Annotated in this window: 59 protein-coding genes and 4 pseudogenes (1 of these 63 running past the window's edge); 44 read left to right on the top strand and 19 right to left on the bottom strand. The window is 35.2% G+C overall.

All coding sequences use genetic code 11. From position 1 onward, the window contains the following. The 5 genes from N178_RS06520 to N178_RS06500 all read left to right on the top strand — a co-directional run. Window positions 1-462: the 3' portion of an aldo/keto reductase gene (locus tag N178_RS06520; protein WP_045291377.1), read on the top strand. It extends 363 nt beyond the left edge of the window; 462 of the gene's 825 nt are visible here — the last part of the coding sequence; the start codon falls outside the window, past its left edge; it ends in the stop codon at window positions 460-462. Window positions 463-817: 355 nt separating this feature from the next. Then, the gene (gene hutH, locus N178_RS06515) at window positions 818-2,329 is read left to right on the top strand and encodes a histidine ammonia-lyase (RefSeq protein ID WP_045291376.1); all 1,512 of its coding nucleotides are present in this window, start codon (window positions 818-820) and stop codon (window positions 2,327-2,329) included. Between the two features lie 49 nt (window positions 2,330-2,378). Further along, on the top strand, window positions 2,379-4,040 hold the full coding sequence (hutU, locus tag N178_RS06510) for a urocanate hydratase (protein ID WP_045291375.1): 1,662 nt from the start codon (window positions 2,379-2,381) through the stop codon (window positions 4,038-4,040). Window positions 4,041-4,056: 16 nt separating this feature from the next. Beyond that, complete coding sequence (gene hutI / locus N178_RS06505; protein WP_045291374.1) at window positions 4,057-5,346, top strand: imidazolonepropionase; 1,290 nt, start codon at window positions 4,057-4,059, stop codon at window positions 5,344-5,346. Then, complete coding sequence (locus tag N178_RS06500) at window positions 5,321-6,304, top strand: agmatinase family protein (protein ID WP_045291373.1); 984 nt, start codon at window positions 5,321-5,323, stop codon at window positions 6,302-6,304. The genes hutI and N178_RS06500 overlap by 26 nt, the downstream gene beginning before the upstream one ends. Window positions 6,305-6,464: 160 nt before the next feature. Here N178_RS06500 and N178_RS06495 read toward each other — a convergent pair whose 3' ends face one another. Further along, a complete protein-coding gene (locus tag N178_RS06495) occupies window positions 6,465-7,403 on the bottom strand; it encodes a nucleoside hydrolase (RefSeq protein ID WP_045291371.1) in 939 nt (312 codons plus the stop codon). Window positions 7,404-7,442: 39 nt separating this feature from the next. Further along, window positions 7,443-8,513, bottom strand: coding sequence for an isocitrate/isopropylmalate dehydrogenase family protein (locus tag N178_RS06490; protein WP_045291369.1), 1,071 nt, complete (start codon window positions 8,511-8,513; stop codon window positions 7,443-7,445). Between the two features lie 432 nt (window positions 8,514-8,945). Between N178_RS06490 and N178_RS06485 the strand changes: the two genes are divergently transcribed. The 4 genes from N178_RS06485 (at window position 8,946) to N178_RS06470 (ending at window position 16,513) form a co-directional block, all read left to right on the top strand. Further along, complete coding sequence (locus N178_RS06485; protein ID WP_045291367.1) at window positions 8,946-10,367, top strand: YfcC family protein; 1,422 nt, start codon at window positions 8,946-8,948, stop codon at window positions 10,365-10,367. Between the two features lie 63 nt (window positions 10,368-10,430). Beyond that, window positions 10,431-11,603, top strand: coding sequence for a beta-aspartyl-peptidase (gene iadA, locus N178_RS06480; protein ID WP_045291365.1), 1,173 nt, complete (start codon window positions 10,431-10,433; stop codon window positions 11,601-11,603). A gap of 93 nt (window positions 11,604-11,696) precedes the next feature. Then, on the top strand, window positions 11,697-14,255 hold the full coding sequence (locus N178_RS06475) for a cyanophycinase (protein ID WP_045291363.1): 2,559 nt from the start codon (window positions 11,697-11,699) through the stop codon (window positions 14,253-14,255). Between the two features lie 212 nt (window positions 14,256-14,467). Next, complete coding sequence (locus tag N178_RS06470) at window positions 14,468-16,513, top strand: sigma 54-interacting transcriptional regulator (protein ID WP_045291361.1); 2,046 nt, start codon at window positions 14,468-14,470, stop codon at window positions 16,511-16,513. A 70-nt stretch (window positions 16,514-16,583) separates the two neighbouring features. On the opposite strand, the gene N178_RS06465 is transcribed toward N178_RS06470, so the two are convergent. After that, complete coding sequence (locus N178_RS06465) at window positions 16,584-17,660, bottom strand: cyanophycinase (RefSeq protein ID WP_045291360.1); 1,077 nt, start codon at window positions 17,658-17,660, stop codon at window positions 16,584-16,586. Between the two features lie 410 nt (window positions 17,661-18,070). On the opposite strand from N178_RS06465, the gene N178_RS06460 reads away from it, so the two are divergent. After that, window positions 18,071-19,339: an MFS transporter gene (locus N178_RS06460; RefSeq protein ID WP_045291359.1), complete on the top strand. Its 1,269-nt coding sequence runs from the start codon at window positions 18,071-18,073 to the stop codon at window positions 19,337-19,339. Beyond that, entirely contained in the window at window positions 19,329-19,730 is a 402-nt protein-coding gene (locus N178_RS06455) for a MerR family transcriptional regulator (RefSeq protein WP_045291357.1), read from the top strand. Before N178_RS06460 ends, N178_RS06455 begins: the two co-directional genes overlap by 11 nt. A gap of 112 nt (window positions 19,731-19,842) precedes the next feature. On the opposite strand, the gene N178_RS06450 is transcribed toward N178_RS06455, so the two are convergent. Continuing rightward, window positions 19,843-20,589 (bottom strand): phosphorylase family protein, encoded by a 747-nt coding sequence (locus N178_RS06450; protein WP_045291355.1) that lies wholly within the window; start codon window positions 20,587-20,589, stop codon window positions 19,843-19,845. 305 nt (window positions 20,590-20,894) lie between these two features. Here N178_RS06450 and N178_RS06445 point away from each other — a divergent pair, with 305 nt between their 5' ends. The 3 genes from N178_RS06445 to N178_RS06435 all read left to right on the top strand — a co-directional run bounded on the left by N178_RS06445 (window position 20,895) and on the right by N178_RS06435 (window position 22,867). Further along, the gene (locus N178_RS06445) at window positions 20,895-21,452 is read left to right on the top strand and encodes a GNAT family N-acetyltransferase (protein ID WP_045291354.1); all 558 of its coding nucleotides are present in this window, start codon (window positions 20,895-20,897) and stop codon (window positions 21,450-21,452) included. Window positions 21,453-21,504: 52 nt separating this feature from the next. After that, a complete protein-coding gene (locus N178_RS06440; RefSeq protein ID WP_045291352.1) occupies window positions 21,505-21,954 on the top strand; it encodes a GNAT family N-acetyltransferase in 450 nt (149 codons plus the stop codon). Between the two features lie 148 nt (window positions 21,955-22,102). Then, window positions 22,103-22,867, top strand: coding sequence for a methyltransferase domain-containing protein (locus N178_RS06435; RefSeq protein ID WP_045291351.1), 765 nt, complete (start codon window positions 22,103-22,105; stop codon window positions 22,865-22,867). Window positions 22,868-22,969: 102 nt separating this feature from the next. Here the strand turns inward: N178_RS06435 and N178_RS06430 are convergent. After that, window positions 22,970-23,604: pseudogene (locus N178_RS06430) on the bottom strand (YczE/YyaS/YitT family protein). A 112-nt stretch (window positions 23,605-23,716) separates the two neighbouring features. Here N178_RS06430 and N178_RS06425 point away from each other — a divergent pair. Beyond that, the gene (locus N178_RS06425) at window positions 23,717-24,169 is read left to right on the top strand and encodes a MarR family winged helix-turn-helix transcriptional regulator (protein ID WP_045291349.1); all 453 of its coding nucleotides are present in this window, start codon (window positions 23,717-23,719) and stop codon (window positions 24,167-24,169) included. A gap of 19 nt (window positions 24,170-24,188) precedes the next feature. After that, window positions 24,189-24,712: pseudogene (gene paiA / locus N178_RS06420) on the top strand (spermidine/spermine N(1)-acetyltransferase). A 296-nt stretch (window positions 24,713-25,008) separates the two neighbouring features. Here the strand turns inward: paiA and N178_RS06415 are convergent. Further along, a pseudogene (locus N178_RS06415) lies at window positions 25,009-25,589 on the bottom strand (DUF2087 domain-containing protein). Between the two features lie 319 nt (window positions 25,590-25,908). On the opposite strand from N178_RS06415, the gene N178_RS06410 reads away from it, so the two are divergent. Beyond that, on the top strand, window positions 25,909-26,577 hold the full coding sequence (locus tag N178_RS06410; RefSeq protein ID WP_045291348.1) for a type 1 glutamine amidotransferase domain-containing protein: 669 nt from the start codon (window positions 25,909-25,911) through the stop codon (window positions 26,575-26,577). A 123-nt stretch (window positions 26,578-26,700) separates the two neighbouring features. On the opposite strand, the gene N178_RS06405 is transcribed toward N178_RS06410, so the two are convergent. Then, window positions 26,701-26,895 (bottom strand): hypothetical protein, encoded by a 195-nt coding sequence (locus tag N178_RS06405; protein ID WP_045291347.1) that lies wholly within the window; start codon window positions 26,893-26,895, stop codon window positions 26,701-26,703. 236 nt (window positions 26,896-27,131) lie between these two features. Here N178_RS06405 and N178_RS06400 point away from each other — a divergent pair, with 236 nt between their 5' ends. The 3 genes from N178_RS06400 to N178_RS28015 are packed head-to-tail and all read left to right on the top strand — an operon-like array spanning window position 27,132 to window position 28,228. Continuing rightward, complete coding sequence (locus N178_RS06400; RefSeq protein ID WP_045291346.1) at window positions 27,132-27,596, top strand: hypothetical protein; 465 nt, start codon at window positions 27,132-27,134, stop codon at window positions 27,594-27,596. Window positions 27,597-27,645: 49 nt separating this feature from the next. After that, window positions 27,646-28,005: a hypothetical protein gene (locus tag N178_RS06395; RefSeq protein ID WP_045291345.1), complete on the top strand. Its 360-nt coding sequence runs from the start codon at window positions 27,646-27,648 to the stop codon at window positions 28,003-28,005. After that, a complete protein-coding gene (locus N178_RS28015) occupies window positions 27,974-28,228 on the top strand; it encodes a DUF6980 family protein (protein WP_415383366.1) in 255 nt (84 codons plus the stop codon). Before N178_RS06395 ends, N178_RS28015 begins: the two co-directional genes overlap by 32 nt. Window positions 28,229-28,320: 92 nt before the next feature. On the opposite strand, the gene N178_RS06385 is transcribed toward N178_RS28015, so the two are convergent. Beyond that, the gene (locus tag N178_RS06385; RefSeq protein WP_045291343.1) at window positions 28,321-28,713 is read right to left on the bottom strand and encodes a bleomycin resistance protein; all 393 of its coding nucleotides are present in this window, start codon (window positions 28,711-28,713) and stop codon (window positions 28,321-28,323) included. Between the two features lie 767 nt (window positions 28,714-29,480). Between N178_RS06385 and N178_RS06380 the strand changes: the two genes are divergently transcribed. The 7 genes from N178_RS06380 to N178_RS06345 all read left to right on the top strand — a co-directional run bounded on the left by N178_RS06380 (window position 29,481) and on the right by N178_RS06345 (window position 38,076). Continuing rightward, window positions 29,481-30,005: a hypothetical protein gene (locus N178_RS06380; RefSeq protein WP_045291341.1), complete on the top strand. Its 525-nt coding sequence runs from the start codon at window positions 29,481-29,483 to the stop codon at window positions 30,003-30,005. 543 nt (window positions 30,006-30,548) lie between these two features. Next, window positions 30,549-31,145: a class I SAM-dependent methyltransferase gene (locus tag N178_RS06375; RefSeq protein ID WP_045291339.1), complete on the top strand. Its 597-nt coding sequence runs from the start codon at window positions 30,549-30,551 to the stop codon at window positions 31,143-31,145. A gap of 303 nt (window positions 31,146-31,448) precedes the next feature. Then, window positions 31,449-31,664, top strand: coding sequence for a DUF6366 family protein (locus N178_RS06370; RefSeq protein ID WP_045291338.1), 216 nt, complete (start codon window positions 31,449-31,451; stop codon window positions 31,662-31,664). 390 nt (window positions 31,665-32,054) lie between these two features. Continuing rightward, window positions 32,055-32,726, top strand: coding sequence for an HAD family hydrolase (locus tag N178_RS06360; RefSeq protein WP_045291335.1), 672 nt, complete (start codon window positions 32,055-32,057; stop codon window positions 32,724-32,726). A gap of 796 nt (window positions 32,727-33,522) precedes the next feature. Beyond that, window positions 33,523-36,036, top strand: a complete 2,514-nt coding sequence (locus tag N178_RS06355) for a PEP/pyruvate-binding domain-containing protein (protein WP_045291333.1) — start codon at window positions 33,523-33,525, stop codon at window positions 36,034-36,036. 101 nt (window positions 36,037-36,137) lie between these two features. Beyond that, the gene (locus N178_RS06350; RefSeq protein ID WP_237758415.1) at window positions 36,138-36,713 is read left to right on the top strand and encodes a TetR/AcrR family transcriptional regulator; all 576 of its coding nucleotides are present in this window, start codon (window positions 36,138-36,140) and stop codon (window positions 36,711-36,713) included. A 16-nt stretch (window positions 36,714-36,729) separates the two neighbouring features. After that, window positions 36,730-38,076, top strand: a complete 1,347-nt coding sequence (locus N178_RS06345) for an MFS transporter (protein WP_045291329.1) — start codon at window positions 36,730-36,732, stop codon at window positions 38,074-38,076. A gap of 230 nt (window positions 38,077-38,306) precedes the next feature. Here N178_RS06345 and N178_RS27460 read toward each other — a convergent pair whose 3' ends face one another. Then, window positions 38,307-38,501 carry a hypothetical protein gene (locus N178_RS27460; RefSeq protein WP_237758414.1) on the bottom strand — a complete coding sequence of 65 codons (195 nt, stop codon included), beginning with the start codon at window positions 38,499-38,501 and terminating at the stop codon, window positions 38,307-38,309. Between the two features lie 378 nt (window positions 38,502-38,879). On the opposite strand from N178_RS27460, the gene N178_RS06335 reads away from it, so the two are divergent. Both N178_RS06335 and N178_RS06330 read left to right on the top strand, forming a co-directional pair. Next, window positions 38,880-39,317, top strand: a complete 438-nt coding sequence (locus N178_RS06335; RefSeq protein ID WP_045291327.1) for an NUDIX hydrolase — start codon at window positions 38,880-38,882, stop codon at window positions 39,315-39,317. Between the two features lie 105 nt (window positions 39,318-39,422). Next, window positions 39,423-39,806: a YkvA family protein gene (locus N178_RS06330; RefSeq protein WP_045291325.1), complete on the top strand. Its 384-nt coding sequence runs from the start codon at window positions 39,423-39,425 to the stop codon at window positions 39,804-39,806. 510 nt (window positions 39,807-40,316) lie between these two features. Here N178_RS06330 and N178_RS06320 read toward each other — a convergent pair. After that, on the bottom strand, window positions 40,317-40,814 hold the full coding sequence (locus N178_RS06320; protein WP_052942376.1) for a DUF2062 domain-containing protein: 498 nt from the start codon (window positions 40,812-40,814) through the stop codon (window positions 40,317-40,319). A 315-nt stretch (window positions 40,815-41,129) separates the two neighbouring features. Here N178_RS06320 and N178_RS06315 point away from each other — a divergent pair, with 315 nt between their 5' ends. Further along, complete coding sequence (locus N178_RS06315; RefSeq protein WP_045291322.1) at window positions 41,130-42,041, top strand: C40 family peptidase; 912 nt, start codon at window positions 41,130-41,132, stop codon at window positions 42,039-42,041. Window positions 42,042-42,273: 232 nt separating this feature from the next. On the opposite strand, the gene N178_RS06310 is transcribed toward N178_RS06315, so the two are convergent. Together N178_RS06310 and N178_RS06305 are read right to left on the bottom strand one after the other, a co-directional pair. After that, window positions 42,274-43,464 carry an FtsW/RodA/SpoVE family cell cycle protein gene (locus tag N178_RS06310; RefSeq protein ID WP_045291321.1) on the bottom strand — a complete coding sequence of 397 codons (1,191 nt, stop codon included), beginning with the start codon at window positions 43,462-43,464 and terminating at the stop codon, window positions 42,274-42,276. 141 nt (window positions 43,465-43,605) lie between these two features. Next, entirely contained in the window at window positions 43,606-44,775 is a 1,170-nt protein-coding gene (locus N178_RS06305) for an FtsW/RodA/SpoVE family cell cycle protein (protein WP_045291319.1), read from the bottom strand. 850 nt (window positions 44,776-45,625) lie between these two features. Here N178_RS06305 and N178_RS06300 point away from each other — a divergent pair. Next, the gene (locus tag N178_RS06300) at window positions 45,626-46,222 is read left to right on the top strand and encodes a YdcF family protein (protein ID WP_045291317.1); all 597 of its coding nucleotides are present in this window, start codon (window positions 45,626-45,628) and stop codon (window positions 46,220-46,222) included. A gap of 112 nt (window positions 46,223-46,334) precedes the next feature. Here N178_RS06300 and N178_RS06295 read toward each other — a convergent pair whose 3' ends face one another. Together N178_RS06295 and N178_RS06290 are read right to left on the bottom strand one after the other, a co-directional pair. Next, complete coding sequence (locus tag N178_RS06295) at window positions 46,335-46,949, bottom strand: DUF998 domain-containing protein (protein WP_045291315.1); 615 nt, start codon at window positions 46,947-46,949, stop codon at window positions 46,335-46,337. A 287-nt stretch (window positions 46,950-47,236) separates the two neighbouring features. After that, window positions 47,237-47,650: a hypothetical protein gene (locus N178_RS06290; protein WP_045291314.1), complete on the bottom strand. Its 414-nt coding sequence runs from the start codon at window positions 47,648-47,650 to the stop codon at window positions 47,237-47,239. Between the two features lie 98 nt (window positions 47,651-47,748). Between N178_RS06290 and N178_RS06285 the strand changes: the two genes are divergently transcribed. Beyond that, window positions 47,749-48,252, top strand: a complete 504-nt coding sequence (locus tag N178_RS06285; protein ID WP_045291313.1) for a DinB family protein — start codon at window positions 47,749-47,751, stop codon at window positions 48,250-48,252. 97 nt (window positions 48,253-48,349) lie between these two features. Here the strand turns inward: N178_RS06285 and N178_RS06280 are convergent, their stop codons facing one another. Next, a complete protein-coding gene (locus tag N178_RS06280) occupies window positions 48,350-48,850 on the bottom strand; it encodes a GNAT family N-acetyltransferase (RefSeq protein WP_045291312.1) in 501 nt (166 codons plus the stop codon). Window positions 48,851-48,980: 130 nt separating this feature from the next. On the opposite strand from N178_RS06280, the gene N178_RS06275 reads away from it, so the two are divergent. From N178_RS06275 to N178_RS06230, 11 genes are all read left to right on the top strand, one after another. Then, window positions 48,981-49,286 (top strand): hypothetical protein, encoded by a 306-nt coding sequence (locus N178_RS06275; protein ID WP_045291311.1) that lies wholly within the window; start codon window positions 48,981-48,983, stop codon window positions 49,284-49,286. 212 nt (window positions 49,287-49,498) lie between these two features. Further along, window positions 49,499-49,729, top strand: a complete 231-nt coding sequence (locus N178_RS06270; RefSeq protein ID WP_045291309.1) for a DUF3923 family protein — start codon at window positions 49,499-49,501, stop codon at window positions 49,727-49,729. A 40-nt stretch (window positions 49,730-49,769) separates the two neighbouring features. Then, a complete protein-coding gene (locus N178_RS26555; RefSeq protein WP_152640838.1) occupies window positions 49,770-49,970 on the top strand; it encodes a hypothetical protein in 201 nt (66 codons plus the stop codon). Between the two features lie 115 nt (window positions 49,971-50,085). Continuing rightward, window positions 50,086-50,439: a hypothetical protein gene (locus N178_RS06265; RefSeq protein WP_045291307.1), complete on the top strand. Its 354-nt coding sequence runs from the start codon at window positions 50,086-50,088 to the stop codon at window positions 50,437-50,439. A gap of 111 nt (window positions 50,440-50,550) precedes the next feature. Beyond that, window positions 50,551-50,883, top strand: coding sequence for a hypothetical protein (locus tag N178_RS06260; RefSeq protein ID WP_045291306.1), 333 nt, complete (start codon window positions 50,551-50,553; stop codon window positions 50,881-50,883). Window positions 50,884-50,977: 94 nt separating this feature from the next. After that, window positions 50,978-51,553 (top strand): hypothetical protein, encoded by a 576-nt coding sequence (locus tag N178_RS06255; protein WP_045291305.1) that lies wholly within the window; start codon window positions 50,978-50,980, stop codon window positions 51,551-51,553. Between the two features lie 384 nt (window positions 51,554-51,937). After that, window positions 51,938-52,861 (top strand): LysR family transcriptional regulator, encoded by a 924-nt coding sequence (locus N178_RS06250; RefSeq protein ID WP_193377148.1) that lies wholly within the window; start codon window positions 51,938-51,940, stop codon window positions 52,859-52,861. Between the two features lie 165 nt (window positions 52,862-53,026). Then, window positions 53,027-53,716, top strand: coding sequence for an alpha/beta fold hydrolase (locus N178_RS06245; RefSeq protein WP_080890148.1), 690 nt, complete (start codon window positions 53,027-53,029; stop codon window positions 53,714-53,716). Window positions 53,717-53,965: 249 nt separating this feature from the next. Next, window positions 53,966-54,196 carry a hypothetical protein gene (locus N178_RS06240; protein ID WP_045291303.1) on the top strand — a complete coding sequence of 77 codons (231 nt, stop codon included), beginning with the start codon at window positions 53,966-53,968 and terminating at the stop codon, window positions 54,194-54,196. Window positions 54,197-54,294: 98 nt separating this feature from the next. Further along, window positions 54,295-54,564, top strand: a complete 270-nt coding sequence (locus tag N178_RS06235) for a hypothetical protein (RefSeq protein ID WP_045291301.1) — start codon at window positions 54,295-54,297, stop codon at window positions 54,562-54,564. 164 nt (window positions 54,565-54,728) lie between these two features. Then, a complete protein-coding gene (locus N178_RS06230; RefSeq protein WP_045291298.1) occupies window positions 54,729-55,142 on the top strand; it encodes a YjdF family protein in 414 nt (137 codons plus the stop codon). Between the two features lie 41 nt (window positions 55,143-55,183). Here the strand turns inward: N178_RS06230 and N178_RS27455 are convergent, their stop codons facing one another. The 4 genes and pseudogenes from N178_RS27455 to mle all read right to left on the bottom strand — a co-directional run bounded on the left by N178_RS27455 (window position 55,184) and on the right by mle (window position 56,844). Continuing rightward, window positions 55,184-55,357: a hypothetical protein gene (locus tag N178_RS27455; RefSeq protein ID WP_237758413.1), complete on the bottom strand. Its 174-nt coding sequence runs from the start codon at window positions 55,355-55,357 to the stop codon at window positions 55,184-55,186. Window positions 55,358-55,364: 7 nt separating this feature from the next. After that, complete coding sequence (locus tag N178_RS06225) at window positions 55,365-55,772, bottom strand: DUF4825 domain-containing protein (protein ID WP_237758412.1); 408 nt, start codon at window positions 55,770-55,772, stop codon at window positions 55,365-55,367. Window positions 55,773-55,891: 119 nt separating this feature from the next. Next, window positions 55,892-56,003, bottom strand: a pseudogene (locus N178_RS28010) (IS6 family transposase); the annotation flags it as partial. A gap of 1 nt (window position 56,004) precedes the next feature. Continuing rightward, complete coding sequence (gene mle / locus N178_RS06220; RefSeq protein WP_045291296.1) at window positions 56,005-56,844, bottom strand: alpha/beta fold macrolide esterase; 840 nt, start codon at window positions 56,842-56,844, stop codon at window positions 56,005-56,007. Between the two features lie 435 nt (window positions 56,845-57,279). Here mle and N178_RS06215 point away from each other — a divergent pair. Then, window positions 57,280-57,671, top strand: a 392-nt coding sequence (locus N178_RS06215) for an SDR family NAD(P)-dependent oxidoreductase (protein ID WP_045291294.1), incomplete at its 3' end; no start/stop codon positions are given.

Genomic DNA, 57,671 nt, shown 5'->3' with positions numbered 1-57,671 from the left:
TTAGAAAAGCTTTATCACGATGGAAAAGTAAAAGCAATTGGCGTCTGCAACTTTGAAATTGAGCATTTAGAGCGCTTGTTAAACGAATGTGATGTAACACCTGTTTTAAACCAAATTGAGTGCCATCCGTATCTTGCTCAAAATGAATTAAAAGAGTTTTGCGCCAAACATAATATTTTTGTGGAAGCATGGAGCCCTCTTGATCAAGGAGGAGAAGTGTTACAAGACGAGGTTATTCAAAAAATTGCTGAAGTACATAGCAAAACTCCAGCTCAAGTTGTATTGCGCTGGCACTTACAAAACAACACAATTGTCATCCCTAAATCAGTTACACCGTCTAGAATAGAAGAAAACTTTAACGTGTTTGATTTTGAACTCACTGCCGATGATATGGCAGAGATTAATGGGTTAAACAGCAATCGCCGTAAAGGTCCGCACCCAAGTGACATGAACGTTCGATAACGTTTAAAAAAATAAAATTGTGCAGCCGTGAATCATCGCTGCTATAAGAAATAACGATTTTATTTCAGATTATTTAAAACTTTCTTAAATAATAATTGACAAATGATTAATTCAGCGTAATACTTAGTGTAGGTACCCTAGTTGCTTTAAGTTGTACAGCTTAAAGTGTATAGTGATTTAGTCATTTAGCGATTGTATGTATAAGTGAAATACTGATTATTAATAAAAGCCCATAGTGTAAGTAGGTTAGTTTATAGGGGGCTATATCAAAAGGAGCTTGTTTCCTCTTTGATATAGCCCCTTTTTGTGTTCAAAAAGAAAAGGCAGTCTACAGTTTAACAAGGGAGCGGGTATGATGTTTATTCAAATTGATGGAAATTCACTGACGTTCGACCAAATTTACAAAGTTATTTACCAAGGATACTCCGTGAAAATTAGCGATCACGCAGTTGAACATATACAAAAAAGCAGAACGTTAGTTGAAGAGAGCATTACGAACAACAATGTCATTTACGGAGTCAATACGGGATTTGGAAAGTTTAGCGATACAGTTATTTCAAAAACAGACTTAGCTGATCTGCAGATTAACCTAATTCGCAGTCATGCCTGCGGACTAGGAGAGCCATTCTCGTTAGAAGTAAGCAGAGTCATGCTGCTTTTACGAGCGAACGCATTAGCTAAAGGGTATTCCGGAATACGACTGGAAACCTTGCAACTTCTTATCGATTGCTTAAACCAAAACGTAGTGCCGGTTATCCCGAGTCAAGGTTCTCTTGGAGCTAGCGGTGACTTAGCCCCGTTATCACATCTAGCGCTGCTGTTAGTTGGAGAAGGGGAAGCTGTATATAATGGTCAGCGAATGCAAGGAGAAGAAGCTTTAAAGCTAGCGGGGCTTGAACCTATACAATTACAGGCGAAAGAAGGGCTAGCTCTAATTAACGGCACTCAGGCAATGACGGCTGTAGGCGTAGTTTCGTACCTTGAAGCTCAAAAGCTCGCTGATCTTGCGGACGGAATTGCAGCACTAACATTAGAAGGTCTGCAAGGTATTGTAGAAGCATTCATGCCAGAGTCTCATGCAGTAAGACCTTATCGCGAACAACAGCAGGTAGCTGCCCGAATTCTTTCGTACTTAGAAGGCAGTCAATTAACTACTTCTCAAGGTCAACTAAGAGTGCAAGATGCTTATTCACTGCGCTGTATTCCTCAAGTTCATGGTGCTATTTATCAAGTTTTAAATTATGTAAAAGAAAAGCTTTTAATTGAGATTAATTCAGCAACCGATAACCCGCTCATCTTTGCCGACAGCGGCAAAGTAATTTCTGGAGGGAATTTTCACGGGCAGCCCATTGCGTTTGCTATGGATTTTCTAGGAATTGCAATGGCGGAGCTTGGGAATATTTCTGAACGGCGCATTGAACGAATAGTAAACCCTCAGCTTAGCGGGCTGCCGGCATTTTTAAGTGCAGATCCAGGTCTAGAGTCCGGGCTCATGATTACTCAATACGCTGCAGCTTCATTAGTTTCCGAAAATAAAGTATTAGCGCATCCATCAAGTGTCGATTCTATCCCATCTTCAGCGAATCAAGAAGATCATGTCAGCATGGGAACGACTGCTGCACGTCATGCTTATCAAATTATCCAAAATACACGAAGAGTTCTATCGATTGAAGCAATTTGTGCGGCTCAAGCAGCCGATATTCAAGGAGTAGATAAACTTGCTTCGAAAACAAGAAAAATTTATTCAAGAATTAGAAAAACCGTACCAACCATTACTAAAGATCGAATTTTCTCACGTGATATTGAAGGGTTAGCAGCTGATTTCAAAACCTTTGTGCAAGATACTAATTATGAATTAGCGCTTTAATAAAAAGTTAGTTTAACAGTTTTTCATTTTTATAGAGGAGGAAAACGAAATGGAGACAAAACAAAGTGGAATAAAAGCACCTCGTGGAACAGAACTAACGACAAAAGGCTGGGTACAAGAAGCTGCTCTTCGCATGCTTCTAAACAATTTAGATTCCGAAGTAGCGGAGCATCCAGAAAAGTTAGTCGTATACGGAGGAATCGGAAAAGCAGCCCGTAACTGGGAGGCGTTCGATCGCATTGTCGCAGCGTTAAAAGAGTTAGAAGAAGATGAAACGCTTCTCATACAGTCCGGTAAGCCTGTTGCGGTTTTTAAAACACACAGTGATGCGCCGCGTGTTTTATTAGCAAATTCAAATCTTGTTCCTGCTTTTGCGAATTGGGAGACGTTCCATGAGCTCGATAAAAAAGGGCTCATGATGTACGGGCAAATGACTGCAGGGAGCTGGATTTATATCGGAAGCCAAGGCATTGTTCAAGGTACCTATGAAACATTTGCTGAGTGTGCCAACCAGCATTTTAACGGAAGTTTGAAAGGAACGATTACGGTAACAGCTGGATTAGGAGGAATGGGAGGCGCACAGCCACTAGCTGTTACGATGGCAGGCGGCGTTGTAATTGGAATTGATGTTGATCGCACGCGTATTGAAAAACGTATCGAAACAAAGTATTGCGATACGGTAGTTGAAAGCGTAGCCGAAGCCATCACGTTAGCTGAAGATGCAAAAAGATTGGGCAAAGCGCTTTCCATTGGATTAGTTGGAAATGCAGCCGAGATTCTTCCTGAAATGATAAAGCGAGGATTTATCCCAGATATTGTGACGGATCAAACATCGGCACATGATCCGCTTAACGGATATTTACCGATTGGAGTCAGCTTAGCTGAAGGAGAAAGATTGCGGAATACAAATCCAAATGAATATGTAAAACAATCAAAAGCAAGTATGGCTATTCACGTTCAAGCCATGTTAGAGATGCAAAGAAAAGGCGCGGTTGCTTTTGACTATGGCAATAATATTCGCCAAGTGGCGCTCGATGAAGGTGTCACGAATGCATTTGACTTCCCGGGATTTGTCCCAGCGTACATCCGTCCGCAGTTCTGTGAAGGAAAGGGACCGTTCAGGTGGGTCGCTTTGTCGGGAAACCCAGAAGATATTTATAAAACAGATGAAGTCATTTTACGTGAGTTTTCGGATAATACCCATCTTTGCAACTGGATTAAAATGGCGCGAGAAAAAATTGAGTTTCAAGGATTGCCGGCTCGTATTTGCTGGCTAGGCTACGGAGAAAGAGCGCGCTTTGGAAAAATTATTAATGACATGGTAGCAAACGGAGAGCTGTCAGCGCCTATCGTTATTGGCAGAGATCATCTAGATGCCGGTTCTGTGGCGTCGCCAAATCGTGAAACTGAAGCAATGAAAGATGGCAGTGATGCAGTAGCAGACTGGCCTATTTTAAATGCATTAGTAAATACGGCAGCAGGCGCAAGCTGGGTATCTGTTCACCACGGAGGAGGAGTAGGTATGGGGTATTCTCTGCACGCTGGAATGGTTGTAGTAGCAGATGGTACAGAAGATGCAGCAAAACGTCTAGAACGTGTTTTAACAACAGACCCTGGCATGGGTGTTGTTCGTCATGTAGACGCCGGCTATGATAAGGCCATTCAAACTGCAAAAGAAAAAGGAATACAAATTCCCGCGTTAAATGAATAAAAAAGGAGGGATACGTATGACTGTTACGTATATCAAATGTGCTGCACAAGTCATTACGGTTAAAGGAGGAAGTCAGCCTAGACGATCGGAGGAAATGTCAGATCTAGGAATCATTGAAAACGGCAGCGTACTCGTGAAAAATAGAAGAATTGTATTTGTTGGGCCTGACGTCAAAGCGCAGGAATACCTTGAGCATATTCATGAACCTATTAATATAATTGATGCCGAAGGAAAAATTGTAACGCCTGGGTTGATTGATCCCCACACTCACCTTGTGTTTGGCGGCAGTCGTGAAAAAGAATTAGAAATGCGCTTAAACGGAGCAAAGTATATTGATATTTTAAAAGCGGGAGGAGGAATTTTACAAACAACCGTTAGTACACGACAAGCAACAGAAGAGGAGCTAATCAAGCAATCTACAAAACGTTTAAATAAATTTCTGCAGTACGGAGTTACAACTGTCGAAGCAAAAAGCGGGTACGGTTTAAATCTTAAAGACGAAATCAAACAATTAAAAGTAGCGAAGAAACTGAATGAACAGCATCCAGTAGATGTGGTTTCAACCTTTATGGGAGCTCATGCGGTGCCAGCTGAGTATAAAGGCAATGAAGATGAGTTTGTTCGTTTTGTTATCGAAGAAATGATACCAATCGTTGCAAAAGAAGAGCTAGCGGAGTTTTGTGATGTGTTTTGTGAAGAAGGCGTGTTTACAGTTGAACAGTCAGAGCGTATTTTACAAGCTGGAAAAGCATACGGGCTAAAACCTAAAATCCACGCTGATGAAATTGTTTCCTTTGGCGGTGCAGAATTAGCCGCTAAAGTAGGAGCTGTGTCTGCGGATCATTTACTAAAAGCATCGGATCAAGGAATTAAGCAAATGGCTGAAAGCGGAGTTATAGCCATTTTATTGCCGGGTACTGCATTCTTTTTAATGGAAGAACCGGCGCGTGCTAGAAAAATGATTGAAGCAGGAGTGCCTGTTGCGTTATCAACAGATAGAAACCCAGGGTCTTCTCCTACGGAATCACTTCCGTTTATTATGAATTTAGCTTGTTTAACGATGAAAATGACGCCAGCGGAAGTCTTAACGGCCTGTACGATCAATGCAGCTCACGCCATTTGCAAAGGCGATCAAATTGGAAGTATTGAAGTAGGGAAAAAAGCTGATTTAGTACTATTTGACGCTCCAAATTATCAAACGCTGCAATATAACTATGCGGTAAATCTTGTAGACACGGTATTGAAAGATGGAAAAGTAGTGGTTGAAGGCGGTGTGTTACATGAGCTATCCGTACCCACAGCTTGATCGACCGCCTTTTTGCTGGCAGCGTCAAAGCACTCATGACCCAAAAGTAAGCGATTGGATTCAAACAGTTGAAGATGGGAGCAACTTCGACTTTACATCGATAGATATTACGGTCTTAGGCGTGCCTCTTTCAAGGTCCTCCATTAGCGCTTCTGGAGCCAGTGAGACGCCAATGGCCATGAGGAAGCTATGGAAATCCTTTAATCCGTATCATATTGAGTATGATACGGATTTAACTTCCCTGTCAGTTTTAGATTTAGGAGACGTTAAACAGCATGTAACGGATATAGAGAAATCCCATCAGCATATAAAAGAAGCGATGATGTCTATACGGAAATATCATCCGCATGCGCTGCCTGTTATGCTTGGAGGAGATCATTCTATTACAGCTATGTTAGTAAAAGGGTGGCAAGCGTCACATCCCGAACAGAAGATAGGGATTTTACAGTTTGATACGCACTTTGACTTACGCAGCTTAGAAGATAACGGTCCTTCTAACGGAACACCTATACGAAATTTAATTGAAAGCAACACGATTGATGCAAGACATGTATGGAATATCGGACTTCACGGGTTTTATAACTCAAAATCGTTAAAGGAATATGCAGATAGCAAAGGCGTCCATTATGTAACGTTACTGCAAGCAAGAAAAGCAGGAATAACTCATACGGTGAAAGAAGCATTAAAACAGCTGAGCAAAGAGGTAGACATGATCTATTTAACCGTTGATATGGACGTGTTAGATATCGCTTACGCACCGGGAGTTCCAGCAGGAACGACAGGCGGAATGAGGACAGATGAGTTGTTTGAAGCAGTATACACCGCCGGGAGTCATCCGCTTGTTCAAGCAATGGATATTGTATGTCTAGATCCGCTGCGTGATGTAGGAGAAATTACCGTGAAAGCAGGCGTACACGTGTTTTTGAATTTTTTAACGGGCGTTGCAAACAGAAAGTAAGGAAGTGTTACTGTTGCTTCAATTATTACTGTAATGGTAATGCTCAATCAAAAAGCGAAAAAAACAGCTAGATAGTATGAATAAAAGTAAGTCAGCACCAGCAAGTTGCGAACTCGACGTTCTGGTGCTGACTTTATAAAACCTATCTTCTAGATGAACATTACGAAGCCGAATATGTGTTAAGAGCCTCAATCATTAAATCCCAAAAACCATCTACATCAAGGGTTAAACCAAACTTCGCATTTGCTTTCCTCCCTGTAACTCCAAGCAAATCAACTGAAGTCGTTCCAGCCGTGTATTCTCCGCGTGTTTCTACTACAATATTAACTTCTTTGAGCGTAAATAGTTCTGGAGCTATGCAATAAGCAACGGTTAATACATCGTGAACAGGCGGACTATCAAAGCCAAACGTTTCTTTATAGGCAGATTTAAAAAATGCTAATAATTCACCCACCTTTTTTGCTACGTTATTATCAATGTTCATCACTTGGTTAATAACATTATCTGTTGCAACGGCTTGATGCGTAATATCTAACCCCATTACTACGAGTGGAATGCCGCTATCAAACACTTTTTTAGCCGCTTCTGGATCTGCCCAAATGTTAAACTCAGCCGTTGGCGTCCAGTTCCCGAAGGTTCCACCGCCCATAAGGATAATCTCTTCAATGTTTTCTTTAATTTCTGGAGCTTTTATTAAAGCTAAAGCAATGTTCGTTAAAGGACCGGTAGGCAAAAGCGTAACGGGATCTTCTGACTCTTTGACCATTCGTATAATAGTATCTACTCCGTGTTCTTCGCTCCAGCTGCGAGAGAGAGCCGGGAACTCAGGGCCGTCTAATCCTGAATCCCCGTGTATACTAGGCGCGTTTTCACGTCTGCGCATCATTGGTTCGCTTGCTCCTTTTGAAACAATCGGGTTATGTAACGATACCAAATCACACACTTTCAAAGCATTCATCGTCGTTTTTTCAATTTCTGCGTTTCCTGAAACAGTTGTAATCGCTAAAATATCTAATTCCGGTCGTGCGGCAGCCAAAATAATAGAAATAGCATCATCATGACCTGGATCACAGTCCATAATAATCTTTCTTTTTTTCATTATGATCACCTCTATATAATGGATAAATTGCTGTTAATTTTACATGGATTTTATTTTTTCTAAAATAGCTTCTGTAAACTCCGACGTAGAGGCATGTCCGCCTAAATCTTTCGTTTTCACTTCAGATTGGAGCGTTTGATAAAGTGTGTGTTCTACTGTAGCAGCCACTTCTGTAAGTTTGTGATCCCCATGTTTTTCAGCCAGCCATTTCAGTAGCATGGCTGCTGAAGAAATAATACCGGTTGGGTTTGCTATATTTAAACCTGCGATATCGGGCGCAGAACCATGAGCTGCTTGTGCCATAGCGATATGTTCATTTGCATTAAGAGAAGGGGCTAATCCTAAGCTTCCTACAAGCTCGCCGGCTAAATCTGAAAGAATATCACCATACATGTTTTCTGTCAAAATGACATCAAAATCGGCTGCACGACGCACGAGATGAGCAGCCATGGCATCAATATGGTAGTCGTCCACTTTTACTTCAGGATATTGCTCAGCTACTTCTCGACAAACGTTTAGAAATAGTCCGGTACTTAATCTTAAAACATTTGCTTTATGTACGATTGTTACTTTTTTACGACGCTGCATAGCCAATGCAAAAGCTTCACGCGCAATTCTTTCTACGGCTTTTCGCGTAAATACCCCCGATGTCACCACAACGTCTTTTGTAATCTGCCATTCGCCATGTCCAGAATACATATTTCGATCGGCATAAAATCCTTCTGTATTTTCTCGGACGATCACTAAATCTGCTTCTTTCAAGACGCTTTTAATGCCTGGCATTGTTTTGGCGGGGCGAATATTTGCGTAAAGATCTAAACTGTGACGAAGCTCTCCGCTGGGATTACGCTTTTCTTTGTGCTGAAGGGGGTAAGCCGCAGAATCGTGCGGGCCAAGTATCCATCCATGCGTATGTTTTAAAGCATCTATCGTTACTTCTGGCAGAGGATCGTTATATTGTTTAATTCCTTCCCATCCCATCGGTAGATGAATCCACTCCATTTTTACTCCTGCTTTGCAAGAAGCAGTTTTAACTACCTTAACTGTGGCATCGACAATCTCCCGCCCGATGCCATCACCCGCCAATACCCCGATACGATAAACAGTCATTGTTTTGAACACCCTTTCATTATGCGCCATGCTTTTATAAATAGATTGAAGGTTATAGTATTAATCTACTTAAAGAAAAGACAATAATAAAATAGTATTTTTTTATGTTTATAGATTAAATTCTTTTATCTTTCTTTTTGCTGCTTTTTAAAAAAAGAACTGGCTAATGCTTATACTCTAGATTTTCTATCAACCAGCTTCTTAATTGGCGTTATTAAATTGAATAAAACACCCAATTAACACCTAAAGCACGATTTAATTATATCATAATTCAGAAAATTAAACGGTTCTACGTTGGCACGAAAATTGCTTGTACTGTATATGAGGAATACAAAAGAAAGGAGCAATATGTAGGCGCAGATAAGTAAGCTGCTTTTAAAGAAAGAGATGTTTGTCTAAGGCTATTATTTCACAATGAAGGGGAGAAGAAGAATGAGTGAACCGCAAAAGGAAATGAGTTCATTAAATCAGGTACGGAAAAAAGAGAGGAAAATAAACGTTTTTGCTTTATTGTTAGGCTTTCTTGTGATTGCTACCATTTTAACGTATACCTTGCCAGCTGGAGAATATGCGCGTGTAGAAGTAGACGGGAGAACAACGGTAGATCCTCAATCGTTTAAATGGATTGATTCTACACCTGTTGGATTCTTTGATATGGTCAAAGCAATACATACAGGAATGGTAGAAGGAGCCGACATTATCTTTTTTGTATTAATTATCGGCGGTTTCTTTGGTGTACTAAGCGCTACGGGGACAGTAGATGTATTAATTACAACGATGGCTAAAAAACTTGCTACCCGAGAAAAATTATTAATTCCTGTCATGATGTTATTTTTTGCAGTAGGCGGTTCTTTAATGGGGATGGCGGAAGAAACGCTAGCCTATATTCCTCTTTTAATTCCGCTGGCACTTGCTCTTGGATTCGATGCATTAACAGGGACTGCTATTGTGTTAATTGGCGCATCGGCTGGTTTTACTACGGCAGTTATGAATCCATTTACAGTTGGTGTTGCGCAAGGAGTAGCAGAGCTTCCTATGTTTTCTGGAATGGGCTTTCGACTCATCTTGTTTGTAGTTGTTTACGCTGTTTCAGTTTGGTTTGTCTACCGATATGCGATGAAAGTGAAAAAAAGTCCTTCTATTGGGACGTACGGAAAATACAGCATAACCAGCGCAAATAAACTTTTAAACTCGGATGCCAAGTTAACTAGAAAGCATAAATGGATTATGGCAGCATTTCTTGTTAACTACGTAATTCTTGCTTTTGGCGTTATTAAGTATAAGTGGTACATTACTGAAATTGCTTCTTTATTTGTTATTTTGACAGTTGTGATTGGGATTATTGGAAGGCTCTCTGTTGAAAATACAGTTAAGTCATTTACAAACGGGGCAGCAGCACTAGTTGGAGGAGCGCTTGTTATCGGAGTTTCTCGTGCTGTTCTTGTTGTTTTAAATGAAGGACATATTGTAGACCCTATGCTTCATCAAGTATCTGGAGCTATTCAGCATATTCCGGGATATTTAAGCGTCATCGGAATCTATAACTTCCAAGCGCTGATTCATCTTATTTTAGCATCTGGAACAGGTCATGCGATGCTGACGATGCCAATCATGACGCCTCTTGCAGATTTACTTGATATTACAAGGCAAACAGCAGTATTATCTTTTTCTTTTGCAGATGGCATTGGAAATATGATCTTCCCGACGGCTGGAACATTAATGGCTGGTTTAGCGATTGCGGGAATTTCATGGACAAAGTGGGCCAAATGGGTGTTGCCGTTAGTCCTTATTCAATATGTGATTGGTTTAATCGCCGTTGTGATTGCTTATTTTATCAATTATGGACCATTTTAAGCATTAAAATTATATAGAAAAATGTTATTCGTAAGTTGAGCTTACTAGTAGGAGGAATAGAAGTTGTTAACCTTAATCAAAAACGCAGAAGTATATGCACCAGAGTATTTAGGAAAAAAAGACGTATTGCTTGCAGACAGCAAAATCATCCTTATAGAAGATTGTATTGACCATGTAAATACGTCCATTCCTATTGATGTTGTAGACGCCGCCAATCACATTATAGCCCCTGGCTTTATTGATTCACATGTTCATATTATTGGCGGAGGAGGAGAGGGGGGATATAAAACACGCACGCCTGAACTAATGTTAACGGATGCAACGGCTGCTGGTGTTACAACTATTGTAGGTGTCCTTGGAACAGATGGTACAACAAGAAGAATGGAAAGTCTTCTGGCTAAAGCAAGAGGATTAGAAGAAGAAGGGATTACCTGCTTCATTCATACAGGCTCGTATCAAATACCAGTAAAAACGTTAACTACCAGCATCGAAGAAGATCTTATTTTAATTGATAAAATTATCGGAGTAGGTGAAATTGCCATTTCCGACCACCGTTCTTCTGAACCGACATTTGAAGAACTGGTGAAGGTGGCTTCCGCTGCCCGCAATGGAGGGATTTTATCAGGAAAAGCCGGAATATTAGAGATTCACGTAGGAGACGGGGAACGGAAATTATCTTTATTAAATCAAATCGCAGATGAAACGGACCTGCCAATTCGTCAGTTTCACCCTACACATATTAACCGAAATGAAGATCTGTTTAAAGAAGGAATTCAATTTGCAAAACGAGGTGGCTATGTAGATTTTACGACTAGCACCATTCCCTATTTTTTAGAAGAAGGCGAAGTTAAGTGCAGCAAAGGGTTACGCATCATGTTTGAAGAAGAAGTTCCGATTTCGAATATTACGTTTTCATCCGACGGACAAGCGAGCCTGCCGTTTTTTGATGATAACGGAGACTATAAAGGGCTTCAAGTTGGAAAAGTGTCTTCTTTATTTCAAGAAGTACGAGATGCAGTACTAGAAGAATCAGTGCCGTTAGAAACAGCTCTTCAAGTCATTACTTCTAATCCTGCCAAACTATTAAAACTGGCCAATAAAGGGCATATTCAACCTGGAAAAGATGCAGATTTAGTCCTTTTAGACAAAGAGACGCTAACAATTAAAACAGTTTTTGCTCAAGGTAAAGTAATGGTAAAAGACGGTGTTCCTGTTGTGAAAGGAACGTTTGAATAACAGGTTTTAGACATCATTTAACGAAAGTATCGCGGAAAGGATACGAGCTAATTAGAGAAAGGTATTAAAATTTGCGTGGAAAGGATCTTTCAAATGAAAAAGAAACTTGTTTCATGTCTTATCAGCTTTACATTACTTTCTTCTTTGAGTACACCGCTGCTTGCAAAAGCACAAGAAAATACTGGAGACATTAAAGGCAGCCTTGTTATTGCAGGCGGAGGTGTAGGGACATCTAATCACGATGTATATGAAAAATTTCTCTCGCTTGCTGGAGGAAAAGAAAAAGCAAAAGTAGGGATTATTGCAGCTGCCAGCACAACGCTGCAGTCTTCCAAAAAGTTTAAAGATGACCTCGTGAAATATGGAGTAAACTCAGATTCTATTAAAATTCTTCCTGTTTCAAATCACGATTTTTCTGACACACAAAAAGATGAATCAACCTGGAAGAATCAAGTGAACGATAAGAAGTTATCCCGTACCATTAAAGGACTAACAGCAGTCTGGTTTGTTGGAGGAGACCAAACGAAAATTGTAGATTCCCTTCGTCAAAATAATGGAAGCGATTCTGAAGCGTTAAAAGCTATTTGGGATATATACCGTAAAGGAGCAGTTATCGGAGGTACAAGTGCAGGAGCCGCAATTATGAGTGACGTCATGATTACAGGCGGAGATAGTCTAGGAGCTTTAAAAGAAAGTATAGGAAACAAGGAAACCTTAAATAAATATGTAAACAAAGACCAGCATCATAAAAAAGAGTATGAGCCTTTGTCAGTTCAAAAAGGTCTGGGTTTTTTCCAACACGGAATAATTGATCAGCATATGGATGAACGGGCACGACTTGGGCGACTTGCAGTAGCTGCGTATACTTCTGAACGTGACAAAGAAAAAAACTTTGCATACGGTGTGGACGAGGATACGGCTATGATCGTTAACAATAAAAATCAAAAGATTGAAGTTGTTGGACGAAGCGGAGTAGCCGTCTTAGATACGAGCAAAGCTCAGCTTGTGTCTAAACAAAAAGCGAGTTCAGGCTTAGAGAACATAAAGGTTAGTTACTTATCTCCTGGAGATAAAATTAACTATCATTTAAAATCATTTGAATTTCCAAAGGATAAAGTAGAAACGAAGGAATTTGAATATTACTCGTTTAACGCACTGCCTGCTACGGGTGTTTTTACGCCATACGGAAGATTAAAGGCTTATTTATCCTATTCTCTTGTTGACAATAAATCGATGAAATCTGCCAACAGCTATGTTTATGATAGTCAAGGGTCGGGATATGAAATTGCTTTTCAAAAAGATCGTGATACAAACGGCTATTGGAGATATACTGACGGACAAAAAGATGACTATTCCATTGTGAATGTTAGAATGGATATTGCGCCTAAAACCGTCAAATTCCAGCCGAATAGAAAAACTAGTTTAACGTATAAAAAACCTGCCTTTTCTTCACCTGAAAGTCCTGTATACGACAAGATTAAAGGTAACCTCTTGATTGCAGGAGGAGCGCTAGGCAGCAGTAATTCAAGCGTGTATAACAAGTTCATTAATCTTGCAGGAGGAAAACAAGCCAAAGTAGGAATTGTGCCTGCAGCGAGTACTAAGTTCGACTCCTCTAATCAGTTTAAAGCTGATTTAATTAAATACGGAATGAAAGCAGAAAATATAGAAATTTTACCTGTTTCAAATCATGACTTCAAAGGGACCCCAGAAAACGAGTCGAATTGGAAAACAAACATGAATAGTGATAAACTAGCGCAAAAAGTTAAAGGGCTAACAGGCATTTGGTTTGTAGGAGGAGATCAAACCTTGATTACGGGCTCGTTGCGTAATGAAAATGGTTCGGATTCAAACGTTTTGCAAGCCATGTGGCATACGTATAAAAATGGAGCAGTACTTGGCGGCACGAGTGCCGGAGCGGCAATTATGAGTAATACCATGCTGGCTGGCGGAGATAGCTACGGAGCTCTTTCATACGGATTTACAGACACATATGATGATATGAATCAGCAAGAAGGCGGTCCTGCTTATTTAGAAAAAGGGCTTGGCTTTTTCCAATACGGTCTTGTAGATCAGCATTTTGACAACAAAGCAAGACTAGGACGTCTTATTGCAACAGCATATGAAAAAGGAAATAAAAATCAGCTTTCTTACGGCATCGATGAAGATACTGCTATGTTGGTAAACAATAAAGAAAAACAAATAGAAGTTGTTGGAAGAGGCGGTATTACGCTAGTTGACTTAGCAAAGGTACAGGCAAATGAAAAATTTCCGAGTGATTATAAAAATATTCTTATCTCTTGTATCACGCCAGGCGACAAAGTAAATCTCACAACAAAAGAAATCGTCATAAACCCAGCTAAAACATCTACTAGAAAAAATGAATACTACGGTGAAAAAGTTGGACCAAATACAGGTCTTTTTTCTCCGCACGGTGTATTAAGAAAATTTTTAGCTTACGATCTTATTGATAATGCTCAGAATAAAGAGGTAAAGAGCTATACGTTTAACCAAAACACAGGTTTTGAGCTTACCTTCCGAAAAAGCGCGGAAAGCAATGGGTATTGGGCTTATACCGACGGTCAAAAAGACGATTACTCCATCGTAAAGGTAGCCTTAGATATCAAACCAATAAACGTAGATATTAAATGAGAAAAAAGTAATTCAATGCATCTAGCACTTTAGCATATCGTGCCTCCACTCATTAAAGTGGAGGCGCTTTTTTCTACTTATTTTTATTTACAAAAGGGACAAACGTCCGCTAGATGAAATGCACAGCAAAGTATAAAATGATAGGTACAGTATTCCAAGACTAATCTCTGAAGGCAAGTCAAGTTAAAGGCCTGTAGAAAGGTGTCCATACGATGAAAAAGAAATTAGTTTTAATAACAGGAAGCAAGCAAACTAAAATCATTTTACATAACCAATTAAAAGAGTTATTAGGCGATTACATTTTTATTGAATGCTTTGCGGTTGACGAAGAATTACCGAAAAAAATTGATGGCGATGTTGTACTCTACTCATCAGAGAGTATAAAGAACGAAATGAAGGACAGATTAGAGGTTCAATGTGCACATGAAATCGTAGGAAATAGAACGATTCACCATAAACATATAAATGAATTGTTGAAAATTCCTGCCCATACTAAAGTATTAATTGTAAACGATGATGATAGAGAAACTCTTAAGTTAATAGAATCTCTTTATCAAGTAGGAATTAATCATGTTCAGTTTATTCCTTTTAAAAAGAAAAAGACCTATTACGAAGGTGTTGAAATTGCTGTTTCTCCAGGTGAGGCTCACTTATGTCCGCCATATGTAAAGCATGTAATTGATATAGGTGTTAGGCTTTTTGATATGGCGACTATTTTTGAACTTATAAAATCATTTGGTTTTAATCAGTCTAATCATTCAATTATTTGGGATCGCTATTTACGAAATATTATTGAGCTGCAAAAAAAACTAATAGAAGCAGAAGAGCAAATGAAAGAACTTCACCTTCATGTAAAGAGTGTTGTAAATGTAGTAGAAGATGGTATTCTTGCTGTGGATTTTAATAAAAGAATTACGTTATTTAATAAAAGGTTAGAATCATTGTTTCAGCTATCTTCTTCTGATGTTGTAGATCGTGAAATTCAACATGTCATTTCTAACGAAGGCCTTGTGGAGTTTATTACATCGTCCGAAGAGAAAAGTCAGTACTTTAACGTAAACGGGTACGAAATGGTCATCTATAAGTCGATAATTCAGGAAAGCAATACTACGGTAGCAACGTTTAAAAGTGTGAATCAAGCTGTTGAAATAGAAGGAAAAGCGCAGTCAGAATGTAGAAAAAACGGCTTTTCTGTTAAGTATGATTATCAAGATATTATTGGAGAACACCCAGCTTTGCTTAAAACGATTGAAATTTCCCGGAAAATGGCGGTTACTGAGTATCCTATTTTAATTCAAGGAGAAACCGGTACAGGAAAAGAGCTGTTTGCTCAGGCTATCCATAATCATTCTACACGTAAAAATGGACCGTTTCTTGCCGTGAATTGCAGTGCCATGACTGATACATTGCTAGAAAGTGAGCTGTTTGGGTACGAAGAAGCCAGCTTTACAGGAGCCCAAAAAGGCGGCAAAAAAGGGCTGTTTGAAAGCGCTGATAAAGGTACGATCTTCTTGGATGAAATTGGTGATATCAGTCCGCGCTTACAAACCCAGCTTTTAAGGGTGCTTCAAGAAAAAGAAATTAGACGGGTAGGAGGTACAAGAGTCATTCCAATCAATGTAAGGATCATAGCAGCTACTCACAACAATTTACTACATAAAATGAAAGAAGGTTTGTTTCGAGAAGATTTGTACTATCGTTTACATGTATTATCTTTAACGATTCCTCCTTTAAGATATAGAAGAACCGATATTCCTTTACTAATTCATCATTTTATTTCCAAATCAAAAACGTGGACCCATATCCATCCAGAAGCGATGAAGCTGCTTATCGAATATGAATGGTTAGGAAATATAAGAGAATTAAAAGGCGTCATCGAGTATTTGCTTACCGTCTGCGATGAAAACGAAGTGAAAGCAAAAGACGTAGAGTATAGGCTTAGTAGTCAAAAAGAGGAACATTCTTTGTATGAAGTTGAAAATGAATCGGTTGACTTAATCGAACTTCAAGAAAATCATGCCCTGTTAGAAACGATAAAACAGTGTAATGATACTGGAAAAGCAGCAAGCAGAAAGTGGATCACACAGCATTTAAAAGGCTTTACGCTTACAGAACAGCAGGTGAGAAATCGTTTGGATGTACTAGAAGAAAAAGAGTATATTATAAAGCGCAGAGGCAGAGCAGGAACGAAAATAACAGAAAAAGGACTGCATTATCTATATCATTTAAAAACAAAACAGCATTTAATCAATCCTTGATGTGCGTAAGGAAGGGAAACTTTACTGATCAAGTTTCCCTTTTCTATAAAAGAAGGTATTCATTTACCGTTTACGGCTGATTTCCTCCGTAAATTTTTCCTGTAGAAGAAGTAATAACACCGCCGTTTACGTTCAAAGTATAAGCTAATCCTCCAGAACCTGTCCAAGTGGAAAGATTAAAAGTGCTGCCATTAAATAGTTTATAGATAGAAATATTGTTGAACGTCAGCGGCTGACCGCTTACACAAGTGGTAGGGGCCATATTCGTTTTAGCTAGATAAACAGCTGCATTTGTAGAGCCTGGCTGCGTTACTACTTTAGCTGAACCATCTTTTTCTACCAAAAGTGCTGACTGTTCATTAACAGCAATCCCTTTTGCGCTTGTTCCAGTTTCTTCTCCGTCTTGAATATTACGTGCAAGAAAGGTTAAAAAGCGTCCCATTCTATCTCGTTGTTCAAAATGGGTGTCTGTTTGAATGCTGTTGTTATGAGGTGTTTGAATCAAATAATCTGTAAACGAAATAAGAGAACTATAAGGATTGTTTAGCGCTGTTTTAGAATCTAAAGTTGTAGATCCTGCTGAGATAGAATCATAAATGTGATCCCCTTGAATCATCGTGCCGGCACTCGTTCCCCCAAAAGGAATACCTTGATTAATACGATTATTTAATGCTGTAAGAGCTGGGGATCCTTCTAAGAAATCTACATAATCAGCTTGATTGCCTCCAGCAAAAAAGATGCCTTCTGCTTTGTTAATTTTATCTATTAAAGAAGAGTCTGAACCTGCTCTTATTAAATCATTAACAACAATTGTGCTAACAGAGTTAAGTGGCTTACCCATACTTTTAGCCAGGTCGTAGATATAAGAGTTATAGGCATCAGTACCCGTCGCTCGTATAACTAAGAAATCTCCGCCGTTTGCTTTTTGAATCATCCATTTGAATGCTTCATCTACATCGGTGCTTCCCCCCATATAGACTTGTCCAAAGGTTGTACTAGTCGCTTTGTCTGCAGTACTTCCGACCTTATAAAGCGTATAAGGTGCAGAAGCAGCAGAAGCTGAAATGGGCAGTAAAAGAGATGCTGCGAGAACAGCACCAGTAATGACCTGCTTTTGAATGCTTTTCTTACGTTTAGCTTTTTTCATAAAGTTCTCCTCCTTTAATAAGTGTTCATAGATGAACATGCAAATTTTATACCAACTTATTAAAGAGCTAAAACACTTTAAAAGAAAGGCTTTTGAAAAAAATATCGCATGATATAGGTTATTTATGGGTTGTTATTAAATTGTTTTATACCCAAAAATGACGAGAGTGACTCTAACTTAGGTGTCTAATAGTGAAAGAGTATATCGTAAAAGTGTACACCTCATTGAAAAATAACCTTTAAAAACTTAAAATTATAATAGAAAGGAAAAACAAGGATAAAAAAGGGCTGCCTCCGAGTAGTACTTTATTTGTTTAAAAGACCTTTGCTCTATTAATATCATTGTCTCTTAAACGTTTTATACTTAACATTTCTACACAGAAAAAATTATACACGAGAGGATCTGTCAAAATGAACAAACAGGAAAGTAGTTATAGATGGGTGGTTTTTGGAACCGCTTTATTAGCATATTATTTGATTGTCAGTCAACGAACAGCCCCTGGACTTATTACCGAGCAGTTAATGAAAGATTTTCATGTTTCAGCGTCTGTTATAGGATTAATGACTAGTATACAATTTTTAGCCTATGCAGGTCTTCAGATTCCTGTTGGTTTACTTTCTGACCGATACGGTCCCAATCGATTTTTGATTATAGGGTCGCTTTTAACTGGAATAGGAAGTCTTATCTACAGCACATCTCCCAACGAATATGTGTTAATTTTCTCTCGTTTACTAGTCGGTACAGGAGACTCCATGATTTTTGTCAATTTAGTGTTAATTTTAAGTCAGTGGTTCAAAGGAAATGAGTTTGTAAAGCTATTAGGTTTAATTGGGCTGGTAGGAAGTGTAGGTTCATTATCAGCTACGGTGCCTTTGTCTATGTGGATTTCCTTTTCAGGCTGGAGGGTTCCTTTCCTTAGCATAGGTCTAGTTTTAATGGCGGTGTCCTACCTGCTTTATGTCGTTTTAGTCATAAAACCTAAACGGTTATTTCAAGATGATGCTAAAGCAAATAAATCCTCTGTCAAGACTCAAGAAAGCGTATGGGCAATTCTAAGAAGGGTAATGACGACTCGTCAAGCATGGGCAACATTTCTTTGTCATTTTGGTGTAGTGGGTACATACATTGGTTTTATTGGTTCTTGGGGAGTTCCTTATGGAATGAATGTGTTTCATTTATCTCGCGCTGATGCAAGTCAGCTTATTATGTACGGTTTGTTTGGCGCTATGATTGGCGGACCTTTAATCAGCTGGATATCAAGCAGGTTAAATTCCATTAAAAAAATTTATTCACTTATTCATCTTATTGTGGTGCTTAGCTGGACTGCATTATTATTATCCGGAGTGAAACCTTCATTCATGCTAGTCGTTATTTTGCTTTTTATCATCGGCTTTGGAAACGGCGCAAGCGCTTTGACATTTGCCGTAGTACGTCAATCTTTCTCAGTAAAAGAAGTAGGGGTTGTATCAGGTTTTGCTAATATGGGAGGTTTTTTAAGCGCCGTATTATTACCTAGTATTTTCGGAAATGTCCTTGATTTATTCCCTGAGCGCTCGCTGCAGATCGGGTATCATTATGCTTTTATGATTCCCATTTTGTTTTCAATGATGGGGTTGTTAGGTGTCTTACTAATTAAAGAAAAAGGAAAAAAGGAGCAGAAGGTGCTGAATGCTTCTTAATGTCTTATACAATGAGAGTGAGAGACATGCAAAAAAAATGGGGCTGTCTGCGTCTACATTGCGCTACTATGAAAAGGAAGGCATTTTACCGTTTGTTGAACAAAATGAACATGATCAGTGCTCATACACGGATCAGAATATCGAGTGGGTCAAGTTTATTTTAGCTTTACGTGCAACGGGAATGCCCCTTGCTGAAATCAAGCAGTATGTAGAGTCATATAAAAAAGGCGAAAGTACCATCAGCGAACGTCGAAACATGATGCTTCAGCATAAAAAGAAAGTAGAAGCAGACATGTCGCAAACCTATCTGCATTTAGAACGAATTAATTACAAATTAGCGCTGTATGATACGTTGGAAGCCGGTTTAAATAATAAACAAATAAAAATTTAAATGCTGATAATAAAGAGGCTCCTCTTTATACACAAGCTATAGACTTCAGGTGTGAAAAGCTATGAAACGAACAAAACAAGATAACTGCAAAGTTATCTTGTTTTGTTCTATTCTAATATATACTGCTTAAATAAAGAGCCACATCGCGAATTGCTTTATCAGTTTCACTTTCTATTAACGCTCTGTCCTTTGTATACGAATAAAGAGTGTCGCCGTGAAGAAGGTGGTCTGATAAATTTAATAAGCCGACAGCGCGCTTATTAAATTTATGAGCAATGGTCAAAGTAGTAGCTGTCTCCATATCCACACCGAGAAAACCTGCAAGCGACCATTCCTTTACCATGTCATGCGTCTCGATCAGCATGGCACCCATACTGACCGTATGTCCTTTTATATAGCTGTAGCCTTTTTGTTCACAATATCTACAGGCGGCTTCCACTAGCTCTTTGTCAGCTTCCACAAGCGTTTGTTCTGGTAAATACCAGTGTGATACGCCATCTTGCATTTTTGCTGCAGATACAATTAAGATATCTCCATATTGTACAGTGGAAAATAAGCCTCCAAAATATCCCGTTTGAATAAATAAGTCGGTTCCGCTGCCGGCAAATTGATGTACGATGTTTGACGCCATCGGACTGCCATACACATTCGCAAATCCTATATTTCTGTTATTTAACTTACCTATTACCGTGTTCCATTTAGGCATATGCACATCAGTGGATAAGATCTCTTTCCATAAATTTATATTATCTTGAAATGCCCACTCACCATGAATAATAAATGCAATAGGCAGCTCTTTTTCTGATAGCTTTAATACATTTAGCCAATCTTCTTTTTTAAAATCACCATACAGCTTCATCTTTTTCTCCTTATTATCTCATTTAGACTAGTTAGAAAAGAGTTCTTCATTACTAGCTTTCATTCCTTTAATTTTTATAACTAACAAATATAAAAGAAATGAAGGTTCTGATTTTAAAATGAAGTTATACGTGCTTTTTTTACTCATTTCTCGACAAATATTTAGTATTAAAAAGGAATTCAGTAATAATAAAAGAAATTCAGTAATAATAAAAGAAGTTTCTTACTAGCGGTTATTTAAATTAGATAAAGCTGTGAGAAAAGATCCATTTAGTTAATGAATGGATAAGAGGAGGGAAGGTACAGGTGTCAAATTATTTTCCCGTCATTAAAACAAAAAGGCTTATCCTAAGGGAATTTGAGACAGAAGACGCAAGCACTATTTTAAAATACTTATCTGATAAAGAAGTAATGAAACACTACGGACTAGAGCCTTTTAAAACGGTTGAAGATGCTTTAAATGAGATTGCGTGGTATAAATCAATCTTAAACGAAAAATCTGGAATAAGATGGGGTATTACTCTTAAAGAACAGGATGACATTATTGGCAGCTGCGGGTTTCTTAATCGAGTTCATAACCATTACCGTGCAGAAATTGGATATGAGCTAAGCAAAGATTACTGGGGGAATGGGATTGCTAATGAGGCATTGGGCGCCGTTATAAAATATGGTTTTACACATTTTAATTTGCGGAGAATTGAAGCATTAATAGAGCCCGCTAATGCTACTTCACAAAAATTAATAAAAAAGCATGGCTTTATAAAAGAAGGCCTACTAAGAAGCTACGAATTTACGTGTGGAAAATTTGATGATTTGTATATGTATTCTTTATTAAAGCAAGACTTTAAGAAGCTTCAAGCTTAGATAACGACATTAAAAATACAAATAGCACTATGACAGGGAAGGGGGAAAATGTATGGCCCATTTTAATGTTGATATTGTTTACTATCATCCTCAATTTGCTGAGGCAACGGTAAAAATGTGGAGAGATAGTAAAGAAAAAGCGATTGAACAAATGGAAATGCACAGTTTTGACCGTCATGTCTATTTTTTAAATCATATATTGTCAGCACACTATAAAATTGAATTAGTGTTAATGGATGAACAAATAGTAGGAATGATTGCTTATCATGCTGATGAAATTAGCCAGCTGTACGTTCATGTAGATTATCAAGGAAGAGGAATCGGACAGCTTTTACTCGAAAGAGCCAAGACAGAATCAAATGGAAAATTAATATTACGTACATTTCAACGAAATAAAAATGCCCAGAGGTTTTACGAGAAACATGGCTTCAGTATTATAAAAAGAGGATGTGAAAACGAAGAGCAATTACCCGATATTACATATGAATGGACAAGCAAATGAAGCATACGTAATTTTAATAAAGGAGCGGTTAGTGTGAATACGTTAGCACATGAAACATAACAACGCTGTCTATATGTTCGTGGCCCGCCTTTTACTAGTTTAGGATAGATGATTAATGCTGACTGACTATTAAAAGGAGGATTTTAACATGATAACGGACCAACAATTTTTAAACGCTGTAAATAATACAAATGTTGATTTTACTGGATGGGATTTTTCTGCTATTACTCATACTGGTCGTATGGATAGTAACATGCTTTCGTGGTCATATGGAAGTGAAGCTTGTCACCTTATTCAAAATTCTAATGTCGCTTTAGATATGGGAACAGGAGGAGGAGAATTTTTATCTTTGTTACAACCTTTTCCTCACGTTATGTATGCTACCGAAGGATACAAACCTAACGTTCCAATCGCTAAAAAACGATTAGAACCGCTTGGTGTCACAGTTGTTGGACGAACGGAAGACGCAAATTTACCGTTTAAAGATCGTACATTTGATTTAATTTTGAACCAGCACGAATCTTTTTGTGCTTCAGAAGTAAGAAGGATTTTGTCAAAGGAAGGCACGTTTTTCACGCAGCAAGTGGGAGGGTTTGACTGTTCACGAATCAATGAGTGTATAGGAGTTCCACTAAATAAAGAGTTTTCTAATTGGAATTTAAAGAAAGCAATAGAAGAGCTTGAACAAAATTCTTTTAATATCATCTTTTGCAAAGAAGAATTTCCTGTGCAGAGATTTTATGATATCGGGGCGCTAGTTTTTTATCTAAAAGCAATTCCTTGGCAAGTTCCTAATTTTGATATCAAAACACATATCGGCGGATTGTATAATATCCATCAAATTATAGAGTCTCAAGGTTTTTTTGACGCAAAACAACATCGTTTTATTATTAAAGCTGAGGCAAAAAAATAGGATAATCATACGCAGAAAGCGGATCTCTGACTGGAGGTGCGCTTTCTGTTTATTAATGATGACTATATATAAAATTCATGATGTAGACAGAGGCCGTTTCAGTTATGTAATGGAACGCTTATGATTTTGTGAGGTAGGAGATTTTGGTAATATGCAGTCTACTGCTTTTTGAGTAATGGGCATGAAAAAATTAGCAGCACACCTCCTAAACACACGGTTAATAACGTTCCAACACCAATTGGTCCGTTTAAAAGCATCGCAGCTAGTAAGAATGTGAGGTAAATAAATGTTCTTGAGAGAAATAAATTCGTTTTAGCTAGTTTTTGTATGATCAATGTTAAGCGGTCAATCGGAATAGGTGCAAAATTTGTATGTAAATAGGCTGAGGTTCCTACTCCTATAATGATTAAACCGATTCCGAAACAACCTACTTTGCTGTACCAACTTTCGAACGTAATCCAATTCTTTAATAAAAAAAGCCATATATCGATACCAAGACCTGTGATGAATGCTGTTAACAGTCCCAGTATTTCTGGCTTTTGTCTGCTTAAAAGAGAATTACCACAAATTAAAATACAGGCAAGTATGATTTCCCAGCTTCCAACGCTAAGACCTACGTTTAGTGACAGTCCAACTAACAGCGCATCAAAAGGTGAAGCTCCTAGATTAGATTGGATCGTCAAAGCAATTCCAAGAGTTAATAGTAAAATTCCTCCTGCATAAACAACATACTTCATTGTCATCATCCTTTTTTATTAATTTTGTTGCAAATGCAGCTATTTTAAGGTACATTAAACGTATATTATTTTTATTGTATTTGCAACAAAAATATGTGCAAAGGAGATATTTATGAGTGAAATTCTGCGTGAAATTGGAATGATAGCAAGAGCATTGGATTCGATTAGTAATATAGAATTTAAAGAGTACGACCTGACTAAGGGTCAGTATTTGTATTTAGTGCGAATATGTGAAAATCCGGGAATCATTCAAGAAAAGTTAGCTGAAATGATAAAAGTAGATCGAACAACAGCGGCTCGGGCTATAAAAAAGCTTGAAATGAATGGTTTTATTGAGAAGAAAGACGATCTCCACAATAAAAAAAATAAAAACCTTTTTCCTACTGAAAAAGGGAAGAGCGTATATCCGTTTATAAAAAGAGAAAATGATTATTCTGATAAAGTGGCATTAGAGGGTTTTACCCAGGAAGAAGCAGATACCATTCTTAAGCTGGTTCAAAGAGTAAGGAAAAATATCGAAACAGACTGGGAGTTTGTCAAAAAAGGAAATAAGAGAAATTATTGAAGATATAAAGGAGAGGCGTATGTCAGTGATGATGGATATAAAAAAGTGTACTCTTGAAGATGTAAATCACCTTCAAGATATTAGCTATAAAACATTTCATGAGACATTTAAAGATCAGAATTCACAAGAAAATATGACAGCTTATTTAGAAAAAGCATTTACAGTCAAACAGTTAGAAAAAGAACTATCCAATGCATCCTCGCAATTCTTTTTTATGTATGTTAATCATGAAATTGCAGGTTATTTAAAGGTTAATATGGATGACGCTCAGTCTGAAGAGATGGGGGAAGAAGCCCTTGAAATTGAAAGAATCTATATAGGTAACAGCTTTCAAAAACAAGGACTTGGTAAACATTTATTTAATAAAGCAGTAGAGATAGCAACGATATTTAATAAAAAGAAAATTTGGTTAGGCGTATGGGAAAAAATAAAAATGCGATTGATTTTTATAGGAAACAAGGGTTTGTTCAAGCTGGATCTCACTCTTTTTATATGGGAGATGAAGAACAAATAGACTTCATTATGGTTAAAACACTTTTATAGTTTTAAAAAATAAGGATTATTCACTAATTTAACTGGTAGAGGATAATCCTTATTGCATACAGAGGTTTTATACTTTTTTTCAAAGCAGATGCTTTTAGGGCAAGCAGTAAGCAAACTAATATGGCTGCTGTGCCAGCGCACATAGGAGAATGAAATTAATGTCACATGTTTACCAAAACGTTGGCTTTTTTCATTTTGGAAATTACATTTTCACTTTAATTCTATTTGAAATAACACAAACTAATTAGATATATATCGAATTAGAAAGCTTAAAAAAGAACGTTTTTACCTTCATTTTAAAAAATAACGGGCCACATCTCTTTCGGATTTAACTCATATTCTCCATTTTGTCTATACATAAAATGCTGCATAATTAACTCTCTGCGAATCGTTGCATAATCTTCATGATACTTTTTTATATGTTCATTTAATTCTTTTTCTTGATACGTTTTTCCGTGCTGTAAATCACGTATTAAATAGGCTAATATTACGTTCTTTTTCTTTCTTTGACTTGGAATGATCTTTAAACTTCCATCACTATTTATAAAGTTTTTAACAATCGATAATTTGTCTTTATCTTGTAAATGGTTTTCTTGATTTTCCATCGAATCCTCTCCAATACTCAAAATAGCCTTCGAGTTATATTCAAGTCTTTCAAGGTCTAGATAAAAATAAATAATGTTCCCTTGTCTTCTTGGATAAATAATTCCTACATTTCTTAGTTTTGAAATGTGATGAGTAATAGTTGAAGGCTGCAACCCCAGCTTATAAGCAATTGCTTGCCCGTGAAGAGGCCTTTTTTTAATAGTGAAATAATTCTAATCCTGGTAGGATCACCAACGGCTTTATGATAATTGACCAACTTATCTAATTGCATAGCTTACTACCTTCTTTCTCTAATTCGATATACATCTAATTTGATATTAATAGAATTGGATGTATATGTCAAAAAATATTTAAAGTCGAAGAATTGTAACACTGTATATAAAAAAATCTGCCCTGTATAATCTTCAAACTATAAAAAAAGCGCCTATTTCTTCGTATAATTTAACCATTATTTTTACCTGTTCTTTTTATTATTAAGAAGAAGTTACCATGTTTTCATCAAATAATACCGGGGAACATATTCAAAGAGATAAATGAATTATTAATAATACGTGTATGTAAATAATAAATGAAAAAGGAATGAGTAAATCATGGTAGGAAATTCAAAAGTTTTAATGGTTGTTACAAATGGACATACGATGGAAAATGGAGAGCTTGCTGGAATTTGGCTTACAGAATTCTCTGAAGCATATTTAGAATTTAAGAAAGAAGGATACGAAGTAGTCGTAGCAAGTCCAAAAGGCGGAAAATCGCCTGTGGATCCTAACAGCTTAACAGATGATGTAACGGACGAAGACAAAGAAGCAGGAAAGCTTTTAGAGAATACAAAATCATTAGCTGACGTAAGTTCACAAGACTTTGCAGGTATGTTTGTACCTGGCGGACACGGAACAATGTTTGACTTTCCAGACGATACGCACTTACACCGTTTGCTAACAGAATTTGCTGAAGACGACAAGCTGATTGCAGCAGTATGCCACGGACCGGCAGCTCTTGTAGGCGGAAAACTAAAAAACGGTGAACCGATTGTAAAAGGAAAACGTATTACAGCGTTTACTGATGCAGAAGAGAAAGATACAACGCTAGATAAATACATGCCGTTTCTTCTTGAAACAAAACTTCGTGAGCTAGGCGCTGAGTTTATTGCAAAAGACAATTGGAGCGATCATATTGAAGTAGACGGAAAGTTGTTAACAGGGCAAAACCCACAGTCTACAATCAGCTTAGCAAAAGAATTTGTACGTGCTTTAAACGCGTAAAAGTATGTATGATCTAAATGGGGACGTCTCATGGTTGTTTGAGACATCCCCATTTTCTTTAGGGTGAGATAAAAGGGGAATTAAGGAAAACAAAAAGGGGCGGCTATCTAAATAGCTGCCCTTTTATTTATTGGAAGATTTGTTTCTGAAAATGTATGTAGTAATTCCTGTCACAATCATAACAGCTACAATACAAATAACCAGACGCACAATCTGTGTTACAAAGATATTATCTGCAATGCTCATATGTTTCGTTAGAATTAACGTTCCATAAGCAGCTAAAACAGATAAAAACATATTGACGATTCGTTGAGCCATGTTGTTTTTACTCCTTTCGCTTCACTCCTTTACACTTTAACATATGTGTTCGCTGTAAAAAATATCGAATTACAAGTATGTCAGAAAATCGGCACTCTCGTAAAAATTTCCACATGTAAGAAAGTAGCCAATATCATATTAGTTATGACGACTAAACACAGTTCAGAGAAGGAAATGAGCTTTCTTTAGTCGAATTTAACATGCTTATATTCTTTTTTTAGATAGGTGGGAAAAGCTTGTTTGATAAATTGAAAAAGCTATTTATGGATAAACAGGGTCATGAAGCAGATGACAAATACATTTTAGTACCTGAGAATGAAATAAATGAGACTTTAAAAAGAGATATTGTGGGGTTGGAAGAAGTAGGAGAGGCATACTGCAAAAGTCTTCAGCAAAAATATAGAAGTAAATTTGAACGTTATGGTAAGCAGAACTTAAAAATATGGGTGTGCCGGGATATTGATGGCGACCAACTGCCAAATCTAAGTTCGGAGCAGTGTTTAGAAAAAGAATATCGTTCCCAGGTTGGGATAAACTTTGATGGATTTACAGATGAAGAAGATGCATACGTTTATTACATCCAGTTGTGGTATTACTTTGGTGGGTATTTTAAAGGGGCAGGCACTTTGTATGATTTGTCAAAAAATCATTTAGAAGCTGATATTGAAGAAAAGTTAGAAGAATTACTGAACCAATTATAGATTTCTACTTAGCACTGAGTTTATTTGTTAATACACAGGGGGAAGGAATATGAGGGGGAGGCCAGAGTTAGAAATAGAAAGGGAAAAAGTTTATAAAACGAAAAAAAATCCTAACGGAACATTTATAGCGCGAATTATTCAAGTGCCTAAGGAAGAAAATATGTTAGATTTTATGCTGGAAATTAAACACTTAAGGAAAAAGGAACTTACTTATAGAAATCTATTAGTAACGACTGAAAACTGGTATGATTCTTTTCGTCTTGCTAGAGGAGACCTAAAATGGGTATCTTTGTATACAGTAGCGGTATGGGACTGGTTAGGACATAAATTAGTTGAGGTAGCAGCCCCGACCGGTAAGGAAAATTATCGTATTTCAAATGACCACTGCTCAGCATACCGAGAAAAGTAATAATGACGATACAGTAAGGAGAAAACAAATGAAAAAGCATTGCTGCGATTATATGAATTACCATGCGAACTTTACGTGTGATATTCATAGTGATCCATTTGAGTGCCCAGATAATCTGATCTTATTTGATAAAACGAACAAGGAATACAGTTTAATTATCCATGATGGTGGCTCCTCCACTATTGGGATTTCATTTTGTCCATGGTGTGGTGCAAAGCTATGAATTAAGAAATGAAGAGGTATCTTTTGCTCAAGAGATCCTCTTCACTCTTGGAATGGGCGATAAAATCACGAACATAAATCAAAATAGTTCTATTATTGTATTAAATAAGTCTGAGAAAATCTTAGCAAGTAGCCATCTGGGTCTTGAACTATAAATTCTTTCTGAGTAAAGCCACTATAGTTATTTATCATAGTGTCTCTAAAAAGTGAAATATTATGGTTCTTTAAGTTTTGTAAAATAACCTCTATATTTTCTACTTCAATTTGAAAATTAATCCCTCGACCATATGGGTATTCAAGTTCACCAGTTTCCCAATGACCATTACATTGCTCAATCATCATTTGTGCTCCGTTTAATGAAATAAATGCAAATTGGTCTTCTGGACGTTCGTATGTAAGCTCAAACCCAAGCATCTCTAAATAAAATTTTTTTGATTTGTGAATATCTTTTACGGAGAGTTCTGGTATTAACTTATTGAATTTCATGTGATCGCTCCTTTATTTACATGGCTGCTGTTTGTTTTAATAATACCGTATAGATATAACCTGTACACGCCTACTTCTTTGTTATGTAGAAGTAAAGTCAGAATTTCTTTTACGTTGACAAAGGGTTCATATGATATTCATAGTAGTTTAGAGCCATAGTATTATAGATATAAAATACCGAAATGGAGGATTAGGCTTGATCTTACGTTATCTAGCTATGTTATCGGGATTAGGAATTGTTTTATTAAACCTTTTTGATCCTATACATCAAGGGGTTACGCGCTGGTTGATGGTCATCTGCGGTTTATTCATCTTTAGTAGCCATTTAAAATTCATCTTAGATAAGAAATCGAAAACAACGGATACTCAAAAGAAGACCTACTAATAAGAATTTCTTTTGATGTTGTACTGTTGATAATTATGTAAATGAAAAACCTATAGAATATGTAGTAAAGAAATAAAAAAGAAAATTATATGTTATAATAATCATTAATATCCAGATAAAGGAACTTATTATTATGAATCGTAAATTTAATTCTCTATTTATAGTCTATCCTATCGTTTTCTTGGTAGTGCGTACTGTTTTTGCTTTTGTGAAAAATAGCGCTGAGCAATCTGTCTATGAGACGTTAGTTATACTTGCCATGTATTACTTGGCAGTTAGTGTTTACTATTCGATTGACTTGTATATTCAAAAGAAAAATAGTTAATAGATTAGAAGATGCTGAGAGTCAGAGTAAAAACAAACGATATAAAGGAGTCTAACAGTGTGCATTAAGAGCTATTTTTTGTTTATTTTCCCATTCATTTTACTATTATTAGCAAGCTGCGATCCATCTTCTACACCTAAAGAAAAATACTATTCAAGTACCAAAGCCACCAATCTTGAATTAGAAAACGTTCAATCAGTATCAATAGGAAGTTCTAAATATGACGTAGCAAGTTGTTTGAGGAAGAAACCAAAATTTATAGAGGTTACTGAGCAGCCTCCGTATACTACCTACATTTACGGAAAAAGTACAGAAACGTATGATGTTGAATTTAAAATTGTAGATAATAAAGTCAGTAGCTATGACTTACTTAGCAGCAAGTATGGTACGGAAAAGGGAATACATACTAGTGACAGCAAAAAAGATGTTATTAGGGCGTATGGAAAAAAATATTACGAAAGAGAAGATACCGGAGCAACAATAATAGGGTATTTTGATAAAAATCATAAACTCAATATTGAGTTTTCTTTAGATGACAAGGATGAAGTTGGAGGCATTTTGGTTCAAAAAATAAATAATTAAGATGAGTAATAGTCATTTTTGCTGCAGCTTTTAATATGTACTCATTTATGTAAATTGGGTATGTTTGAGCTATAAATCTAAAACAAATAAACAGAAAGGGTCTTTTTCTATTGAGTACGTTTACTAAAGTAGTACCGTCAACTTTTATACTGCTCTATATAGTATTTTTCTTTTTAGATATTTCTTATCATTATGGTGTTCCTTATTCATATAGCTTTTTTCTTTTTTTATTTTTGTCGTTAATATCTCTAGTTTTATGTTTAATAATATGGTTTAAGGACAGGGAACGTCTTTTTCTATTTTTGGCTGTAGTTTCAATCCTCCAACTTACGTTTACTGTCTTTATTTATCTTTTGCCAGAAGCAGGAACTAAGCCATTAATTTATGAAAAAGTAATCACAAAAGAAGATGTTTTACATAAATAAGCTTACATAAAAAATTTTTTAAAAAAGATAGTATCATCTTAATTTTTTTATTTTGGGCTATAATGAGTCTTATATAGCTTTAACGTTTCATAAATAGAACTAAGAAAGTGAGAAGAACATGGAAAATAGTGTTTTTGAAAAGATTGCAAAAAGATATGATTCAGAAGAACGAATTGAATTGGCTAAAATTATCGTGAAGGAAGTCAGGAAAGAATTATCCAAAAATGAATCAAAATCTTTAATAGACTATGGGAGCGGTACAGGCTTAGTTAGCTTAGAATTATCGGATGTAGTTGACTCTATTTTGTTGGTTGATTCATCTGAACAAATGTTGGAAGTGGCGAAAGCTAAGATTTCTCACAAAGGACTTACGAATTCCAAAATACTTTGTTCAGATTTCACTCAAGAAACTCCTGAAATTAAGGCAGATATAATTTTAATGTCATTAGTCCTTCTTCATGTCCCAGATACTAAAAAAATCTTAAAGGAATTATTTAATATTTTAAATGATAACGGAAAGCTGATTATTGTTGATTTTGATAAAAACCATAGTGTCAATCATCCGAAAGTTCACAACGGCTTTGCACATAACGAACTGACAAAAATATTAGATGAAATTGGGTTTAAATCAATAAGAATAAAGACCTTCCATCATGGTCATAAGATTTTTATGAATCAAGATGCTTCTATGTTTATGTCTAGCAGTATAAAGTGAGTCTTCAATATAGGCGTCTATAATTTCAGAGAATTTATGATTGGATGAAAGGCTTAACAATTTAGAGAATAAAAGCATTTTTAGAATTACGTTGTTTATAATAAAAGTTCCATTAGAGCTAATGTATGTACTAGTTCAATAAACCCTAAAAAGGATCTTCCACTGAAGGTTCTTTTTTACTTTTATTTAACACTTAATATGTTAAATAAAAGCTTATATCATATATAAGAATAAAATTAGTATGGTTTTTATTACTATTTTAACCATAATATGTTATATTATTTTAAAAATGGTGGTGTGAAAATGAGCGAAAATAACGAAGCACCTGAAAGAAGAAGAGAGAGGCTAAAACAAGAAGAAATAAAAAGAAATCCAGCGGGAAATGTTAATGATGCATTTAATAGAAGTGAAGCCGGAAACCTATCTGGTTTAGCAGGTAGGTTAAGTTGGAAGGGTCTAGGTGTACTTATTGCTGTAATAATTATAGGTTTTATTGTTGCGTCCCTATTCTTAAAATAATATGAGGTTTATAAATTAAGAGTAATGGAGGAGTCATTTTGAAAAGATATGTAGTGTTTATTGGCAGTTTTATAGTGTTACTGTTTGCTTTTCAAACTGTTTCTGGACTATTTCTTACACTTACATATGTACCTGATCTTTCACAGCCTTTGAGTAACTCAACGGTCAGTGTTTTTTCTTTTAATTATCCATTTTTAAGTTCGATTATAGCGGCTACCTTTTCATTTATTATTTCAAACAAAGTATGTAAAGTTAAAAAGAGCACCTATAAATGATTAGGTGCTTTTTTGTGCTAAGAACATGCATTATGGTTTTTAATAACTGTAGTTTCCTTTTTATGGTATTATATATAAATACATATTTAATACTGCCGAAAGAGAGAGATACTTAATGTTGCAATCACTAATCTTTGATATGGATGGAACGTTGTTTCAAACAGATAAAATTTTAGAGTTATCACTTGATGATACCTTTAACCATTTGCGTACACTTAACCAATGGGACGCTAGTACTCCTATTGATAAGTATCGTGAAATTATGGGTGTACCTTTACCCAAAGTATGGGAAGCTTTATTACCTACTCATTCGTATGAAATCAGAAAGTATACGGATGACTATTTTTTGAAAAGCTTAGTTGCAAACATAAAAAAAGGGAAAGGTGCTTTATATCCCAATGTAAAAGAGGTCTTTAGCTATTTAAAAGAAAATAATTGTTCCATTTACATAGCAAGTAACGGTTTAAAAGAGTATTTAGAAGCAATTGTAGATCATTACGATTTGAATAATTGGGTGACAGAAACATTTAGTATTCAACAAATCCAAACCCTCGATAAAGGAGAGTTAGTCAAAACGATTATAAAAAAATATGATATCAAATACGCTGCAGTAGTAGGAGACCGCCTATCTGATATCAATGCTGCAAAGGATAATGATTTAATGGCAGTGGGGTGTAATTTTGATTTTGCTCAAGAAGCTGAGCTTGCACAAGCGGATGTGGTAATAGATGATTTGAAGGAGTTAAAAACTATTGTATCTAACATAAATAGTAGCTTGTCAATCTAATAGACCGATCTTTGGACATAACCATTATAGATGGTTAATGTCTCAATTTTATTAAGAAAATAAATTTTTTATATGCTATGTAAAAGGATAAGTCTTTAAAGGCCTATCCTTTTAATTTACCTTACAGTATTAGAATCCACTTGATTTTGAATCTTCACTGCAATTTTTGCTTCGTCAATGAATTCACATATATAGAGATCTCAATCTATTGAAGCTGAAACATAACTAATGAGTGGCTCCCCTACAACTCTCCAATGTTTACATAATCTTTTCTTGTCATTAATAAAGGATTTACAATACTGAGCTATGCTTAGGTTAAGATTTCCAAAATAGTTTTATATTAAAAATAATTCTATGAGAAAGGAGATTTTTAATCATGACTTCGCATATGACTCGTAAATCTGATAGTGCTCACTTATATATTAGAGGATATAAAATAAAATTGACACTCAGCCAGTGGAAGCTTGTAAGCACTCCGAGATAATGGTTAACACAACTATAAAAGAGGAAAACCTCCATCTTAATTTAGATGGGGTTTTTTGCATTTCTTTTATTAACCTTTTAATTAGTTAACTATTTAGACTTTATAATAAAAAAGACTAATGAAAGTAAAAAAATGGAATAAAAAAGAGGAATATTATTTAAGTAAAATTAAAATAAAGCACAACTAAATATGCATTTTTTTAATGTTTTACCACTTTTTATTGACCATAAAAATTTAAAAGAATTAAAATAAATATAAAGTAAGTAGTTACTTACATTTTAAAATAGTTTTGTGGGAGGATGAATATTTTTAATGTATAGTTTAAGTTTTCAGAAGGTCGACGAGGCGAATGAAAGAGTTGGAGCAAAAGCTTTAAACCTTATAAAAATGAAAAAAGAAAATTTACCGATTCCAGATGGCTTTGTTATTCAAACCGAAGCTTTAAAGCGATATATCGAATGGAATGGGATTGATCGTCACACGGATAATATACACGAGAGAATTTTGCACGGGGAAATTCCGATGGAAATTGAAACAGATCTAATAGAGGCCTTTCAAACCTTAAAAAGCTCTTATACGTCAGTAGCTGTTCGTTCCTCATCCAGTGCTGAAGATTTAGAGGGTGCATCTTTTGCTGGCCAGTATGAAACCTATCTTAATGTGAAAAGTATAGAGGATTTTTTGAGTAAAGTGAAAGCGTGCTGGGCCTCATTTTTCACTGAAAGAGTCGAACAATATACTCAAAATATGTATGCTGATTTTGATAAAATTTCAATGGCAGTTGTTGTTCAAGGATTAATTGAGTCCGAAGTATCGGGAGTCATCTTCAGCCAAAACCCCGTTACTCATAATACAAAAGAAATGATGATTAATGCCAGCTATGGACTAGGAGAAGCAATCGTATCAGGCTTAGTAACACCTGATGTTTACCTGATTAATAAACAAACCTTTGAGATAGAGAAAGAAAAAGGGCTAAAGGAAGTAAAAATAATTCCACTTGATGAAGGTGTTGAAGAAATCGAAACAACGGAAGATGAGCAGCAAAAATTTTGTTTAACAAACGAAAAAATCATTGAGCTAGCGGAAATAACAAAAGAGGTAGAAGCTCTTTATCAACACCCTGTAGACATAGAGTTTGGTATTCAATATGATCAAGTATATCTATTGCAGGCAAGAGCGATTACAACATTAGCAGAAGATAATAAATTAACTTCTTTCCAAAAAGATATATCTTTAAGTTTCGAGGATATGGAAGAGTTTTGGATTTTAAATGACACAAGTTTTTCTCATGCTGTTAGTCCTTTGTACGCTTCATTTATTATTCCAGCATTTTCTGAAGGAACAGCTGCTAGTTTTCAAAAGTTAAACTTTATATTTAATAGGCTTAATTTAAAAGTGTATAAAGGACATATCTATACAAGAACGGAGCCTTTTAAAGGAGATTCTGATAAGAGAAGCCAAAAACATAAAGAATTAATGGAAAGTATTTATCCGATCTTAACAAAACGAATGAATCAAATTATTAAGGAACAATTTTTATCTTACTATGACAAATTAGATAGCTTTACCCGGGAAAATTTCAACCTTCAGAGAGGAAAAGAGATTCTTCAAAATCTAGCTGATTTTTATAAAACGGCATATGATTTGCATTTTGACATTGTTATACCTCAAATGTCTCTAAATACTACAGTTGAAGAATCCTATAAAAACCTTACAAATAAAAAATCTGGACATGATGTTTATGAGCTATTGACCGGAAAAATGAACAAATCGTTGGAAACGGATCAACAGCTTTCTAGACTTGCTTTAACAGTGAAAAGAGATAGTGAACTTACTGAAATCTTTCAAGAAGAATGCACAGAAACTTTATTAAAGAAATTAGAGGGAAATAAAGCAGCAAAAAGCTTTATGGCTGAAGTAGATACTTTTCTAAAACAGTATGGATACCGAAACGTTGTAAGTCACGATTTCGTAGGAGAAACTTGGCTAGAGAATCCTCTTCACGCATTATCCATTATTCAAGGATATGTTAATGACGGTTACAACTTTGATGAGAATTTTAAACAGACGGTCAAGAAACGTGAACAGAACTACAATGAACTCCTCGAACAGATAGCGGATAGCAAACATAAAGAAGAGTTTAAAAAATATTATCAGTGGGCATTAGATGCATCCGTTATAAGAGATGACCATCATTTTTATATCGATGCAATGTTGGATGCAAAAGCTCGTTTATTCCTACTCAAGCTAGGTGATTTACTAGTTAATTATCATGTTTTTCTAGTGAAAGAAGATATTTTCTTTTTATATCTTGATGAGCTAGAGTCTCTTTTAGAAAATCCAGTAGATGTGACAAAATTAATCGAGAAACGTAAAAAAGAACACGCAGAACATGAGCAAATGCCTAACTTGCCTAGATACTTCGGCGTCCCTGAACCAGCTCAGCTGAAAGAAGCTGAGAAATATATGGGAGCTATTGAGGAAAATGACGCTAACAGCGAACATTCTATTAAAGGGTTAGCCTCTTCCTCGGGAACATATACCGGAAAAGTAAAAGTTATTTCAAATACGAAGGAATTTTCCAAGCTGGAAAAAGGTGATGTTTTGGTATGTAAGACCACTACTCCACTTTGGACTACTTTATTTCAGACTGCGGGGGCTGTTATTACTGACGCTGGGGGTATCCTTTCTCATTCCGCAATAATTGCACGTGAATATGAAATTCCTGCAGTAGTTGGTACGAAAATAAGTACGGATAAGCTAAAGGATGGCGATATGGTTATGGTCGATGGTACGAATGGAATTGTCACGCTTTTAAATGAATAAATAGTTCTCTTCGCTTCCATTTGACAACAGCTCTTTTTCCTTTATATACTGCCTAATGGAAAGTAAATACTTACATTCAGGAAGCATAAAGGATGATTAACATGAAAAAAGATGAAACAAAAAAGAAGATAACAAAAGCTACAATAGAACTGCTTAAAGAAAAGGGCTATAAAGGTACTACTACTAGAGAAATTGCAGAACAAGCTGGCGTGAATGAATTGACTGTTTTTCGCCACTTTGGCAATAAAGAAGGCATTATTCAAGCTATTGTCAAAACAACAAGCTTTTCACTTGAGATCTTTGATAAATCAATTGAATGGGAGCTTGAAAAAGATTTGACGAATTTCGGTTACCTGTTACTAAAAGACTTTGATAATAACCGAGATATGATTTCAATTGCTTTAAAAGACCCTTTAATTTTCTCACAGGCGCACGAAGAAATTATAAAAAAAATTAATGATACGAAAAAAATACTAAAAGAATACTTTGAAGAAATGCAAGAGAAAGGATATATCAAAGAATTAGATTGCTGCACACAAGCAGAGATTTTCCTAAGTACGTATTGGGGATATTTTATGTATAAACTGAATTTTGGAGACAAAGCCTTACATGCAGATTATCAAGATATGATCAAAAACAGTATAAACACGTTTATAAAAGGAATTTCTCTCCACTAAAAGGAGGCAATAATGTTTGGGTAAACATAAAGAGCTTATCTTGGTTATTTCATTACTAATTGGGACATTTCTTGTACCAATTAATTCGACCATGATTGCCGTTGCTCTATCAACCATATCAGCTCATTTTAATGAACCACTTGCAAATATTTCGTGGGTAGTAACTATTTATTTAATTGTAATGGCTGTTACTCAGCCTATCGCTGGAAAGCTAGGAGATTTGTACGGAAACAGAAATATCTATTTATGGGGCGTAGTGTTCTTTCTAATAGCATCTTTAGGCTGTATATTTTCAACTAATCTCATTTCCCTTATTATCTTTCGATCACTGCAGGCAGTAGGAGGAGCTTTACTTACTCCAAACACTATAGCAATCATTAGATATGTTGTACCAAAAGAACGGCTTCCTAAAGTTTTAGGTATATTTGGAATGGGGATGGGTTTGGGTGCTGCAATTGGACCTTTATTAGGGTCTGTCCTGCTGGAAAACTTCAATTTGGAAGCTATATTCTGGATCAACGTTCCTTTTCTTTTCTTAGCTTTAATCAGTGGAATAGTTATGATTCCTAAATTTAATGTTAAAAAGCAAACAAGTACTTTAGATATTCAAGGTTCTATCTATTTAGCGATTAGCATTTCTTTATTAATCTTGTTGACACACGGTATGGAATTTACCAATGCTTTAATAATGGGAATAATATTTATTCTATCTACAATTTTGTTTATCAAAAGAGAAAATACGGCAGAAAACCCGATTATCGATTTTTCTTTATTTAAAAATTCCACTTTTACAAGCGCTAATTTATCTATTATGCTTAGCAATTTTGTTATGTATGTAATTTTATTAATTATGCCGCTGTTAATGAAGTCTCAATTTCATTTATCTACAGCGCAAACGGGTATTGTTTTATCGGTTTTTTCGATTTCAATGTCTGTAAGCGGTTGGATAGGAGGAGTATTAAACAATAAGTTTAGCTCTAAAAAAGTGATCGGATTTTCTTTTGCTATGATCATTGTCTCTACTATTCTTTTTCTATCTTTAGAGAACGTTGGATCTATTCTTTTTCTTATAGTGGCTTTAATTATTGGAGGTTTTTCGACCGGAATAGGTTTAACAAGCATGCAGGTTGCCTCGCTAGACTCGGTAAGCAAAGAGCAATCTGGTACAGCCTCCGGCATTTATTCAACGTTTCGTTATTTCGGAAGTATTATTTCGTCCACGCTTATCGCTCTTGTTACAAGTTATAACTACATCTTCATTATTTTAGGGATATCGGGGATAGTAGGTATACTAGTAGCTAGAAGCATTAAATCTAGTAGCCAAGATGTAATAAGCAGCAATAATTCCAGTGCAAAAGCATAGTTGTTTTTTGATAAAGCTGTTGGTTATATATACGATTTACTAATTAGTCTATCAAGATAAGTAATGCTTCTGAAATAGGGGCATTACTTATTTTTCGACTAAATTTCTGTGAATTGCTTTTTAAAATGGTAGTATTTAGCTGAAAAGATATACAGATAAAAAGTTCAATCACAATGAGAGAAGGGTTAATCTCATTTGTCATTACAAATATATTTATAGTAGCACTAGAGCTAAAAAGCGCGGGCTAGGTTGAAAGATAAAACCTTTTGCTTATAAGAAAGGCGGGGAGAAATGGCAATAGGAATCGCATTAACTGTTTTAGTAGTAGGTCTTTCTTTACTTCTTATTATCTCACTTACTGATATGATGATTATAGATATAATAGATCCTATAAAAATAGCAAAATTCACTACTCCAATTCCCATACCAGTTAATCCTCCGTAAAATTAGCTTATGCTAACAACACCTAGACTAATCATTTCTGCAGTTAAAGGTATTGTATATTTTAAAGAAGATGTTGTTCTGCCCAGTTTGTATGAAAGTAAAAGTAAGCAAGTAACTGTAGTTATAACAATCAAGTGCATTATAGCCATTTTTAACCCCCTTGAGCTGTATGATGTGAATTTTACTGTTAATTCACCTATAAATAAACAGTTTTTTGAATCTAGAAACAACGATTGGGAATAAATTACAGATTGTCTATCTCATAGATTTTAAAAGCGAGTTTAGATCAACCCAACATATGTATGTATAATTTACCAAAGAAGTTTTCCAATTAGTAGCTGTTAAAGGAGGAAGGGAACGTGAAGAATAAGACCACTATAACAAAAGTTATGGCTTACATAACTAGATTCAATGAGCCCTATACAGAGTTACTAGTTTGCGAACACAAAGATTATCCAGAAGCAGGAGTTCAAGTTCCAGCCGGTACTGTAGAAGAAGGAGAAACAATTGAAGAAGCTTTATATAGAGAGGTCGAAGAAGAGTCTGGGTTAATGGAGTTTTTATCGGTAACAAAATTGAAAAAATATGTTTATCATCATGAAGGTAAAAATCAGTATCATGAACGACATGTTTTTCATTTAGAAGTTCAAGAAGAAACGGCAGAACGGTGGGAATATAAGGTGAATTCTGAAGGAGAAGATGCAGGATTAATCTTTTTCTATTATTGGGTTCCTGTTGGAGCTGTTCCAAAACTAGCTGCAAATCAAGATGATTGCATTAATCAGTTATTTTTATAGTTCTAAATTTATTAATAAGAGAAATGTGTAGATATCAAAGGGAATAAAAGTAATTTTTATATGGCATCAAACCGTCCAGATATATAGCAAAGGAGAATAGGAAACATGCTTAATCAATTAAAGCTGTGGGCTAAAAAGTTAAAAAAGCAGCTATTTATCTTATACTTAGCTTATAAAGATGAACGAGTATCCTGGTATACCAAAGTATTTACTGCTTGTGTGGTTGCATATGCCTTCAGTCCAATCGATTTAATTCCTGATTTTATACCGGTTTTAGGCTATATTGACGATATAATCATTGTTCCTTTAGGAATTATGCTTGCTTTGAAGATGCTTCCTAAAAATGTAATAGAGGACTGCACAATAAAAGCAGAGGAGCTCATTCAAAATGAAAAACCTAAAAATTGGGTTGCGGGTTCAATTATTATCATAGTGTGGCTGCTTATTTTTATGTGGAGCTGTTTTATTGTTTTTAAGTTCTTAAACTGAATGTACTCTTATAAAGAAAAAAAGATATATATAAGGAAGCTAAACAATCTCTAGAGAGTTTATTGAGTAGTAGGTCAAATGCTTGGAATGGGGCTTGTAGTAAAGGATTTTATCGGGAGAATCAACTGGAGAAGTATACTTGCATACAATCCTGTAGAATACTTTGCATTAATCCTAGCAGCTAGCGGGGTCAGCATCTCTTTGATACTAGGTATACAAAGTTTGTATCGATGGATCATTGATCAAAGAAATCGAAAGAAATGGGTGAAACAGACTGTATTATCTTCAACAAAGGAGTGAAAGCAGATCCTTATTTCCTCCATATGCATCTTAAAGCAAAAACAAAGGTTGTATCTTAGCCCATGGTTGGTAACCTCAGGTATCAATTATGGGCTAATTTATCTCTATGCCTTTTGAAGAAATGTTCAGGTTAATGGTTATATTTTTATATAAATTATATTGATTTACAAGTAGAAATAAAGGTTGAAATTAAACTAATAATCCATTTGTTTAGTACGTTTTTTTTACTATCCATTTTTTAGAGATGTAGTGTAAGAGAAAGCCTCTGTACTGATTTATAATATAGTAGCTAGCAATATAGAGTATACTTCCAAATAAGAAGCTATTAAGAATCATACCTGTTAAAAAATTCTTTCCTATTTTTGCTCCTAGTTCTAGTCGATTATCTAAATCTCCATCTGTATTCTGAAGTAAAGTTTGATCAAGATCGATTGGGAATATATATCCTCCAACTACTGTATTCAAGTAAAACATAAACGGAAAGGCCCACATAAAAAACATTCCACCAATAAGTCCTGCTATGCTGTTTCCTTTACATAATTTAGCTAAACCTACGGATATTATAAGGCCAAATCCAAAGGTAGGAACAAAGTTCACAACAGAACCTAGACTAAAACCTAGCGCAACTTTATGTGAATGATCTTTTAATCGTAATAGTTTAATAAGTAAGTATTTAAACCGGCGCTTCAAAACCACTATTTTGCTCACATTATTCCTCCTATCTCTTTACGCTTGTATCCTATTTTTTCTTTTTATGGTTACAACCATAAAAAGGTGCTTTATTGTATGAAAGATTTAGCGGTATATACGTAAAAAGAAGAGTAAGGTTAAAGAATCGTAACTTTAACCATTATAAGTATATTTATACTTTATATGACAAAATAAATAATTACATCCTAATAAATCAAGTGTTTTTTAAAATTGTCACAAAAAATTCACAAATGGGTTGTTTCTTTTCTATTTCTCCCTGCTAAAATTTTATAGTCAAGAACAAGAAAAATATAACATCGGGGGATATACTTAGTGAAAAAGATAATTTCTTCATTAGCTTTATGCTCATCATTGATTGTTTTACCAACAATAAGCCATGCAGCTTTAGGAGACAAGCTATTAAAAGAAGGTATGACAGATCCAGACGTGAAAGAATTACAGGATGTTTTAAGACAGAAGGGCATATTTTCAGCTACTTCGACTGGCTATTTTGGTTCAATTACAAAAGATTCAGTTCTAAGCTTTCAGCGTTCTCATAGTTTAACCGCTGATGGAATTGTGGGACCCAATACATATCAAGCGTTAATAGCTACTTCAACAAGTGCGGTTACAAGCAGTACGCTTCTAAAATATGGAATGACTAGTAATGAAGTTGAAAAAGTACAGCAGCTGTTAAAGGAAAAAGGTTACTTTAACGCCACACCAACAGGGTATTTTGGCACAATTACTCAAACTGCCGTTATGAATTTTCAGCGGGATCATGGGTTAGCTATGGATGGAATAGTAGGTCCGGCTACTTTAAATGCCTTAAATAACGCATCTACTAGCACTACTGGTTCTTCAACTGTTAATAGTTCAACGCAAGCGACAGCTAGCGATATTGTTGCTTATTCTAAAAAATTTATAGGGGTGCCATATGTTTGGGGAGGCACGTCTCCAAACGGTTTTGATTGCAGCGGTTTCATTTATTACGTATTTAAAAATGGAGGTGGAGTAACTGTACCGCGAACAGTAGCTACCTTGTATCAGTCAGGAAAAAGTACATCTACTCCGAATATTGGAGATATCGTATTCTTCGATACTACTGGAGGTCCTTCACATGCTGGAATTTATATTGGAAATGGGCAATTTATTCATGCTGGAAGTTCAACGGGTGTAACTATTGCATCGTTAAGCAATTCTTACTGGGCACCTCGTTATTTAGGAAGTAAATCTATCCTATAATAGATTACTAGTAAAAAACACAGCAATTGAAACTAAACGGTAGCTTTATTATTATGTATGTAAATCAAGTAAAAAGTCCTGATATATAGTCAGGACTTTTTATTATAGCAGCGAGCAGTGGTGTTAATATGAAGGTTGAGCTTGCTTGAAAGAATTAGAGATATGTGTCTTCTGTAAAAGCTTGTTAATAACAACCACAATAGCCAACATACACCACTTAGCGATTCAAACGTTAAACATTCCTTATATAAGCTTGTTCCACTGACTGGCTTTTATATGTTTGAGTGTATGTGTTAAACATCGAAACATTGGTAAGTATTCCTGCAGCAAGCATTAACAATGTAAGCGAAGAACCTCCAAAGCTTATAAAAGGGAGGGTGACCCCGGTAATAGGAAGAAGACCCGTGACAGCTCCAAGGTTTACAAATACTTGAACAGCCATCATAACGGAAATACCAATAGCTAACAGTGCTCCAAAAGGATCACGACACTTAATAGCTGTTTTTAATCCTTTAAAAATAATAAAAAACAGTAGCCCTAATACAAGAAGTACACCCCAAAATCCCAGCTCTTCTGCGATAATGGCCATAATAAAATCCGTATGTGATTCAGGCAAGTAGCCCGTTTTTTGAATGCCTTGGCCCAGCCCCATACCCAATATTCCTCCATTTCCTATAGCTACATAGGAATTAACAAGTTGATATCCATCGCCTTGTTGATTTTCAAAAGGATGTAAGAATCCAGTAAAACGAGCTAAACGCCCCGGAGAAAACAAAAGGTCCATGTTTCCGGTTACTAATAAAACGGCTAACATAACAAGTGTTCCAATTACGCCTAATAAACTAATTTTTAAAATGGATTTTTTTGAAATGCCTGAACATAACACAATAGCTGCAACTGTTCCTAAAATAAGCAAGGCTCCGCCATAATCAGGCTGCAAAATAATTAAAAAACAAATAAAAAGCACAACCAGCATAGGTGGAAGAATCGACCTTTTTAAATCATTGATATACTCTTGTTTGTTTGCAAAAACAGCAGCTAAATAGATAATGAGCGTTAATTTTGTTATTTCTAACGGCTGAATAGCAATAGGCCCAATTTTAAACCAACTTTGTGCATTACCTGCTGTATGTCCAAAAGCTAAAACTAAAATAAGGAGTGCAACAGCGACACCTAATAAAATTTTTAATACTGCTTTTTCCTGATAAATTTTATACGGAATGATAGCCGCTAATGTGAATATGATAAAGCCTGCTATAAGAGCAAGCTTTTGTTTTTTATAAAAATAATCCCCAGATACACCATAACGACTAATCGCTGTTACCATGCTGGCACTGTAAACCATAATTAAACCGATTAGGCTTAAAACAACTAATGCAGCAATAAATTTGTAATCGTAACACTTTAGAATTTTTTTGAACATAAAAACTCCTCCTAAAAAAACCACCTAATAACGGCTATATACAAGAGAGAAAATAAAAAAATACACATATATTTCAATACTTTCATACGAATCTTTAGGTCTGAATTTATCTCTTTAGCTATTTTTTTACTAGTCATTGTATTACCTCACATCCTGATCAAACATATAAGCCTTTGATCGAAAGCTTATATTTAATACTAGTCCCATCAAAAACATCGTACTCATTAACGCACTTCCTCCGTAGCTTATAAACGGCAGTGGTATTCCCGTTATCGGAAGAAGGCCTATACACATGCCCACATTTTCTAAGACATGAAAGAAAACAATTGAAATAACGCCGGTACAAATGTATGTAGAGAATTGATCTTTCGTCTGAAATGCGACGGTAATAATTTGGTAAATAAGCACCATAAATAAGAAAAGGATAAGGCTAGTTCCTACGAAGCCGTAACTTTCTCCAATTGCACTAAAAATAAAGTCTGAATGTTTTTCAGGAACATATACTGAAAACTTTGATGTATCTCTTCCTGAAATGGATCCTGCACCTATTGCTTTTAACACTTGCATATAGTTGTAAGACAAGCTGTTTGCATAAGATTCCGGATCAAACCACGCATAGATACGATCAAACTGATAGGATTGAACGTGCAAATATTTTTCCAACATTTTTGGGTGGTTCAAAACCATATATAAAATACCTGAAGCGATTCCTATAATAGAAGTAAAGGTAGGAAGAATGAGCTTAAAACTTACCCCTGAAACGAATATCATGACAAAGAATAAAAAGATCATCACAAGTGCCGTTCCTAAATCGGGCTGCTGCATAATAAGAAGAATAGGGACAGCTAACGTAGCTCCTAGCTTTCCAACGAGTAAAACATCGCTTCTTATATCTCTTACGCGAAATTTTTCGTTGTGATTTCGTATCACTTTACTAAATGCTAAGATTAAAGAGATCTTTGTGAATTCCGAAGGTTGTATCGATCCAATACCAGGAAGGACGAACCAGCTTTTTGCACCATTTTTGACAGGAGCAATACTTTGAGGAGAAACGATGAGTAAAATAAGGATAAAAATATTTAGCCCATAAAAGAACCATGTGAATTGGTCCCATTGTTCCTCATCGGGCCTCATGGTGAGGAAGATAATTCCAATACCTACTGCGTACCATTCGACTTGTTTAATTACAAAGTTTGTAGAATACTGTCCTGTTTTTTGCGCGTTATAAATAGCTATACAGCTAATGATAAAAAACAGCAGCAGTGTAAAAGCGAGACCATAATTAAAGCTTTCCGACTTCTTGCGTTCCATCTTTAAAACACCTTTTCTTTATTAAATTTCTATTCCAATCACTGAACATAAGTTTCTCTAATATATGTAGAATTAAAAAAACATCAATAAAATAGATTTCTTCTCATGATTTATCCCAAACCTCCAATCTGTTTTACCTGTATTTTTTATATAAAAGGTCTACCAAGGGATAGCCTGTATAATTAAAAGCGTTTAATAGTCCTAATTTAATGAAAAAGCTATTTTTTGACTTCAACTTATTTTTTTTGTTGAATACTATAAATTTGCCTAAAGGAAACTTTTTGGGCGTAAGAAACCCTTTAAAAATAAAATTTTAACTTAGAAGAGACTGAAATGCCTATATACGCTAGCAAATCATATAGTTTAGTTGAATCCTGATTTATTTTTCCTTCGGGAAACAGTTTAACATTAAGGAAAAATATTTGTCTAATAAAAAACTTAGAATCTTACTAAAGATTAAAGTGCACTGGCTCAATGAATATAGAAAGCTATGATGTCGTTAATTCTCTTTTAACTCAAAAAGCTGACCATGATGGTCAGCTTTTTAGGTTAATAAATAAATTATTTTGCTTGCTTCTTGTGTCATCGTGATTTTATCATAGGAAAATGAAAAATAAGTGAAAATATAAATATTAATACAAATAAGTAAAAATATTAAGTTTATAGAAATTTAAGGTGATATATAAAAATATTTAGAAAGAATGTTTGTTAAAGTTTTACCTTCTAACTTTTATATAAAAGTGTGATCACTTGCAGCGCGCAAAATTTTTTTTGAAGATTACCTTTTTATTTTTATGAATATTGAGCTTTATGATACGATATGAAGTGAACTTTTTAAATGAGGGTCTATATGCAAAAAATTAAAGGTAGAAGAGTAAAGATCAGCATATTCATGCTGGGATTAGGGATTATTTTTTTTCTGTTTGCCGGGAAAGAGCTTGTCGTAAACGAAAAGCCTGTAAAATCTGACGTGATTATTGTGTTAAGTGGTGATAATGATCGGCTGGAGAAAGGAATTGAATTATATAAAAAAGGCTATGCGTCTCATTTAATTCTTTCGAACGGTCAAGAGAATAATTTTTATCATCAAGCCAAAGACTCTGGGATACCTGAGGATTCAATTATATTAGAAAATCACGCTACAAGTACTATGGAAAATGCTAAATTTACAAAAGAGCTAATGATGAACAATCATTTTCAATCCGCTATTGTTGTTTCTTCCAACTATCATATGAAAAGGGTAGAAAAAAACTTTAATAAAGAATTTAAGGATACCAAAATACAATTAACCTATTGTTCTAGTGGAAGTCGTTATTATAATCCACAGAGATGGTGGGAAACTGCTTTAAATAGAAAAGTTACCTACACAGAATACGTCAAGCTTATTGGCAATTATTTTGGTTTTAGCGGAAAGAAATCTAAAGAATTATTAAGAGAATTTATCTAACAAAATCGTATAAAAAGTCCATAGGGGATGCCTCTATGGACTTTTTGCTGTTTAAAATTACGAGTAGTTTAACGTAATCTTATAAGCTCATATGAAATGGAATGATAATAGATTACTTGTTTAACATAAAGGAAAGCACGGTGCCCCATATAAAGATTACTAAATAGAATAATCTTTGCAACAGGCCGGTAGGCATAGGAACAAAAAATACAAGCATAATAAGTATAAGGATGACTAGTAAGGAGACTAAGCAGCCATAAGTCCAATACTTGCCCCTGTTTAAAGAGGATGCATATATCCAAAGACCAGCTAAAACATTGATCATGCCAAGCTGAGCGAATATTGAATGCCAAAATAAATTTATATCAGCCGGTATAAAGCCTGAAACAATATTACCTAAAGCTAATATAAGAATAAAAGCTGTTGCAAGTTGGGTTATTTTTGTTTTCTTTAGGTTTTGTGAAATGTACAAAACACCAATTGAAAGTGTTAATCCATTTATAATAAACAATACGTTCATCCAGAAATGGTGAGGAGAGCAAATTTCATGAGGTGCAATTGAATAGGTGTAGGTTCCACAAGAAGTTACGCCAAGATCACTCATTGCGTGATTTAAAAAACTGTAGGGAGCAGTTGAAGTCAAAATAAAGAAAGGTTCAACTAAAAAATACAAGCAAGTAGCAAACCAGCTTAAAATGCCAACCTTTTTTGATATATACAGAATCATCACCTCTTAAAAAGTGTTATATACGAATTATATATCCAAATAATGTTAAAAATAATGACCTTGAAGCCTATTTTTATATAGGGCTTGGGGTTGGTGTGAGGAAGGAGAACAAAGTGTTTAACTTGGAGGTGTTTAGGAAAGGACCTCTTTACTAATGCTTTGTAGCAGTAGAGAGGTCCAAAAGCAGCTTAATTAGAAATGAACAACGTTGATTATTATACGGCCTGACTTACGTGTAGTTTAATGTATCCAAAACGCGGTGGCATTCAAGATGTTTTCTCTAGAATTTAATAATCTGCTGTTTTTTGAATATCTACATCATATTCATGTGCAAATGTTTCTAACTCCTTAAAAACATTTGGTGGATTAAATAATGTTATTCGCATATTCCACCCGTTTTCTACTTTTACTACTGCTAATTTTGATTTCCAACTTAACCGTTTAAATACAATTCTTTTAATGTCCCTTGGTTTAACGGTTTTTGCATATACTTTAAACCATAATATATATATTCTATAGGTTAAAGTATCTCTGTCTATTTCAAATTCATATCTTATGAAAAGCACAAGAAACGAACAAAGGATAGCCAAAAGAAGTAAAAAGGCAAGTGCTTTATACTGAATTGCTTGAATCCATAATAAAGCATTTAAAGGTAATAGAGTAAAAATAATAGTTTTTTGAGCGGTAGCTTTAAATAACATAAAGTCCCCTTCCTTTAGTAAATAAACCAACTTATTTTTCTTCTATGATATTATTTAGTTATTGATTTAGATTAGATTTATATCGGGAGGTCTTTTATATGTATAATACCATTTCAGATTTTATCCAAGAATGGAACAACGAAGCCATGCTGACTCAAAAAGTTTTAGATAGCTTGACGGATAATTCGTTGAAACAACAAGTGTATCCTGAAGGGCGTACGTTAGGGAGAATTGCTTGGCATTTTACAACAAATATTCCAGATTACCTAACTGAATTCGGATTAAGCATAGACAGAATTGAAAGTACAGCAAGTGTTCCATCTTCAGCACAGGAAATCGCTATAACCTTTAAAAATGTAAGTTCTCATGCTGCTAAAATCATTGAACAGCAATGGACAGATGAATCCCTAGAACACACTCAAGAAGCGTTCGGAAGAACCCAATCAAATGCCACAATCTTAATGGGACTAATCAAGCATATTGTTCATCACCGAGGTCAGATTACCATTCTTATGCGTCAAGCAGGCCTAAAACCTGCTGGAGTTTATGGACCTCCAAAAGAAGATTGGGTTCATTTAGGTGTGGAAAACCCACCGCTTTAATAATATCAGGTAAATAAAAAAGAGGCTGCCCATAGAAAATACTATAAAATTATTTTCCAGGCAGCCTTTACGTAAAACCTAATTAATCAGTTAGTGCTTACTCTGAAAAAGCTTTTGAGTAATGTACAACACCTTGCACATTTTTTAGAGATCCTTCTGTTAACTCTATGGCCATAAAAAATTCTTCAGGCACGTCAAATGGAGCATATATATTCCATAAGCTAGCTGGTTTAAATCCAAACTTAGGATAGTAATCTTTGTGCCCTAAAACAATTGCTGAATGATAACCAAGCTCTTTTGCGCGTTTTAACGCAGCATGTATTAGTTGGCTCTCAACACCTTGCTTTTGATACGGAGATGCAACTGAAACTGGAGCAAGTGCCAAAGAATCGATAGCAATTGTTATTTTAGATAAAAGAATATGACCTATAATACCTGCATTCTGATTAAATGCGATTAATGAAAGTTCAGGAATAAAGGGATCTGACTTTCTAATCCATTTTACCAGTAAATGTTCTTTCTTATCGCTGTATTCTTCATTTAAAAAGGCGCTTTTCACAACTTCTTCAGTGAGTTCTTGTTTAATTAAGATATCTATAATTAGTATGTATATATTTTATAGTGTTATATTTTATGAGTCCACCTTTAATACATAATATTTGTAAATTTTTATGGTGAAATATACTATATATGTTAAATTGGAGTGTGTAAAGAAGGGGTAATATCTGATGTTAAACGTATTATTTATATGTTTAGTAAGCTGCTTCATCATTTATATTGGGAAACATGTATGGAAAAAAGGTAGTACTAATTTTATTGCTGGGTATGGAAAGATATTTACACCTAAGGATGAAAAACAGCTCGCTAAAGGAATTGGGCTTATTATTATGTTATTTGGCTTTGAATCTATGATATTTCCTATTCTCTCTTTGCTTTTTGAAGGGATAGGCTTTTATTATGGATTGCTGGTTGTGTTGAACTTCTTCGCTTTATTCGGGCTTATGATAAAGGATCAGGTGCAAAGAGAAGCCTAAAGGGGGAGAAAACGATCAATAAAAATATTCGGCTTATGATTGGTTTAATCAGCACTATTATCCTATGTTTTTATGGAATAAGAGGTTTATTCATACATGAAACAATACCGTTTTCTTCTTATCTCTTTGCGGTAGGTGGAGCTATTTCTACCATTGCTCTTATCTGGGGATTAATAAAGAAAGATGCAGCTTAAATTGAAAGAAGTGATGATGTGAAAAGACGATGGATTTCCTGGTGTATAGCTAATATAATTTGGATCATACTTTTCGCTGTAGGCACAGCTGTTATCTGGACAAGAGAAGTGGATGGAGCGGGTGTTACCCAAACACCGGAGCTAAAATTATTGGGATTTATAGTGTTGCTAATTGCATTTATTTTCCCTTTGATTATTCAAGTTATATGGCTAATTATTAATTTTAAAGTTAGTAAGCATGTACTATAGAAAATAGGAAGGATGTTATGAAATAGAAAGGGTGATATGTATGCAAAGAAAAAAGTGCTCTAAATGTGATTCAGCTCTAACCAAAGCCCGTATTCAATCATCACCTGGTACAGTAGGTGTAAATAAAACACCAAGCAGCGTATTGAATAATAATCACAATTACAGTGAGTTAATACCTTACGTTTGTTCAAGCTGCGGTTATGTGGATTTTTATGTGGAGGAACCCGGAAAGTTTGTTTAATAGAACTTTTAGGATTGTTCGTTTTCGAATACATTATGATACGTCACTGAACTTGGTATATCGCCTAATATCAATTTTAATCAAGGGGTAAGGAAAATGATTTTCGGAGGCTATTATGAAGAGAACACTTAGTTTTCTGTCAGTAGTTTATTTAACCGTTCTAACTGCATGTAATCAAGAAAGTACAGGAACGAATAAAGAAAGTTCTTCTGCCATCATTATTGTAGTTGAAAACAAGGAATATAACGGAACAGAAGATAAATTAGATCAAACACAAGAAATAGGAGGCCAAATAGGGACAATAGAAAAGAAAACTAAAGCAACTAAAATGCCCGCAGGTAATAATCAATCAAACTATTTTACAGTTGGTTCAAAAATCTATTCAGTAAAAGGAACAGAGGATTATATTATAGTTAAAGATAAAGATCATAAAAGTCAGTTAATGAAAAAGGTCGTCCAAAAAAGGTGAGTATTATTTAATTTGACTACTTTATCTTTCAGAAAATACGTTCTATGTGAGCGTATTACATATATCAAAACCTAATTATAGTAAAGAAAAAAATTTTTTAAGAGGTCGAAAGTGAATAAAAAAATTCGATGGGGTTTAGCTAGTTGTATAACAATTATAGGGGCGTTAAGTATATATTTTTTCTTTTTTTCTTACGACAAGTTTTATGTAACAAAAGAGGAGAATATGTTTAACACAAAGCTTTTAAGTGATACATATGGAAATTATAAGTGTATGGAGATGGCCGATCAAACGAAGTACGACTCTAAGAAATATTTTAGAGCCTTTGGCAAAACACAAAATGGTGATTTTATTTATGGTATTAAAGGTGATCCTAAGCATGAACAAGTGTTGCTAATTGAAAACACAGAGATGCCTATGTGGTTTTTATATTCTCGTCAATAAAGATACTAAAGTGTCTATAAAACTCATTATATTAAATAAAGATAGTGTATCATTTTTATTTTGAAATAGAGGTGGGATAAAAAAGGGGTGTGTTATGAAAAAGTTCTATCTTGGTTCGTTTGTTATTTGTTTGTTGTTTATCATTTCCGCTTGTTCAAAAACGGAATATGTAAACAATGTTGATTACTTAAAATTACAAAAAGCAGAGGTAATGCTGACAGATGATAAAAAAATCGTTGGGGAAATGATAGTACCTGATAAAAAGAATAAAAGTAAACGTATCGTTCCAACGGAGTTACACTATACATTCACGATGGAAAATACGTCCAATAATAGTATGGCTCTCGCTGACCCTGATAAAATAAACATTCGCATAGAACCAGATAAAGAGTTAGTATCAGCTGTAAAAGAAGCAATTGGTTCAAATATTTATAATATGGATAACAATAAGTTAGGGATTGGTATGAGTATAGGAGAAACTCCATCTAAAGGAACAAGTAAATTCACTCTTAGTTATACCTTAGGAGCAAAACAAAAAAATAGTGAATTACCTCTTTTGCCAGCTGAAGAAAAACTAAAAAAGCTACAGGCTAATGCATTAAAAGGCACACTCATCATCTCTCAAGATGACAAGGACATTGCGGATTTCAGGTTAGATTCAAGACAATAAACATGCTTTCAAGTGTAAATAAGCGAATAATCGACTTACTCTGGTAACATACGGAGTTAGTGGATTATTCTTTTATATTTAAGCGCTTTTATGTGACAGCTTTTTTTACGTGTGAGATTAGTTTTAATCATTTAGTCACGATAAGCGCTCGAATAATTTCATTCCAGTAGTATTTGAAGCTTTTTTCACTTGTTTCTTTTTGCGTGAGGCTAATTGATTCTTTTGTATTTTCTTTTTTTATAGTCATTATGATTTCCCCTTATCTCTTTATATTTAGTATGTTGTGGTTTGATTTACCATATTTTATAATGAAATTAACGATCGTTACAGATGAACATTCCGATTGAATCAATCGAAATATCCGATTATAAAGAGGTGAGAAAAATCGAAATAAAACAACTGATTACATTTAAAACAGCTGCAGAAAACTTAAATTTCACCCATACGGCTAAAATTTTGAATTTTGCTCAATCAAGTGTTACTGCCCAAATAAAAGCTCTTGAAAATGAACTTGAAACTCCTTTATTTGAACGTCTCGGAAAGCGATTGGTTTTAACAGAGGCAGGTAGAGAATTTAAAAGTTACGCCGATAAAATGATTCAACTGACTAAGGAAGCAAAAAACGCTGTAGGTGGAGTGGAGGAGCCTGCGGGTACGCTTATTATTGGATCTTCTGAAAGTCAGTGTACATATAGATTGCCTCCAATATTAAAAGAGTTTAAGGATCAATTTCCAAAGGTTAAAATGATCTTTAAGCCCATCTACTCTCAAGAACAAACAAGAGCGCAGCTACTAGATGGAACTCTTGATATTGCCTTTACAATGGAGCCTATTCAGCATTACGATGCAAATCTACATACGCAATGTCTTGTTGCAGAAAACCTAAAAATTATAGCTTCTCCTCAGCATCCTTTAGCTGATAAAGTGGAAATTTACTTAGAAGATCTTGAGAATGAGACTCTGTTGTATACCGAATCAGGTTGTTCATATCGAGTAGTATTGGAAAACTTGTTTCGCGAGGCGGGTATTTGTACATCCACTAAATTTGAATTTGTAAGCGTAGAAGCTATTAAGCAATGCGTCATGCTAGATTTAGGTATTGCGATATTGCCCGAAGTAGTAGTAAAAGGAGAGCTTGAGAACGGCATGTTAAAAGAATTGGCTTGTACTAAAATTGATACGCCTCTTTATACACAGATGTTTTGGCATAAAGATAAATTTATGTCTCTTCCTTTACAATCTTTTATTCAATTGGCTTGCAGTACTTTTGGTTTAAATTATATAGGTATCGAAAGTAAAAAACTCTAGGTGAATTATGCTGACTAAAGAATTACACAGGATACATAAAATAATCTAATATCTTTCCTAATAAGATAAGAGGTGAAGGAAATCTTCATTTCTTCACTAATATATAGATGAACCTTAATAAACTAGATTTTAATTGGTGAAATCTGAGTTAGGAGTTGATCTAATTTGAAAATGGGAGTAAATCAAATTGAACTAAATGGTTTAACATTTCAATATCGAGAGTCGGGCGAAGCTTCGGCACCCGCCATTATTGCACTTCACGCTTTGGGAATGAGTGCAGAGTCGTGGGATGAAGTAGCAGCTGTATTAGGAGAGGAATATCGATTTTTAGCTTTAGATCAGCGAGGACACGGTGGAAGTGAAAGAACCGGCACCTATACGTTTGAACTTATGTGTGATGACTTACTTCAGTTCGTAAATGCGATGAATTTGGAGCGCTTTACGTTGATTGGGCATTCTATGGGCGGTACGGTGTCCTATCTTTTTTCTGAAACATTTCCAGAAAGGGTAGATCAATTGATTGTTGAAGACACTCCTCCACCTTTTACAGGAGAAAAGTTCGAAATTCCTGCCAAACCTCCTGGTTCTTTACCGTTTGACTGGAAGGTTGTACCTTCAATTCTTCAACAGTTAAACACCCCCAACCCTAAATGGTGGGGAAGTCTTACAGAAATAATTGCACCTACTCTCATTATAGGAGGAGGATCGAGCCATATCCCTCAAGATAAATTGCAGGAAGTTTCTAAGCGCATTCCAAATTGTAAATTAGTAACGATAGAAGGGGCTGGACATGAGGTGCATGCAGGAAACTTATCCGCTTTTTTAACTGCTGTGAAAAGCTTCCTTGTTTCGTGACTTTCTGGATCTTTTATTTAATTTGAAAATTTGGTTAAGTAAATAACATGGTTAAAGTTATTAAACTTTTATAGAAAGGGAGACTATACGTTAGTCTCCTTTTTAATACGCGAATATGTTAATATATAGATTATATGTAATTAAATTCATAATAAAATATTTTTTATGAAATATAAATAAATGTCTTTTAATAGTAGTAGAGAATGCTATAACTCATTGAATGCGTATTTTTGAAAGGAGGAGAGTTTCTTGTTGAAATTTATAGAAAAAGGTTTTGTCTATGGCCTTATTTTAGGAGGGTCATTAGGTTTCTTTGTGATTCCATATAAAGAAGTTGAATCAGTCGGTGATGGTGTAACAGAAACAACCTATTTAAACCTTATTGATTATATTATTCACCTAATTCGCTTTAGTATAGTTATAGCTGTATTAGGGGCTTTAGTAGGATTTTTTCTTTATAGAAAAAAGAGTTTGAAGTGATCCATCCAAGCTTTTTTTCTACTGATGATTAAGTACATTATGGCAGATGATAACTAAATGGGCCATATAAACATGTACCTAGTTCAGGGAGGTCCAAATTGAAAAAACGTTTTAGTCAATATTCACTGTGGTTATCGTTGCTGGGGATGGTTGTTGGTGTTGGACAGTATTTTACACCCATACACAGCTCAAAAATTTTGTATGTATGTATCACTGTTTACTTAATAGGATTCTCATGTGGAATAATAGCTTTTGGAAAACAAGAAAAAGGGCTGATGAAATATTTTAGTTTAATCTCTTTTGTAGTAATTCCAATATTTATGATAGCGGGCTTTTTATTTTTTGCAATGAATTTCGGCGAAAAATAAAAGAAGGTAGTGATATTAAAAGTTTTTATGTTAAAATTTGTATGTGAGATGTAAAAACACAATTCGGTTGGTAGTCCGGATGCATTGATATGTATTAATGTCAGTAACCTTCCCCTCCTCGGGATGTCCATCATTTCATAGTATGTGTAGAGGAGGGAATCGTTATGTCACTAACGATTTACCATGATGGTCAGTTTTGGGTAGGAATTATTGAAGTTGTAGAAGGCGGTAAGTTAAAAGCATTTCGTTATATATTTGGAGCAGAACCAAAAGATACAGAGATATTAGACTTCATTTATTACAAATTGCTAGAGGTGATCAATCAATCAGTTCATGCAGGTCTTGATGCAAAAATAAAATCTAATAAAAAGGTAAATCCAAAACGCTTACAGCGCCAAGTAGCAAAAGAGATAAATAAGGTTGGTATTTCGACTAAAGCTCAAGAAGCCATGAAGCAAGAGTACGAAGAAAAGAAAAAAAGTAGAAAAAAGAAAGCTAAACAATATCGTGAAGAACTGAAGGAACAAAAGTATTTCCTAAAGAAACAAAAGGCAAAAGCTAAGCATAAAGGCAAATAGAAAACAAATAAAGAGCCTTATTTAAGGCTCTTTATTTGTTCTTATTCTTTTACTATAGGAACATTCTTAAAAAATTGTTCTCGAATAGCTGCCGATTTAACTGTTTTATTTATCTTTTCTTTATTATCATCTATAAATTGCTGTGTTTTTTCTTTATCAAATAATTTATTACTATCCGGTAAAGTTTTAATGTTGTCAGAAATAAACTGTTCCATTTCTTCTCTAGATACTGAGTAATTTTTGATTGTCTACTTTAAAATTGTAACCTTGAGCATTAGGCACTAATATTGTTAAATAAATAGCATTGTAAAGAAAGTTTTTCTCCAATGTATTCTTACCGTTAAACCAATATTTTAACGTTTCATCTTCTGATAAAGAGCCTTCTTTAGTACCATAAATTATTTTTGGTGTTTTATTATGTAGATCGATTTCTTTAAACGTTTCTCCTCCAGGCAATGCTCTTACGATAGCTACTACGTTAGAATTATCTCCGACATAAGTTCCGCTGTGCTCTTTAAACCTTTGTACATCAACAGTGTTAATACTTGTGACTTCTTCTTTTGAAGAACAGCCGGTTATGCCTACTAGGAGTAATAAGATTAAACAAAAAAATACCTTAAAATATCTCATAAAAACCCTCCATTTTCTTACTTTAATACCCTTATGTGGATATTTCATGAATTATTAGTGTATCGTAAATAGGCTGCCTTGAAAAGATGCAGGTACTTTTGTACAAAATACCCTTTGCTATAGGAAACGTTTTTGTCAACTGCTAGTAGAAGGAAGGAATTTTGAAATATGAAAAGACCCCAAAGCTTTCTTAAAAAAGCGCTTTGAAGTCTTCATTCCTCTTTTTTTATTTTTAAGAGCTAATCACTACAATTGCTTCGATAATTTGGTCCCAGTCCTCACTATGAACTTCATGTCCTGTACCCTCAAGAGCTATTAATTTAGCATGAGAAATAGCTTTTGCAAGCGCAAGTCCATGTTCATAAGGCAGTGCCGGATCTTTTGTTCCATGAATAATCAGCGTAGGTGTGCTAATTTCACTCAACCTGTCATAATATTGGCCTCCTCCTTGAAGCAAAGCATGGTTAAATCTACTCGGCAGCTGTTTGGCACGGACAGCTTCTCTTTTTGCTAGCTTATACATTCTTTCCTCTTCATAAGGTTTTGTTCCACTTAAAGTTTTCCATCCACCTGCAAGGTAGTGAACGATTGCCTCTTGATTTGACCAGTCTATGGAAGTGCTTTTTGTATGATAATCAAGTATACGCTGTTCCATTGGAGGCAATTTTTCCGCCTCAGTTCCAAATACGCTTGATGCAATTAAAGTAAGAGAATCTATGCGATCCGGATATCTAAGAGCAAGAATCTGACCTATCATTCCGCCCAAAGACATTCCAACAATATGAGCTCTTTCTATAGAGTAAGCATCTAAAACGCCAATTGCATCATCAGCCATATCCGTTATTGTATAGTTAGAAGTACCCGGCGGATAAGTGGTAGAGCGGCCTAAATCACGATGGTCGTAACGAATAACAAATCTCTCTTGTTCAGCGAGGCGAAGACAGAAGTCTTCATCCCACCAATCTAACGAGGACATTGCTCCCATTATTAAAAGTACAGCAGGATTTTCTGGGTTCCCAAAACTTTCTGTGTAAATCTCTACGTTATTTATTTTTAGTATTTGTTCATTCATTCGTATACCTCCTTTTAAATGTTAGAGAAATGAAAAGCAGCCCTTTATTCAGTTCTCTAAAATGAGGATATTTCCTTTTGGAATTTTACTGAGGAAATCCATTATTCTGTCTATCTCTTTACCAAAGATTGAAATATAACCAAAACCAAGGGAAGAGGACAAGCATAAACTTGTTAGAGATCGAGAGTTTACTACCTGTAATAAGTTCTGTATTGACTAGAATAGAGCAGGAAAGTTGAAGGCACGTATGGAAGACTAATCATGTGAGGTGAAAACGAGAATGAATGATTACTATGGAGAAAATACCTTTTAACCTTTACTTACATTTTTTCATTTATTCCAACTCAATAGATTAATATACATATATAGGATTGCTGAACACATGTGCTATTGGTGAGCATACCTTTGTTCAGCGTTCCCATGAGGAGATGCTTTATGAAGCGATTAATAAATAAAATTGCGATTGTGACTGGTGCTAGTCGGGCAAAAGGTATTGGTACTGAAATATGCAGGGAGTTAGCTAGAGAAGGCGCAGATATTTTTTTTACTCATTGGTCAAATTATGATCGTTTAATGGATTATTGTAATGAGGATGATTTTAATTGGTCGAAGCATCTGATTGAGGAGATACGCAGTCTGGGAGTACGATGTGAATCGATGGAATTGGATTTATCACAGCCCGATGCATCAAGAAAACTGCTTGATACAGTTCAAACCAAACTGGGTTCTCCATCAATCCTTGTAAATAATGCAACACATTCTGTGGACGTAGATTTTCGTTCGATAGATGCTGATATGCTTGATGCTCATTATAACGTGAATGTTAG

The organism is Priestia aryabhattai B8W22, assembly GCF_000956595.1.
Taxonomy (GTDB): domain Bacteria; phylum Bacillota; class Bacilli; order Bacillales; family Bacillaceae_H; genus Priestia; species Priestia aryabhattai.
This window is presented reverse-complemented; position numbering and strand designations above follow the sequence as displayed.

What these genes read in the sequence shown, in the direction of transcription:
- hutH (WP_045291376.1), top strand. Translation starts at nt 818, where the DNA reads ATGTTTATTCAAATTGATGGAAATTCACTGACGTTCGACCAAATTTAC.
- hutU (WP_045291375.1), top strand. Translation starts at nt 2,379, where the DNA reads ATGGAGACAAAACAAAGTGGAATAAAAGCACCTCGTGGAACAGAACTA.
- hutI (WP_045291374.1), top strand. Translation starts at nt 4,057, where the DNA reads ATGACTGTTACGTATATCAAATGTGCTGCACAAGTCATTACGGTTAAA.
- N178_RS06500 (WP_045291373.1), top strand. Translation starts at nt 5,321, where the DNA reads ATGAGCTATCCGTACCCACAGCTTGATCGACCGCCTTTTTGCTGGCAG.
- N178_RS06495 (WP_045291371.1), bottom strand. Translation starts at nt 7,403, where the DNA reads ATGAAAAAAAGAAAGATTATTATGGACTGTGATCCAGGTCATGATGAT.
- N178_RS06490 (WP_045291369.1), bottom strand. Translation starts at nt 8,513, where the DNA reads ATGACTGTTTATCGTATCGGGGTATTGGCGGGTGATGGCATCGGGCGG.
- N178_RS06485 (WP_045291367.1), top strand. Translation starts at nt 8,946, where the DNA reads ATGAGTGAACCGCAAAAGGAAATGAGTTCATTAAATCAGGTACGGAAA.
- N178_RS06475 (WP_045291363.1), top strand. Translation starts at nt 11,697, where the DNA reads ATGAAAAAGAAACTTGTTTCATGTCTTATCAGCTTTACATTACTTTCT.
- N178_RS06470 (WP_045291361.1), top strand. Translation starts at nt 14,468, where the DNA reads ATGAAAAAGAAATTAGTTTTAATAACAGGAAGCAAGCAAACTAAAATC.
- N178_RS06465 (WP_045291360.1), bottom strand. Translation starts at nt 17,660, where the DNA reads ATGAAAAAAGCTAAACGTAAGAAAAGCATTCAAAAGCAGGTCATTACT.
- N178_RS06460 (WP_045291359.1), top strand. Translation starts at nt 18,071, where the DNA reads ATGAACAAACAGGAAAGTAGTTATAGATGGGTGGTTTTTGGAACCGCT.
- N178_RS06455 (WP_045291357.1), top strand. Translation starts at nt 19,329, where the DNA reads ATGCTTCTTAATGTCTTATACAATGAGAGTGAGAGACATGCAAAAAAA.
- N178_RS06450 (WP_045291355.1), bottom strand. Translation starts at nt 20,589, where the DNA reads ATGAAGCTGTATGGTGATTTTAAAAAAGAAGATTGGCTAAATGTATTA.
- N178_RS06440 (WP_045291352.1), top strand. Translation starts at nt 21,505, where the DNA reads ATGGCCCATTTTAATGTTGATATTGTTTACTATCATCCTCAATTTGCT.
- N178_RS06435 (WP_045291351.1), top strand. Translation starts at nt 22,103, where the DNA reads ATGATAACGGACCAACAATTTTTAAACGCTGTAAATAATACAAATGTT.
- N178_RS06425 (WP_045291349.1), top strand. Translation starts at nt 23,717, where the DNA reads ATGAGTGAAATTCTGCGTGAAATTGGAATGATAGCAAGAGCATTGGAT.
- N178_RS06410 (WP_045291348.1), top strand. Translation starts at nt 25,909, where the DNA reads ATGGTAGGAAATTCAAAAGTTTTAATGGTTGTTACAAATGGACATACG.
- N178_RS06405 (WP_045291347.1), bottom strand. Translation starts at nt 26,895, where the DNA reads ATGGCTCAACGAATCGTCAATATGTTTTTATCTGTTTTAGCTGCTTAT.
- N178_RS06395 (WP_045291345.1), top strand. Translation starts at nt 27,646, where the DNA reads ATGAGGGGGAGGCCAGAGTTAGAAATAGAAAGGGAAAAAGTTTATAAA.
- N178_RS28015 (WP_415383366.1), top strand. Translation starts at nt 27,974, where the DNA reads ATGACCACTGCTCAGCATACCGAGAAAAGTAATAATGACGATACAGTA.
- N178_RS06385 (WP_045291343.1), bottom strand. Translation starts at nt 28,713, where the DNA reads ATGAAATTCAATAAGTTAATACCAGAACTCTCCGTAAAAGATATTCAC.
- N178_RS06375 (WP_045291339.1), top strand. Translation starts at nt 30,549, where the DNA reads ATGGAAAATAGTGTTTTTGAAAAGATTGCAAAAAGATATGATTCAGAA.
- N178_RS06370 (WP_045291338.1), top strand. Translation starts at nt 31,449, where the DNA reads ATGAGCGAAAATAACGAAGCACCTGAAAGAAGAAGAGAGAGGCTAAAA.
- N178_RS06360 (WP_045291335.1), top strand. Translation starts at nt 32,055, where the DNA reads ATGTTGCAATCACTAATCTTTGATATGGATGGAACGTTGTTTCAAACA.
- N178_RS06355 (WP_045291333.1), top strand. Translation starts at nt 33,523, where the DNA reads ATGTATAGTTTAAGTTTTCAGAAGGTCGACGAGGCGAATGAAAGAGTT.
- N178_RS06350 (WP_237758415.1), top strand. Translation starts at nt 36,138, where the DNA reads ATGAAAAAAGATGAAACAAAAAAGAAGATAACAAAAGCTACAATAGAA.
- N178_RS27460 (WP_237758414.1), bottom strand. Translation starts at nt 38,501, where the DNA reads ATGGGAATTGGAGTAGTGAATTTTGCTATTTTTATAGGATCTATTATA.
- N178_RS06330 (WP_045291325.1), top strand. Translation starts at nt 39,423, where the DNA reads ATGCTTAATCAATTAAAGCTGTGGGCTAAAAAGTTAAAAAAGCAGCTA.
- N178_RS06310 (WP_045291321.1), bottom strand. Translation starts at nt 43,464, where the DNA reads ATGTTCAAAAAAATTCTAAAGTGTTACGATTACAAATTTATTGCTGCA.
- N178_RS06305 (WP_045291319.1), bottom strand. Translation starts at nt 44,775, where the DNA reads ATGGAACGCAAGAAGTCGGAAAGCTTTAATTATGGTCTCGCTTTTACA.
- N178_RS06300 (WP_045291317.1), top strand. Translation starts at nt 45,626, where the DNA reads ATGCAAAAAATTAAAGGTAGAAGAGTAAAGATCAGCATATTCATGCTG.
- N178_RS06295 (WP_045291315.1), bottom strand. Translation starts at nt 46,949, where the DNA reads ATGATTCTGTATATATCAAAAAAGGTTGGCATTTTAAGCTGGTTTGCT.
- N178_RS06290 (WP_045291314.1), bottom strand. Translation starts at nt 47,650, where the DNA reads ATGTTATTTAAAGCTACCGCTCAAAAAACTATTATTTTTACTCTATTA.
- N178_RS06285 (WP_045291313.1), top strand. Translation starts at nt 47,749, where the DNA reads ATGTATAATACCATTTCAGATTTTATCCAAGAATGGAACAACGAAGCC.
- N178_RS06275 (WP_045291311.1), top strand. Translation starts at nt 48,981, where the DNA reads ATGTTAAACGTATTATTTATATGTTTAGTAAGCTGCTTCATCATTTAT.
- N178_RS26555 (WP_152640838.1), top strand. Translation starts at nt 49,770, where the DNA reads ATGCAAAGAAAAAAGTGCTCTAAATGTGATTCAGCTCTAACCAAAGCC.
- N178_RS06265 (WP_045291307.1), top strand. Translation starts at nt 50,086, where the DNA reads ATGAAGAGAACACTTAGTTTTCTGTCAGTAGTTTATTTAACCGTTCTA.
- N178_RS06255 (WP_045291305.1), top strand. Translation starts at nt 50,978, where the DNA reads ATGAAAAAGTTCTATCTTGGTTCGTTTGTTATTTGTTTGTTGTTTATC.
- N178_RS06230 (WP_045291298.1), top strand. Translation starts at nt 54,729, where the DNA reads ATGTCACTAACGATTTACCATGATGGTCAGTTTTGGGTAGGAATTATT.
- N178_RS27455 (WP_237758413.1), bottom strand. Translation starts at nt 55,357, where the DNA reads ATGGAACAGTTTATTTCTGACAACATTAAAACTTTACCGGATAGTAAT.
- N178_RS06225 (WP_237758412.1), bottom strand. Translation starts at nt 55,772, where the DNA reads ATGAGATATTTTAAGGTATTTTTTTGTTTAATCTTATTACTCCTAGTA.
- mle (WP_045291296.1), bottom strand. Translation starts at nt 56,844, where the DNA reads ATGAATGAACAAATACTAAAAATAAATAACGTAGAGATTTACACAGAA.